The sequence below is a fragment of the Mesorhizobium sp. NPDC059054 genome (genome assembly GCF_042739215.1).
GTDB lineage: Bacteria > Pseudomonadota > Alphaproteobacteria > Rhizobiales > Rhizobiaceae > Mesorhizobium.
In genome coordinates, this window is record NZ_JBHYHV010000001.1 from 113,173 (window position 1) to 170,121 (window position 56,949).

Here is a 56,949-nt window from a genome sequence, read left to right on the forward strand (position 1 = left end):
ACCGCTGCCTTCGTCGGCTACCGCTATTGGGACTCCAGCCGCGCGAACCGTTCCGGTGACGCTTTCTCTCAGGCGTTGACGCTTGCCAATGACGGCAAGCAGGATGAGGCGCTGACTGCGCTTTCCACGCTGGAAAAGGATGGCTACGGTGCCTATCCGCTTCTTGCCCGTATGCGCGCCGCCACCGTCAAGGCCGACAAGGGCGACTTCGCCGGTGCGGTGAAGGATTTCGACGATGTCGCCGCCGATGGCTCGATCCCGGCTTCGATCCGCGACATAGCCCGCCTGCGCGCCGGCCTGCTTCTGGTCGATCACGGCAGCTTCGCCGACGTCTCCAGCCGCGTTGAGGCGCTGACCGCCGACACCAGCCCGTTGCGCCATACCGCGCGCGAAACGCTTGGTCTGTCGGCCTGGAAGGAAGGCAAGTCGAAGGACGCGCTCAAGCTCTTCGAACAGATCGCCGCGGATGAGGGCGCGCCGGGGAATGCGCGCCAGCGCGCCTCGATGATGGCCGATCTGATCCGCGGCTCCGGCAACGCATCGTGATGGGCAATGAGCTTCAAAGTCGCCATCATCGGCCGGCCTAACGTCGGCAAGTCCACGCTTTTCAACCGCCTTGCCGGTCGAAAGCTGGCCCTTGTCGACGACACGCCTGGTGTCACCCGCGACCGCCGCGTTCATCCTGCCAAGCTCTACGACATCACATTCGACGTGGTGGACACCGCCGGCTTCGAGGACGCACCGGCATCGACGCTGCCCGGCCGCATGCGCCAGCAGACCGAGATCGCCATCCGCGAGGCCGACCTCATCTTTTTCCTGATGGATGCCAAGGCCGGCCTGATGCCGGACGACCGGACCTTCGCCGAGGTCGTGCGCCGTTCCGGCAAGCCGGTCGTGCTGGTTGCCAACAAAGCAGAAGCGCGGGGTGCCCAGGGTGGCATGCTGGAAGCCTGGGAACTCGGCCTTGGCGAACCGGTGCCGGTTTCAGCCGAACACGGCCAGGGCATGCCGGATCTGCGTGATGCAGTGATCGAGGCGCTCGGTGAAGAACGGGTGTTCGGCGAGGACGAGGACGCCGACGACGAGATTGCCGTCTCCGAAGTGCTGATCGGCGAGGACATCGCCGATCCGGACGCGGAAGATGTGCCAGCCTATGACGAGGCAAAGCCGCTGCGCATTGCTGTGGTCGGCCGGCCTAACGCCGGCAAGTCGACCCTGATCAATGCGCTGATTGGTGAGGAGCGCCTGCTGACCGGACCGGAAGCAGGTATCACGCGCGATTCCATCTCCGTCGATTGGGATTGGCGCGGTCGCCAGATCAAGCTGTTCGATACCGCCGGCATGCGCCGCAAGGCCAAGGTTCAGGAAAAGCTGGAGAAGCTGTCGGTCACCGATGGCCTGCGGGCGATGCGTTTCGCGGAAGTCGTCATCATCGTTCTCGACGCGACGATCCCATTCGAGAAGCAGGATCTGCAGATTGCCGACCTGATCATCCGCGAGGGCAGGGCGCCTGTTATCGCTTTTAACAAGTGGGATCTGATCGACCATCCGCAGGAAGTGCTGGCGGATCTGCGCGAAAAGACGGAGCGACTGCTGCCGCAAGCGCGCGGCATTCAGGCCGTCACCGTTTCGGCCGAGACTGGGCGTGGCCTCGACAAGCTGATGGATGCCGTCGTGCGCACCCACAAGGTCTGGAACAGCCGCGTCTCCACCGGCAAGCTGAACCGCTGGCTGGAAGGCATCCTGGCGCATCATCCGCCGCCCGCCGTCGCAGGTCGCCGGCTCAAGATCAAATATGTGACTCAGGCCAAGACGCGCCCGCCTGGATTTGTCGTCTCGTGCTCGCGGCCGGACGCTCTGCCGCAATCCTACGTGCGCTATCTGGTCAACAGCCTGCGTGAAGCCTTCGACATGCCCGGCGTGCCCATCCGCATGGCTCTGCGCACATCGGACAATCCTTTCGCCGGCCGCGCCAGGAAGAAGAACTGAACTTCAGCTCTTGTTGTCAGACGACGCTGCGCAGGTGTGTCTGGCTTTGATTGTCAGGCGATGCCGTACGTGCCGCCTGCAGCAGGGTATCGGCCAGCCGTTGCGTGACTGGGCCGGCATCCGGCTGGTCGCTGTAATGTGCGTCCTCTCTGCCTTGTTGATCCTGCTTGAGCGGAACCTCGGGCGTAAATTGCCGTCCCGTTTTCAGACAGGTTCGCGACGATCATTAACCGACCATCAAGGTTAATGCTTCATTTTGCTTTCCAGTGGGTTTTGATCAGCGTCCTGGAGAGTTCCGTGCATCGACGATTCGCAAAGCGGCTTCTCGCCGCCGCCGGTGACCGCAAGCGTTCTCTCCTCCCTTCACTGGCTGTCGGCCTGGGCATCTGGATCGGTTTTCCGACAGCTGTCGCCTATTCGGACATGACCAGCCTGATTTCAGGTCTCGGATCCTCCAATGCCCGTTGGAATGCCTATGTGCAGAAGGCAGCCGCCGGTTCCATCCATGCTGCCGAACTGCCCTTCGTCGATAAGGATGCCATCACCGGATCGCTCGCAGGTTCCGGTGTCAGCCTGCCTGGTGTCGGCACGGTCGCCTTCAGCGGCAAGGTCGCGAAAACCGGAGAGGTTTCCGACGAAGCCCGTGTGCAGCGCGCTGACAAGAAAGGCCGCATCGTCAAGATCGCGCCGGTGGCGCCGCCGAAGAATTTCTCCGCCGGTTCCATCTTCCAGCGGACCTCTTCGCTGTTGCGCCCAAGCCTTGACAGTGGGCTGAAACTGGCTTTCGCCAAGCCCGATATCAAGGGCAAGGAAGTCCAGATCGCCTCGGCCTTCCATCTGCGCGAGGAGAAGAAGAAGGACGACGGCGTGTCGTCGATGCTGGCCGGCCTCATCACCAACCAGAATGCCGACGTTCTCGCCACGGCCTATGCGCCAGCCGAGCCGGATTACGCCAAGGCGTCACCTTTCGAAGCTTTGCTGCAGGACGAGAAGCCGAGCGGCGGCCGTTTCATTCCCCCCATGGGCAAGGGCGATCACGCCTGGATGCAGAACCCGTTGCCGGCTTCGGTCTTTTCTAAGCCCGAGCAGAAGTGCCTCGCCAACGGCATTTATTTCGAAGCCCGCAGCGAATCGCTGCGCGGTCAGGCCGCCGTTGCCCAGGTCATCCTCAATCGCGTCCGCAATCCCGCCTATCCGAAGTCGATCTGCGGCGTCGTCTATCAGAACGACGACTGGCTGAACCGTTGCCAGTTCTCCTTCGCCTGTGACGGCCGTCGCAAACGCATCACGGAACCGGAGCATTACAAGGTCGCCCAGGAAATCGGCATGGCCGTCACAGCCGGCAAGATCTTCCTGCCTGAAGTCGGCTCCTCGACGCACTATTATGCCGCCTACGTAAGCCCTGGCTGGGCGCGGGCGATGAAGAAGATGACGAGGATCGGCCTGCACATCTTCTACCGCACCTATGGCGGCGGCTGGAGCTGAGCCGGCAAGACCGGCTTTCAGGGCCGGTCGGAGGGACAGATTCTCTCCCCATCCTGTCCACTTCATGTCGGGCACGATGTCGCACTTGCTTAAGCAATTGATTTAGCTGCGGAAAATACTTGCCGACAAAGCTTCCCCCTCGGCTTGACGGGGGGAAGGCCTCTAACTATGTTGCCCGCGACTTGAAAGCGGGCGAACGGCGACGTTTTGGCCGGGCAGGGAGGTTGCGATGGCCGATAAGAACAGGCCAAGCGGAACCGGACGGACAGGCGGCGACGCCGAGCCGAGCTTTCACGACGACGATCTTGAGCGCCGTCGGCGCGCACTTGAAGCAGGTCTTGCGACAAGGCGCCCGGACCGGGGCCAGGGGGAAGAAGCAAAGAATGCCGGCGGCACCTCCGGGTATGGCCAGGCTTTCAAGCTGTCGAGCGAGTTCATTGCCGGCATAGCCGTCGGCACCGGGCTGGGCTGGATGGTCGATCGTCTGGCGGGTTCATCGCCCTGGGGGTTGATCGTTGGCTTGTTGCTCGGCTTCGGAGCCGGCATATTGAATGTGCTGCGTTCTGCGGGGGCTGTCGCCGAGTTTGGACAGGGCGATAAGCGTCCGGACGAACCGAAGAAGTAAAGAACGGCCTCGTTTCGAAGCCGGACTGAATGCAAAAAGCCTGATTTGGCTTTCGAGAGGGTTAGAAAGTGGCAGCAGCTGACAAGGTCGATCCGATCCATCAGTTCCACATCAACAACATCGTTCCGCTGAACATCGGCGGCTACGATGTTTCCTTCACCAATTCCGCGCTGTTCATGGTTGTCACCGTGGTGCTGGCATCGGGCTTCCTGCTCCTGACCACTTCCGGCCGCGCGCTGATCCCGACCCGTCTGCAGTCGGTGTCGGAGATGTCCTACGAATTCGTCGCCTCGATGCTGCGCGATTCCGCCGGCTCGCATGGCATGAAGTTCTTCCCGTTGGTGTTCTCGCTGTTCATGTTCGTGCTGACCGCGAATCTGCTCGGTCTGTTCCCCTACTTCTTCACGGTCACCACCCACATCATCATCACCTTCGCGCTGGCCGCATTGGTGATCGGCACCGTGATCGTCTACGGTTTCTACAAGCATGGCTTCGGCTTCCTGAAGCTGTTCGTGCCAAGCGGCGTGCCTGGCATTCTTCTGCCGCTGGTGGTTGCGATCGAGGTCATTTCGTTCCTCTCGCGTCCGATCAGCCTCTCTGTTCGTCTCTTCGCCAACATGCTGGCCGGTCACATCACGCTCAAGGTCTTCGCCGGCTTCGTGGTGACGCTCACCTCAATGGGTGCCGTCGGCATCGCCGGGGCCGTGCTGCCGCTGATCATGACGGTCGCCATCACCGCGCTCGAAGTGCTGGTCGCCTTTCTGCAGGCCTATGTCTTCGCGGTGCTGACCTGCATGTATCTCAACGACGCCGTCCATCCGGGCGGACACTAGCCAATACCCGGCCTAACCGCCGGCCAACCCAACCAATCCAGATTCATCAAGGAGTTAATTAAAATGGACGCTGAAGCCGCAAAGTACATCGGTGCTGGTATCGCTTGCCTGGGCATGGGCGGCGCAGGCATCGGCCTCGGCAACATCTTCGGCAGCTACCTGGCTGGCGCTCTGCGCAACCCGTCGGCTGCCGACGGCCAGTTCGGCCGTCTGATCTTCGGCTTCGCCGTGACTGAAGCTCTGGGCATCTTCTCGCTGCTCATCGCCCTGCTGGCGCTGTTCGGCTGATACAAGCCTGATGCCGGCCGGCGGCGCGAAAGCTGCCGGTCCCAGTCTCAGGTCAGAATGACAGGAACCACGAGATGTTCGTGACACCAGCCTATGCTGAAGAGGCCGCGCCTGCCGCTGCCGGCGATCATGCCGCGCAAGGTGAGACGCACGCCGGCACCGAAGTGCCAGCCGAAGGCGGCCATGGCGGAAACACGTTCCCGCCTTTCAACCCAGCCACCTTCTCCTCGCAGCTGTTCTGGCTGGTGATCACCTTCGGCCTGTTCTACATCTTCCTGAAGAAGGTCGTGATGCCGCGTCTCGGCGGCATTCTTGAAGTGCGCTCCAACCGCATTGCTCAGGACCTGGACCAGGCAGCCAAGCTGAAAGGCGAGGCGGACGCTGCGGTTGCTGCGTATGAGCAGGAGCTGGCAGAGGCCAAGGCCAACGCCAACACGATCGGCCAGAAGTCCCGCGACGAAGCCAAGGCGGAAGCCGAGGCTGCACGCAAGGACGTCGAAGCCGGCCTCGAGAAGAAGCTGGCGGAAGCCGAAGAGCGCATCACCGCGATCAAGACAAGCGCCATGAAGGATGTCGGCTCGATTGCCGAGACGACCGCCTCCGCCATTCTCGAAAGCCTGGTCGGCAAGTCTGACAAGGCCGAAGTGGCTGCCGCTGTCAAAGCCGCTCGCTGAGGAGACCCGTCATGGACGCCACATCTCTCGCGACAGTCTGGGCAACGATTTCGCTGTTCATCCTGCTCGGTGCCATGATCTATCTCAAGGTACCGGGTACGCTGGCGAAGTCGCTCGATACCCGCGCCGACAAGATTCGCTCCGAACTGGAAGAAGCTCGCAAGCTGCGCGAAGAAGCGCAGGCGCTGCTGGCTGAATACCAGAAGAAGCGCAAGGAAGCCGAAAAGGAAGCCGCCGACATCGTCGAGGCAGCCAAGCGCGAAGCCAAGGCTTTCGCTGAGGAAGCGCACAAGAAGACCGAGGATTATGTCTCGCGCCGCACCGCGGTTGCCGAGCAGAAGATCGGTCAGGCCGAGCGTGAAGCGATTGCCGAGGTCCGGGCCAGCGCGGTCGATCTGGCGGTCGAGGCTGCCCGCACGGTTCTCGCCGGCAAAGTTGACGCCAAGGCCGCTGCCGACCTGTTCAAGACCTCGCTGCAGGACGTGAAGTCCAAGCTCAACTGAGCCGCTCACTCTTAGGCCTGCATGGTCTACTGAGACTATCAAAGCCGCTGGTAAATCCGGCGGCTTTTTTCTTTCAGGGTTTGGCCAGGCTGCTTATTGCGCCTTCGAAGAGGCCGGCGCTCAGTCTTCGATCGGCACCGCATCGAGACGAAACGGCGCAAACGAGACCCGGTGCAGCCGATGAAGGGGGCCATGGGCCGCGATGGCAGACCGATGGCGTGCCGTGGCGTAGCCCATATGCAGCTCGAAGCCGTAATGCTCGTGGCGACGGCCGCAGCCAGTCATCATGCGGTCGCGCATCACCTTGGCGACGATCGATGCCGCCGCGATCGATTGCGAACGTTGGTCACCTTTGACCAGAGCGCGTCCCTCACACGGTAGGCCCGGTGGAATGTCTCGGCCGTCTGCCAGCGCCAGCTTCGGCCGTACTGAAAGCCCGTTCAACGCCCGCCGCATTGCTTCCAGGCTCGCCCGCAGGATGTTGGAGCCGTCGATGCCTTCGGCACAGATCGAAGCCATGCCGATCGCCTGCGCCTTGGCCAGGATGATTTCGAACAGCGCCTCGCGCTGTGGCAGCGTCAGCCTTTTGGAATCATCCAGGCCTTCGGGAATGTCGTTGGGGTTGAGCACGACAGCGGCGGCAACGACCGGGCCAGCGAGGGGCCCGCGGCCCGCTTCGTCCATGCCGGCAATCGGCCACAGGCCTTGGGCGATAGCCTTCTTCTCGATCGAGAAGTCCGGCTTTTCGACGATTTCAAACAAAAGCGGAGAATCGGGACGCATGCGAGCCATGATACGGCGAAGACTCGCACCGCTCCCGATTCTCCGCAAGCCCTCAGACCAGCCGGGGTAGCTGTCGGAGGGCACCGTCTGACGGCCGGGGGACAGGGCCGGACGGGATCTTCTGCTCAGGCAATTCATCGACACCTGAGCGGCAGGGGCGGTCCTGCCGGAGTGGTCTACAGCAACGTCAGCTGTTCGAACGGGCGCGTGGCCGGAACGAATTGGTCCGTCCTCAACTGCCGCCGCTCCAGATTGAGGCCAAGCCGCTTGGCCGCGATCTCGAATCGCCGGCCGATCTGCCAGGCGTAGGGGCCGGCGCCTTTCATGCGTTTGCCCCATTCGGAATCGTAATCCTTGCCGTCGCGCATCGAGCGGATCAGCGACATCACGTGCCGGTAACGGTCCGGATAATGCCTCAGCAGCCAGTCCTTGAAGATCGGGCTGACCTCCAGAGGCAGGCGCAGCACCACGTAACCCGCCTCACGCGCCCCAGCGGCGTAGGCGGAATCCAGGATGCGTTCGATCTCGGGATCATTGAGGCCGGGAACGATCGGCGCCACCATCACGGAGGCAGGAATGCCGGCGTCCGACAATTGCTGGATTGCCTCCAGCCGTTTGGTCGGCGTCGAGGCGCGCGGCTCCATCGTGCGGGCAAGCATGCGATCCATCGTCGTCACGGACAACGCCACCTTGGCTAGCCCGCGCTCCGCCATACGGGACAGGATGTCGATGTCACGCGTCACCAGCGCCGATTTGGTGACGATGCCGACCGGGTGGCCGCGCGCCTCCAGCACTTCCAGGATCTCGCGCATGATACGGTATTGCCGTTCGATCGGCTGGTAGGGGTCGGTGTTGGTGCCGATGGCGATGGTGCGTGGCTGGTAGCCTTCCTTGGACAGCTCCTTGTCGAGCAGGCGCGCCGCGTCGGGCTTGGCAAACAGCTTGGCTTCGAAATCGAGCCCGGCCGAAAGTCCCATGAAGGCGTGCGTCGGCCTTGCAAAGCAATAGACGCAGCCATGTTCGCAGCCGCGGTAGGGATTGATCGACCGGTCGAAGGAAATGTCGGGCGATTCATTGCGCGTGATGATGGTGCGTGGCTTCTCCACCTGCACCTCGGTTTTGAACGGGGGCAGCTCTTCCAGCGACTCCCAGCCATCGTCGAAGACATGGCGGCTGACCGGTTCGAAGCGGCCGGACGGGTTGATGCCCGCAGAGCGGCCGCGATTGCGCTCGGGGCGCACGCGCATTCCACTCTGCTCCATGATGGCGTTTGCCATATCGGCCCTTCCAGCGCCGAAAGCGGCAATGTCGGCACGCACGACCTGTTCCATCTTGGCTCTTTCCCAGGGGCTCTCTGCGGGGCGTCGAATCGCTGTTCTCATGAAATTATTCCTATCCGCATTATGAGAACAAATCAAGAACTTCGATAAGCGAAGATGACTGGCGTCTGTCGCGGCTTTCCGCTATTTCGGCAGGAATGCTCAGTGTCCTGATCGAAACGCGCAATGACGAAGAGCGGTTGGCGCGCACGCTGGCGTCGCTGGTCGGCGGCGTCGTGGAAGGCATGGTGCGCGAGGTGATCGTCTGCGATCTGGGCTCGACCGACCAGACCGCCAAGGTGGCGGAACACGCCGGCTGCCGTTATCTGACGGCAGGGGGGATCGGCGCCGGCATTGCTGCGGCCAAAGGCGACTGGCTGTTGCTTCTGGAACCTGGCGCCAGGCTCGTGGAGGGCTGGGCGGACGTGGTCGCCGACCATGTCGCGCATTCGGAGAAGCCGGCACGATTCTCGCAGGCGCGAGGCGCTCGCGGATCTTGGTTCACAGGGCTGCTTTCGCGGCGACGCGCCGTTGCGAATGGCCTGATCATCACATGCAAACAGGCGGCCGCATCGCAGCAGATCGCGAACGGTGCGCAGGCGCTCGCCGCCAGCGTGCGCGCCGTGGTGCTGCCTGCAGACATCTGGCCGGTTCCCGGCCGCTGAAGGCCGCAATTCTCAAATCACAAGCCGGTCGTTGGTGCGCCAGCGATCGAGCCCCTGACGACAAGGTCGACCGGCCAAACCTCACCGCGCGCGCCATCCTCCAGGCCTGACAGCCGTGCAATCAGCCGTTCCGCTATCCTGGCGCCGGCAGCGCGAATAGAGGAGCGGGTGGTGGAAAGCGGGACTGAGAAGTTCTCAGGCTTCAGCCAGGGAAAGACGTCATCATGCGCAATCAGCGACAGGTCACCAGGAATGGTCAAGCCGAGTTCGCGTACCGCCCGCGCGACACCCAGGGACATGATGAGACTGGAGCACAGGATCGCTGTCGGCGCGGCTCCGCCCTCAAGCAGGCGTCGGGCCGCGCGATAGCCGTTCTCTTCGGTCATGGCAGTCGACCACACCTGATGGTCAGGCAAGACAAGCCCGCTGCCGGACAAGGCCCGCCGCACGCCGCGCTCACGGTGGATGGCGAAGGTCTCCCGGTCTTCGCCGTTGATCAACGCGATGCGATGGTGGCCAAGCTGGATCAGCAGGCGCGTTGCTTCGTGGAAGGCGCCTTCATTGTCGATGTCGAGGTAGGGGTAATCGAAATCGAAACCGTCGCTTCGCCCGTGCACGATGAAGGGCAGGCCAAGCGTGTCGAGCAAGGCAACCCGGCTGTCCTGCGGGCGCGGCGAGGAAACATAGACGGCGTCTACCTGCTTGTTGGCGACGAGGCGCCGATACGTGGTCTCCTGGTCCTCCGCGTCTGCAGGGGACAGCACAAGATCGAGCTCATGCGCGCGGGCATAATCACCCAGCCCCGACAGGAATTCGACGAAATGCGGATCGATGTCCACGGCCGATCCTGTCGGCAGCACGTAGCCGATCATGCCGGTCTTGCCCGTGGCCAGCCGGCGTGCGGAAGGGTTGGGACGATAGCCATGGCGCTTGGCGGCGTCGACGACACGTCGCCGCGTTTCCTCATTGACCTCGGGATAGCCGTTCAGCGCGCGGCTCACCGTGGTTTGAGAGAGTTGCAGCATTTGCGACAGCTGCTTGAGGTTCAATTGCGCCTCCCAAAGCGCTTGGAGAGCTGTCTCAGCCTTGATCGCCAAGTCGATCGAGAAAGATTATATTAGGTCCAAGTGATGTCGCTTTGAAGCAAATTTGCTGCTGCAATGCCGAAAAACGATGCTGCATTGCGATTTTCACGGCATGTTTCAATCATTTAAATCGATTAATTGGGTGTGCACTTGACTCTTTTCGGATTCGATGGCGAGATAAAGCAAGCCAAAGCGCTTTGAACACCCGTTTCGGAAGGTTGCAGACACTTCCGTGCTCGGGCACAGTCAGGTGACGTCGGCGGCGGAATGGAGGTTCCGTCGGTATCCGATCCAGAGGGAGGATTGCAGATGAAGAAGCTTTTGTTGCTGGGCACGGCGTTTGCTGCGCTGGCCCTGGCTGCGCCTGCGCAGGCCGCTGAGCTGAAATTCAAGCCCGGCGAGGATTCCAAATTCAACTGGGCCAACTACGACGACCTGAAGAAGGTTGATCTCAAGGGCGAGACGCTGACCATCTTCGGTCCATGGCGCGGTCCGGACGAGACGCAGTTCCAGTCCGTCCTGGATTATTTCCGCGAGGCGACCGGGGCTACCGTCAACTATTCTTCCTCGGAAAACTACGAACAGCAGATCGTTATCGACACGCAGGCTGGTAGCCCACCGAATGTCGCCATCCTTCCGCAGCCGGGCCTTATCCAGGACCTCGCCTCGAAAGGCATGCTGACGCCGCTCGATGATGCTACGGCCGCCTTTGTGAAAGATAATTACGGCGCTGGCCAAAGCTGGGTCGATCTGGGCACTTACAAGGACAAGGACGGCACCGCGAAATTTTTCGCCTACCCTTGGAAGCAAGACCTGAAATCGATGGTCTGGTACGTGCCGGAGAATTTCGAGGAGAACGACTATAAGGTTCCCGAGACCTGGGAGGACATGATGAAGTTGTCCGACCAGATCATCGCAGACGGTGGTGTGCCATGGTGCATCGGTCTTGGCTCTGGCGGTGCCACCGGCTGGCCGGCGACCGACTGGGTCGAAGACATCATGCTGCGCACGGTCAAGCCCGACGTCTATGTCAAATGGACGAAGAACGAGATTCCGTTCACCGATCCGCAGGTCGTGAATGCATTGAAGGTCTTCAACGACATCGTGCAGAATCCGAAGATGGTGGACGGCGGCACCGCCGCGGTCGCTGCGACCGATTTCCGTGACGCGGCCAAGGGTCTCTTCGGCGCGCCGCCGAAATGCTACATGCATCGCATGGCCTCGTTCATCCCGTCCTTCTTCCCGGAAGGCACAAAGCTCGGTGAGGATGCGGACTTTTTCTACCTGCCGCCAATGGCTGCCCATGCAGACCTTGGCAAGCCGGTGCTGGGTGCGGGCACTTTCGCGATGGTCACGAAGGACTCAAAGGCTGCCCGTGCCTTTATCGACTTCCTGAAGATGCCGCTGTCGCACGAAATCTGGATGGCGCAATCCGGCTTCCTGTCCGCGTTGAAGACGACAAAACCGGAAGCCTATGCCAACGATATTCTGCGACGCGAAGGCGAGGTGCTTCTCAACGCTTCGACGTTCGGTTTCGACGGGTCGGACCTGATGCCTGGCAAGATCGGCGCCGGTGCTTTCTGGACCGGCATGATCGACATGGTCGGCGGCAAGGCGCCGGATGCAGTCGCGGCCGATATCCAGAAGAGCTGGGACGGCATCAAGTAGGAAATCCCGAGCATGGTCCCGGAAAGTTGCAGACCTTTCGGGCAATGAGGGCGGCATCCGCCGCCCATCATGCAGCAAACAAAAGAGTACGGCCTCCCAAGGCACGCCGGTCCGGGCAAACAGGCCCCGGATCGGCCTGGGGAAACCGGAGGCCGGGAAAAGGGTAGTTCGGAACCATCAGGTGGCGCGCCTGCGCTACCCGGTTGGAGTTTGCCGTCAACTTCGCGTCTCGATGCAGTCCCCAACCGAAGTTCAAGGCAGGTTCGAGTGCAGTCATAGATCCGCAGCGAGGGGAGGAACCCATGGCGGCCCAGATCTTTTCGGCCATTCTTGTCATTCTGATCGGTGTCGGCGGCTGTGTCGCCTATTTCTGGGGCGCCAACAAATTTGTCGATCTTATCTTTCCCTCGCGAGGCGTCAGTGGCCAGGCGGCAATCGACAATCTGCGCCGGCAAGGATTGATCCGGCCCTGGTTGTTCATCGGCCCCGCGCTGATCCTTCTGGTTGTCTATCTCATCTATCCGGTCGTCAGCACCATTATCACCTCGTTTCAGGACAAATCGGGCCACGGGTTCGTCGGTCTCGCGAACTATCAATGGGCGCTCGGAGACGGACAGTTCCGGAATTCGATCTTCAACAACCTGCTTTGGCTGCTGGTCGTGCCGGCCGCCTGTACGTTCCTCGGCCTTGTCATCGCTGTGCTCACGGACAAGATCTGGTGGGGAACCATCGCCAAATCGCTGATCTTTCTGCCGCTCGCCATTTCCTTTGTCGGGGCAAGCGTTATCTGGAAATTCATCTATGAATACCGTGGCGAAGGGCAGGTGCAGATCGGTGTGCTCAACGCCATCGTGCGGTGGTTCGGCGGTGACCCGCAGGTATGGATTTCCATGCCCTTCTGGAACAACTTCTTCCTGATGATCATCTTGATCTGGATTCAGACCGGCTTCGCCATGGTCATCCTGTCCTCGGCGTTGCGCGGCATTCCCGAGGAGACCATCGAGGCAGCCGTCATCGATGGCGCTAACCCTTTCCAGATATTCTGGAAGATCATGATCCCGCAGATATGGGGCACGATCATCGTGGTGTGGACGACCATTACCATTCTGGTGCTCAAGGTCTTCGACATCGTGCTGACCATGACCAACGGCCAGTGGAATAGCCAGGTGCTCGCCAATCTTATGTTTGACTGGATGTTCCGGGGCGGCGGCGATTTCGGCAAGGGCGCGACAATAGCCGTCATCATCATGATTGCCGTTCTTCCGATCATGATCTGGAACATTCGTCAGGCAAACAGGGAGGGCTTATGAGATGGCGCAGGCAAGCGGCAAATCGGCAGGTAGGTCCCCATTGGGCAAATGGGCAGTCCACATCGCGGCGCTGCTTTTTGTGCTGGTCTGGACGATTCCTACGCTGGGCATTCTCGTCACGTCCCTGCGCGACAAAGACCAGATCGTCGGCTCGGGCTGGTGGGCCTCCTTCTTCAGCTCCACGCAGGTCCAGCAGGTACGCCTGGCCGAGCCAGACAAACAAATCGAGAAGGACGGCAAGTTCGTCATCGAAGGCAATGTCTTTGAAAATCCGGGTACCAGCCAGATTTCGGCCTTCGGTGCTCGTGCCCAGGAGCCGACCAAGTTCCAGGTTGGAACAACGGCCGACCTCGGCGAGGGCGAAACACTGCAGATCAATGCCGATGGCAGCTATGTGCAGTCCTCCACCAAGAAATTCGAGGGATCGCGCGGCCAGCGTGTTTACTTCTCATCGACCGTCCCGCCAAGGTTCACCACCGAGAACTATGGCAACGTGCTGACATCCGAGGGGGTCGGCCGTTCTTTCCTGAATTCGCTGACGGTGACCATTCCCGCAACGATCATCCCGATCATGATTGCCGCTTTCGCTGCTTATGCACTGGCCTGGATGCGGTTTCCGGGACGTGCGCTTCTGATTGCGGTCATCATCGGTCTTTTGGTGGTGCCACTGCAGATGGCACTTATCCCGCTGCTTGAAATGTACAATGGCGTCGGCAATCTGTTCGGTGTTCCGTCCAAGACCTATCTCGGCATCTGGCTGGCGCATACGGGTTTCGGCCTGCCTTTTGCCATCTACCTGCTCAGGAGCTACATCGCGGGTCTGCCACGCGAAATCATGGAATCGGCCCGCATAGACGGGGCCAGCGACTTCGAGATCTTCATGAAGATCGTGTTGCCGCTGTCCTTCCCCGTGCTGGCCTCCTTCGCCATCTTCCAATTCCTGTGGGTATGGAACGATCTGCTGGTGGCGATGGTTTTCTTGGGGACAGGTGCCAACGAATTGGTGCTGACGGGCAAGCTCAACGCGTTGTTGGGTTCGCGCGGCGGCGATTGGGACATCCTGACGACGTCCGCTTTCATCACGATCATCCTGCCGCTGATCGTGTTCTTCTCGCTGCAGCGCTACTTCGTGCGTGGCCTGCTGGCGGGTTCAGTCAAAGGAGGTTGATGGTGAAGCAAGCAGTGCAGCGCAAGGCCGAGGCAGCCATGCCGGCAGCCGATCGTGACTGGTGGCGCGGCGCGGTGATCTATCAGATCTACCCGCGCTCCTACCAGGACACGAACGGCGACGGCATAGGCGATCTCAAGGGCATCACTGCCCGGCTCGGCTATATCGCTTCACTGGGGGTCGACGCCATCTGGATATCACCCTTCTTCAAGTCCCCGATGAAAGACTTCGGCTATGACGTCAGCGACTATTGCGACGTCGATCCGATGTTCGGCTCATTGGCGGATTTCGATGTGCTGGTGGCCGAGGCACATCGGCTCGGCCTCAAGGTCATGATCGACGAGGTGCTGTCGCACACCGCCGATATCCATCCCTGGTTCGCCGAAAGCCGGTCCAGCCGCAACAATCCGAAAGCCGACTGGTACGTGTGGGCCGACGCCAGGCCCGACGGCACCCCGCCCAACAACTGGCTGTCGATCTTCGGCGGTTCGGCCTGGCAATGGGATACCCGCCGCCAGCAGTATTACATGCACAATTTCCTGTCCGAGCAGCCTGACCTGAACTTCCACAACCAGGAGGTCCAGAACGCGCTGCTCGACGTCACTCGCTTCTGGCTGGAGCGTGGCGTCGATGGTTTCCGTCTCGACACCATCAACTTCTACTTCCACAGCGAAGGCTTGGAGAACAATCCGGCGCTGCCGCCGGAAGAGCGCAACGACCAGACCGCCCCGTCGGTCAATCCCTACAATTACCAGGACCACATCTACGACAAGAGCCGGCCTGAAAACCTCGGCTTTCTCGAGCGGTTCCGTGCGCTGCTGGATGAATATCCCGCCGCGGCGGCCGTCGGTGAAGTGGGCGATTCCCAGCGCGGACTGGAGGTCGTCGCCGCCTACACCGCCGGCGGCAAGCGTGTGCACATGTGCTATTCCTTCGATTTCCTGGCGCCGGAAAAGATCAGCGCCGCCAGGGTGCGCGCTGTGCTGGAGGCGTTCGGCCGCGTCGCCAGCGACGGCTGGTCGTGCTGGGCCTTCTCCAACCACGATGTGGTGCGCCATGCCTCGCGCTGGGCTGCCGGCGAGACCGATCCGGCTGCCTATCTCAAGGTTGTATCGGCGTTGCTTCTGTCGCTGCGCGGTTCCGCCTGCATCTATCAGGGCGAAGAACTCGGCCTCGGTGAGGCCAACCTTGCCTTCGAGGATCTGCAGGATCCTTATGGCATCCGTTTCTGGCCGGAATTCAAGGGCCGCGACGGCTGCCGCACGCCGATGGTGTGGGAAGCAGCGTCGCCCCATGGTGGCTTCTCGAGTGCCAGGCCGTGGCTGCCCGTGCCGGGCGAACATCTGTCCAAGGCAGTCAACGTGCAGGAGAGCGACAGCACGTCGCTGCTCCAGCATTATCGACGCTTCCTTGCCTTCCGCCGCGCCCATCCCGCGCTGGTGAAGGGAGATATCGAGTTCGTGCAGGGACAGGGCGATGTCGTCGTCTTCTCACGCCAGGAGGGCAATGAGCGCATCGTCTGCGCCTTCAATCTCGGCAGCAGCATCACCGAGGTAGACCTCGGCGGCGGCTTGCAACCTTTGGCAGGACATGGTTTTTCATCGCAGTCGGGGACCGGCAAGCTTCGCCTTGGCGGTTATGGAGCCTGGTTCGGGCGTCTCGCCTGAGCCAATAAAATAAACGGGAGAAAACAATGGCCGATCTGACCCTCAGGCAAGTGAAGAAATCCTACGGCAACATCCACATTCTTCACGGCATCGACCTCGACATCAAATCGGGCGAATTCATCGTCTTTGTCGGCCCCTCCGGTTGTGGCAAGTCCACCCTGTTGCGTTCCATCGCCGGTCTTGAGGAAATCACTTCGGGCGATCTCAACATCGCCGGCGAGCGGGTGAACGACGTGCCACCATCGAAGCGCGGTATCGCCATGGTGTTCCAATCCTATGCGCTCTATCCGCATATGACGGTCTACGACAACATGGCTTTCGGCATGAAGATCGCCGGCGAGAAGAAGGAAGAGATCGATCGCCGCGTCAAACAGGCCGCCGAGATCCTGCAGCTCACCAAATATCTCGACCGTCTGCCCAAGGCGATGTCGGGTGGTCAGCGCCAGCGCGTCGCCATCGGCCGCGCCATCGTACGCAACCCCAAGGTTTTCCTGTTCGACGAGCCGCTGTCGAACCTCGACGCGGCGCTTCGCGTCGCCACCCGCATCGAGATCGCCAAGCTGAAGGAATCGATGCCGAACACCACCATGATCTACGTTACCCACGACCAGGTCGAGGCGATGACACTGGCCGACCGCATTGTGGTGCTGAAGGATGGTCATATCGAGCAGGTCGGCACGCCGATGGAACTTTACAAGCGACCGGGCAACTTGTTCGTCGCCCAGTTCATCGGCTCGCCGGCCATGAACATCCTGGCGGGCACGATCGAGCGGGCCGGTGCACCGACGGCGGTGAGACTGCCCGGCGGAGTTGTGGCTCATGCTCCCATTCAGACACCTGAAAAGGCTGCGGGCACGAGCATCAGCTTCGGGGTCAGGCCTGAAGACCTTCACATCGCCACCGACGCAGAAGGCGGTGCGCTGTTTGAAGGCACGGTCGACTACATCGAGCAGCTTGGCGAGGTGCAACTCGTTTATCTCGATATCGGTCGCGGCGACGACCAGCCGCTGGTGACCAAGTTGCCGGGCAATCTGGAAATCAAGCGCGGCGCTGTTCTCAAGCTGACCGCGAGCCCAGAGGACCTGCATATCTTTGACGAGAGCGGTCGCTCCTTCGCCCACTACGAGGCCGAAGCCAAGGCAGCCTGACGTCTGATCAGGTTCGGCACAATTGATAAGAGGGCCGCGAGGCCCTCTTTGTTTTCGTTTGATCGACCGGGCTGACGGGCGTCAGATACCCTCACGCACGATGGTCAGGTGTGTCGCCTTCTGGGTCGGCACACGGTCGGTGATCCGATAGCCGAGTGCGGCAAGATCGATATCCGAAAACAGGTTCTCGCCGGAGCCCAACAGGAAGGGCGAGACGGCCAGATGCAGGTCGTCGACCAGCCGCGCCTTCAGATATTGTTTCAGCGTCTCGACGCCGCCGCCGACGCGGACATCCTTGCCCGCAGCGGCCTGCCTGGCCTGCGCCAGCGCGTCTTCGATGCCGCCGGTGACGAAATGGAAGGTGGTGCCGCCTTCCATGCTGATCGGCGCACGGGCATGGTGCGTCAGCACGAAGACCGGTACGTGATAGGGTGGGTTGTCGCCCCACCAGCCTTTCCAGCTCTCATCTGGCCAGGGTCCGCGCACCGGTCCGAACATATTGCGGCCCAGAATCCACGCGCCGAGATTGTCGAAGCTGCGCGCGGCGAATTCCTCATCGACATCTTTCAATCCGCCCTCCTGGCCGAGCATGGTCTTGAAGGTATGTGTTTCGAAAAACCACTCATGCAATTTCTCTCCGTTTTCGCCGAGCGGGTTTTCAAGGCTCTGGTTCGGCCCGGCGCCAAAACCATCTTGCGAAATCGAGAATGCGCGAACCACCAGCTTGGACATCTCAGGCTCCTATAAACCAATTGCGATATGCAACCGGTATACAGAATCTGATTGCATAATGCAACTGGTCATGAAGGTGGTTTTTCACGATGGGTATAATCCAGCTGCAGGCGGGGCAGTTTGCTGGCGACACCAAAACGAAAAGCGGCGGGCAAGCCCACCGCTTTTTGCATTCTAGATGAGGCCGCTTCAGCGGCTGCCGAAATGGTCGGCCCGATAATCGATGGCAGCCTGGTCAGCCTTGTCGGCGGAGGTTGCCTTGCCGCCGTCGAGCCACTGCAGCGCAGCGCTGTGCGTGGCAATTGAAGCGGTATGCCCCGTGTCGACGGTCGTCGCATGCGGGTTGGAACCGGCATAGGGATCAAAATTGTCGCTGCCGGCAAAAGCGGCGCCAGAGGCAACCAAAAGGGCAGCAGCGGTAAGAGCAAGGGTTTTCATTTTTAAACTCCAACGTTCGGTTTTTCCGTCCGTCAGCGGCGTGTTTCTTGGGAGGTAATCGCGTCGTTCGGACAAGACAGAAATGGGAATGGCCGACCAAAGGTTCCAATCACAAGAATGTTCATCGCGATGCCCGGATTGTCCCTTGAAATCGTCCGTAGGTGTCATTTTGGTCGAATAAAACTTTTATTTTCATGCACATAGAGCAGAATGTCGTTTCTGCGTGGTGGCGGCGTCTATCCGATGTTCAGGACGCTTGAACGGACAGTTGCCTGATGGTGAACGCATGCAGAATGATCAGGGCCTTTCATTGCCGTGGCATTGTTCGTCAAGATCGCGCTTTCGCCAGGCATTTTGAGGAGGCCGGCAAAAGCCGCGATCCGCACAAGCAAAAAAGCGGTGGGCAAGCCCACCGCTTTTGGTACCGGCTGTCGGTGCGAGCCGACAGCTTGGTCAGCTCTGAATTAGCTGTTGCCGCCCAGGCGCGGAGCACCGTCGGTGATGGTCTTCGCGGTTTCCTGCGAGGAAGCCGAACCGTTCTTGATCGAAGCAGTGTAGGAGCTATCGACGTTCGAATAGGTGAAGTTCGAGCCATAGTGATCGCTACCAGCGAAAGCAGTGCCAGCGGCAACCAGGAGGGCGGCGGCGGTGAGAGCGATGGTCTTCATTTTCGTATCTCCAAATTTTGCAATGAGTTTGTCTGTCGGTCGATGATTAGCTGTTGCCACCCAGGCGCGGAGCGCCGTCGGTGATCGGCTTCACAGTGGAAACGGCGTCGTGCTTGACTGCATCGGACTTGACCGACGCGGTGTAGGAGCTGTCGACGTTCGAATAGGTGAAGTTCGAGCCGTAGTGGTCGCTACCGTTGGCAAAAGCAGAACCGGCGGCAACGAGGAGGGCAGCAGCAGTAAGAGCAATGGTCTTCATTTTCGTACTCCAAATTTCTTTTTCCGTCCGTCAAGCGGCGTGGTCTCTTGGGAGGCAATCTCGTCGTTCGGACCACACAGAAATGGGAATGCCGTGCGAAAGGTTCCAATCACGAGAATGTTTATCTGCTATGCAAAAATGGTTCTTGAAGTTTGATTTTGATGACACATGCGTTTGTAAAAAGACTTGTTTTTCAGTAGCTTAATTGTGTCGTTGCAGACTGGTATCAAAAACCATACTGAACCATCGTTCAGTAGACTCTGAACGGATTGTCTCTATTCAGTGAACGAGATTGCTGTTTTTGACGTGAAAAAGTTGACGTCACGGAGAGGGATAAGAGGCCATCATCCCTGAAGCTGAACGGACACCGCGCCGGCATGACGGTGTCGGTCGGCCGTGCGGAGAATTTTGTGGTGAGGCAAAACGAAAAAAAGCGGTGGGCAAGCCCACCGCTTTTTCTGTGCCGGCCATGCCGGCAGGCATATCAGCTATGATTAGCTGTTGCCGCCGAGACGCGGGGCGCCATCGGTGATCGGCTTGATCACGGTGTTGCTGGCGTTGTGCGAGCCGCTATTCACCGAAGCGGTGTAGCCGCTGTCGACGGTCGAACCAACAGCCTGCGGGTTCGAGCCGGCATAGGCGTCGAAGTTGTCGCTGCCCGCGAAAGCCGAACCAGCGGCAACCAGGAGAGCAGCAGTAGCAAGAGCAATCTTTTTCATTTTCGTACTCCGAATTTCAATGTCTGTCCGTCATGCGGCGTGTTCTTGGGAGGAATTCGCGTCGTTCGGACAGGGCATATCTGGGAGTGCCCCAAACGAGTTTCCAATCACGAAAATGTGCCGATTGGACCATGGAAACGATCCTTGAAACTCCGAAGCAGAGCGCTACCTTCTGGATTTATCTTAATAATTACAAATAGATAGCAGATTGGGCATCTGGCCGATATGCAAAAGCATACTAAGCCGGCGTTCATGACGTCGTATACGCATCGTCAACTGATGGCGCCCAAAAACTGCTTAAAAGCAGACTTGAAAGCCTGTTTCTTATCTCATCCTCTGGCATCACGCAGGCTCCACGCTGAGGCTTGAGTCAGGCCACAGGGCAAAGCTAGAACACTGCCGCAACGCTAAAAACCATGTCGGTTTCACGCCCGCGCTCGTCGGGCCGGCTGTTAGAACAGTCGCGAACAGGGAGAAGAGAATGCTGCGCAAGACGGATTTCTTCATCGACGGCAAGTGGGTCGCGCCGGTCGCGCCGAAGGAACTCGAAGTCATCAACCCAGCTGACGAGCAACCCTTTGCCGTCATCTCGCTGGGCTCCGCCGCCGATGTCGACAAGGCGGTCGCCGCCGCCCGCCGTGCTTTCGAAAGCTGGAGCCGCACCGGCCGCGAGGAACGCCTGGCAGCGCTGGAGCGCCTGCTTGCGTCCTATAACAAGCGGATGAACGATATGGCCAAGGCCATTTCGGATGAGATGGGCGCGCCGATCAAACTGGCACTCGAAGCCCAGGCTGCCTGCGGTGCCGGCCATATCAAGGCCTTCATCCGCACCCTGAAGGACTTCCATTTCGAAACGCCGCTCAGCGAGCGCAACAAGCAAGAGCATATCGTCTACGAGCCGATCGGCGTCTGCGGTCTGATCACGCCGTGGAATTGGCCGATGAACCAGGTGACGTTGAAGGTAGTGCCGGCGATCGCCGCCGGATGCACGGTGGTGTTGAAGCCGTCCGAGATCGCGCCGGTCTCGTCCATTGTCTTCGCCGAGATGATGGAAGATGCCGGCTTCCCGGCCGGTGTGTTCAATATGGTCAATGGCGATGGCCCGACGGTCGGCGAAGCGCTGTCGCGCCATCCCGGTATCGACATGATGTCTTTCACCGGCTCCACGCGCGCCGGCATCGCGGTGGCAAAGTCTTCCGCCGATGGCATCAAGCGTGTCGCTCTGGAACTTGGCGGCAAGTCGCCCAACATCGTCTTTGCCGACTCGGACCTGCCGGATGCGATCGCCCGCGGTCTGGCGCACTGCTTCGAAAACACCGGTCAGTCCTGCAACGCCCCGACCCGCATGCTCGTCGAACGCCCGGTCTATGACCGCGCCGTCAGCCTGGCTGCGGATTATGCCGCCACTGTCAAGGTCGGCAACCCGGCCGAGGATGGCGACCATATCGGTCCGCTTTCTTCGGAGGTGCAGTTCAACAAGGTGCAGAGCATGATCGAGGCCGGCATCAAGGAAGGTGCGCGCGTCGTTGCAGGTGGCCTCGGCCGTCCGGAGGGCTTCAACCGTGGCTACTATGTCCGCCCGACCGTCTTCGCCGACGTCAACAATGACATGACCATCGCCCGTGAAGAGATATTCGGGCCGGTTCTGGCGATGATCCCCTTCGATACCGAGGAGGATGCCATAGAGATCGCCAACGACACGCCTTATGGCCTGTCGGGTTATGTCCAGACGCAGGACAAGGCCAAGGCGCAGCGCGTGGCGCGCCGCATCCGAGCCGGGATGGTGCAGATCAACGGCGCCGACCGGCCCTATGGCAGCCCCTTCGGTGGTTACAAGGCCTCGGGCCTCGGCCGCGAAGGCGGCAAGTGGGGCCTTGAGGACTTCCTTGAAGTCAAGGCGATCTCCGGTTGGGACGAGCAGGTCGGTTGAGTTCGACCGGGTCGATTGAGCCACCGATCATCCCACTACAAATCAGCAAGAAAGGCGTCGCTCCGTGCGGCGCCTTTTTCTTGTAGCTAACGCGACGTCTGCACCACCCGAACCGTTGCTTGCCTCCATGGCCAGCCGCCAGCAGAGGGGCTCATCCTCTTCTCAGATAACCCTGCGCGATATCCTGCATCCGTTTACGATCGAAGCTCGGACCATGGCCGCCATGACCCATGCTGATCGGTAGGTCGAGCAGCCGTTGCATGGTGCGGCGATAGATAACGGGGTCGGAATCGGGCAGGTCGTCGAGTAGCGTGTCGTCATAGATTGCATCGCCGCTGAAGAAGAGACCGTCATGCTCGTCGAAAAGCGCGATCGAATCCGGCGAATGACCAGGCAGATGCAGAACCGTGAAACGCCGGTCGCCGAGATCCACGGTATCGCCTTCGTCCAGCACGCGTGTCAGCGCCGCCGGTTCGATGCGATAGTCTTCGAGACGCCAGCCGGGATACGGCAGGCGCGACACCGCGCCTTCCAGTTCGCGAAATTCTTGCGCATAGGTGGCGGTTTCGCCCATGCGGGCGAATTCAGCCGCACTTTGCGCAGGCCCGGCGCGCTCTGCAAACTCGTGCAGCGAGCCGACATGATCGAGATGAATATGGGTTGCGACCACCAGCAGTGGCTTGCCCACGGGCATGTCTATCTCCGGCGTCAGTGGGCAGATGCCCATGCCGGTATCGACCAGCAGGTCGACATCGCGCCCTTTGAGGTGCCAGATGTTGGCGCTCATATAGGGGTGCACGAAGGGCTCGGTGATGAGCGTCAGCGCCGGGTCGAGCGCCCTCTTGCCGAACCAGCCTGTCATGTCGGCATCCTCACACGAATGGCTTGCCCACCTGGTATTTGGCCGGCACGAGCCGGTGCAGATAGGCGAGACCCGTCTCGGAAAGGCCGCTGGCGTCCTTGAGCATGAAATCGTCAGGCATATGCCTCGTCTTGGCGGCTACGCTGCTCAACGGCACTTTCCTGAACACTGTTTCGCGGCCGTCATATTGTAACGCCACGGAGCCGCCGCCCTCGGTAGCCACACCCACAGCAAAGGCGCCCGCGTCGAAGGCTTCCTGCGCGTCGACGGGGTTGATCGCGCCGATATAGCCGCGCGGCATATAGCCAAGCGCATCGACGCGGGCGCGCTTACCAGGCAGCTTCTCGGCCAGTGCCTGCTCGAATGCGCGGTTGAGGTCACTGCCGGACAGCTTGACGTTGCCATGCGCGTCGCGCTCGACCTTGTCGGAGCCGACGATGGTCTCGACCAGCGAGCGGCCATCCGCCGTCGAGACGCCTTCGGATACGGCGACGATGCAACGCTTGTGCTTGGCCATCGTCGCCTTTACGTCTTCGATGAAGCTGTCGACCGAGAAGGCACGTTCGGGCACATAGACAAGGTGCGGTCCGCTGTCTCCGTCCAGTCGCCAGGCAGCGGACGCCGCAGTGAGGAAACCGGCATGGCGGCCCATGACGATGCCGACATAGATGCCGGGCAGGGCGCGGAAATCGAGATCCACCGACAGGAAGGCGCCGGCAACGAATTCCGCCGCCGAGATGAAGCCCGGCGTGTGGTCGTTTTCGACGAGGTCGTTGTCGATGGTTTTCGGCGCATGCACGAAGGCGATCTTGCCGCCGGCGGCGTCGGTGAGGATCTGCTGTGTGCCGGAGGTGTCGTTGCCGCCGATATAGATGAAGGCATCGGCGCCGGCCTTTTGCAGGCCCTTCAGCACCAGTTCGCAATAGGCGGCATCCGGCTTGTCACGGGTGGAACCGAGTGCGGCCGAAGGGGTGCGGGCAATAAGCCTCAGCTGATCCTCACGCATGTCGCTGAGGTCGACATAGTCGCCGTCGCGAATACCGCGCACGCCGTGACGGGAGCCGAGCACGCGCGCACCGGGATGTGTCTTGCGGATTTCAAGGACCGCGCCGACCACCGTCTGGTTGATAACGGCGGTAGGGCCACCCCCCTGGGCGATGACGAAAGTTCCGGCCATCCTGCAATCCTCCCGATGCATGTGAGCCGGAATTTTCGCCTGTATTCCGGCCCGACGCAACGGGGAGTTTAATCGATTAGGGGAGTGAGTAGCGAATAGTGAGTAGTGAATGGTGAGGCGAAGGGAGCGGCTCTTCGACTACTCCCTATTCGCCACTCACTATTCCCTGTCCTTAAGCAACCACAATCGGCACCTTCGTCGGCGATGCCTTGACGCGGTTGTAGAGGTCGATGACGTCCTGGTTGATCATGCGGACGCAGCCCGACGAAGCCTGCGTGCCGATGGTCCACCATTCCGGCGAGCCGTGGACGCGATAGCCCGTGTCCTGATCGTCCTTGTAGATGTAATGCGCACGCGCTCCGAGCGGGTTGTCGAGACCACCGGGCTGGCCGCTTGCCCATTTCACCAGTTCGGGCTTGCGTGAGATCATCTCCCTGGGCGGCGTCCAGGTAGGCCATTCCTTTGTGTACTGGATGACCGCGCGGCCGCTCCATTCGAAGCCGGCCTTGCCGATGCCAACACCATAGCGGATCGCCTCGCCACCTTCCTGAACCCAGTAGAGATGACGCTCATTGAGCCTGACGACGATGGTGCCGGGCGCTTCGCCGGTCGGGTCGACAACGATCTGGCGACGAAATTCCGGCTTGACCTTCTGGAAAGGGATGGCCGGGATGACGAAGCCATTGTCGGTCAACGACGCGTACATCGCGCTGTTGTCGGTGATGTTCCTGTCGACGCTTATCGGCGGGATCGGGCGGATCGCGCCGGTCGACATGTCATCGAGCGGCGGCATGCCGTTCGACGGACCGATCGGCCCGAGCGATGGGATGTCGAGGGTCTGCGAGCAGCCTGAGGCGCCAAGCAGGGTCATGATGCCGAGGCCGGAAAGCACGGCGCGACGAGAGACGATGGTGTCGGATTCCGGGAAGGCGACGCCAGACGAAGGCGTCAGGTCTTGCGGCTTACGCATGCACACTTTACCCCATACGAACGGCTGGGATCACATGCCCGCCGGATGCACGGCATTTTCACGATTCATGGTTTAAAAAGCGTGAAACCCTTGTGAGCCCTGCTTTTGCAGCCTTCTGTCGGAAATGGGGTCACCTGCACTGCCGTACTTCCGGCGGCTCCCGCACCAAAACTCCTTGCTTCCGTCACAATGCCGGCACGGGTCACGCCTATCTGTTCAGTCGATCCTTGAACTCTGATTGTCGAACCTGGAACGGGCCTTCACATGGCGGACCGCGACGACCGATATGGTACTGCTCTCATAGGCCATCATGGGCATCGCGTGCGTTGTCACGGACGATGCGCAATGCGGGCCGACCGGCGCGATCTGACACCTGTTTGCGGCGCCAGAAAGGGCTGCAAAAACCGCTTTACATCCGCCTGAAGGCAGGGATTTATCCTGTTCTTTAACAGGAGAGACCCATGTCCTTCGAAAACTGGGCGGCTTTCGCTGCCGCCTCTTCCATTCTTCTCATCATTCCAGGCCCCACGATCCTGCTCGTCGTCTCCTACGCATTGGGGCAGGGCTGGCGAACGGCGCTACCGATGGCGGTGGGGGTAGCCTTGGGCGATTTCACCGCCATGACGCTATCCATGCTGGGCATTGGCGCTTTGCTGGCTGCTTCCGCCACCGTCTTCACGGTGTTGAAGGTGATCGGCGCCGCCTACCTGGTTTATCTCGGCATCAAGCTGTTCCGTGCCGGCGGCACGCTGGAAGCGACGCCACGCCACGACGCCGTCTCTGCTGCAAAGATGATGGCACACGCCTGGCTTGTCACGGCACTCAACCCCAAGAGCATCACTTTCTTCGTCGCCTTCCTGCCGCAGTTCATCGACCGTCACGGCAATTTCTGGACGCAGATGGCGGTCTTCGAGGCAACCTTCCTGACGCTCGCTTTCGCCAATGCCTTTGGCTATGCGCTGGTTGCCTCGCGGGCGCGCAATGTCGTGCGCAACCCGAAGGCGATCCGCATTTTCAACCGTACCGGGGGCACGCTTCTGGTTGGCGCCGGTATCGCCACGGTGGCGATGCGGTCTGGCAATTGAGAAGGAAGGGCGGGGCTGCCTAGGCAGCCCCGCTTGGCTTCACCATTTCACGCTGAGACCGAGATTGCCTTCCCAGACCCGGCGCTTTTCGCCGCCGAGATTGGTCGTGTAGTCGGCAGTCGCAAAGAGGCTCAGCGCTTCCGAGAGCTTTGCTACCACACCGCCGCCAACCTCCAGTGACGTGCCGCCGCGCTCGACCTCGATCGGGTCACTGCCGAAATTGATGCGGTCGGTAGCATCGAAGTCGTGCCAGAGATTGGCTTTCAGGTAAGGTTGCAGGATGGTGGTTCCCATCGGCATTATGCCTTGCAAGCGCAAGCCGAGCCGGCCGGTGACGCTGTCGTCATTGTCGAAGGAGACGGTCGAGAACCGATCTCGCTGCCCGTCCAGCGACAGATGTTGCCAGATCAACTGGGCCTGCGGCTCCAGCGTCCATTCCGATGAGAGCTGGATCGGATAGCCGCCTTCGAGTGACAGTGTGACACCCGTCCCGTCGACATCGATGCCGACGTTGCGGTTGGATGTCGCGTTGCCGTCGAACCAGGTGCCCATGATAACGCCGTCCAGATACCAGCCGCCCGGGCCGATATGGGTCCAGTAAGCGCCAAGGCTGGTGGCGCCGAGGTCGAGGTCGCCGACGCTGAGGTTGTTCCAGCCCAGGGCCTGGCCGCGGATGTCGCCGTCCATGCTGGTATGGCCGATGAACAGACCGGCACGATTCTCGTGCCCGGATGGCCCTTCCCAGCCGATCAGGTCGGTACCCGCCTGGAAGCCGAACAGATGACCGTCAAAGGTCGGTGCGATGTTACCGCCCCATTTCATCTCGGCATCCTGGCCGAATACCCGGCCCCAGCTGCCCGGCAGCATGCCGACGCCACCGAGCAGGATCTGCTCGCCGCGCCGCTCATGGAAGGTGCCGAGATTGGCACTCATCAGATAGTAGCCCGCCGGTGGCAGCACCGTGTAGGTCGGCACCTCAATACGGTAGAGCGGCACCACGGAGCCGGTCACACGTGTGGCGCCGGGAGAAGGAGGCGTCGCATTGGCCGACAATGGCGGTGTCGTCGGAACCTCAGGTGGCGGCGGCGGCGGATCGGCCGGCGCCACGGCGGGGGGCGGCGGTGGCGCCACGGGTTGTGCATCGGTCTCGTTGACCGGAGGCGCCGGATCGACCGGATCGGGATCGGCCGGCGTGGCTTCCGGTGGTACGGGCGGCGGCGGCGCGACAGGGGGCGGAGCGGGTGGCTCAGCTTCGGGTGTTATCGGTTGCGGTGGTGGCGGTGTCGGCTCCAGCGGGTCAGGTGCTGGAGCGGGATCGGTGGTGGAGGAAACCAGCGTCGAGCGCAGATACCAGTTCTCGTTGCTGCCGGCGCTGACGCCCCCTTTGAACAGATAATATTCATAGGCGCCTGCCGCGACGGGTCCGTTGAGCGCGAAAGCGCTGCTGGTCGTGGTGGCGCCGTTCAGAGCCTGCACCACCATGATGCCGTCTTGTGTGGTGGCGGCACCCGCGCCGCCGACATTGACGACGGTGACACTTGTGCTGCCGCTGGCCGTGCCGTTGGAAATGACGAGCTTGTCTGAAGCGGAAGAATCGTCGCCAAGCGCGGTCTGCAGTAACAGCAGCCCGTTGTTGCCGGTGTAGTTGCCGGCAATGGTGAAGGTATCGGTCAGGCTGTCGCCGCCATTGGTGAGATCGATGCGGCCGGCATTGACGACATTGGCGAGTTGCCCGGCCGTAAACGCAGAGACGCCGCCATTGCCACCGCCGCCGTAAAGCGTGCTGGTTGCATCGACGTTGAGTGTGCCCGTGCCGGTACCGGTATCGCCCAGGGCGAGTGTTCCGCCGAATTTCAGCTCGGTATCGTTGGTGGCGTTGATGGTTTCCCAGTTCTGCAGCCGGGAGACATTGGAAAAATCGACGTTGGAAAGGGTGAGTGCGTCGGTTCCGAGCCCGCCGCTGATCGCTTTCGTTGCACCGAGATTGCCGTTGTTGAGATTGCTGAGCGTGGCGGTGTCATTGTCTCCGCCGAGGTCGATCGTACCGTAGATGATGCCGCCACCGTTCCAGTTGAACGTGTCTTCTCCGAAGGAGAGCAGAACATCGCCGCCGATCGAGCCGCCTGTTACAGTTACGCTGTCATTGCCGCCGCTGACGCTGATATTGCCGCCGATCGTGCCGCCCGAGATGATGACGGTATCCTGGTCGAAGCCGGTGACGAGGTTGCGGTCGATGGTACCGCCGGACATGTTGAAATAGTTCTTGTCGAGCTTCATGTTGACGCGGCCGATGCGGCCGCCGGTCATGACGGCACGGTCGCCATCGTCGAAGAAATCGACGATGCGCCCATTCGACATGAAGAAGGTGTCGAGCCCGTCCCCCTGGTTGAGCGAGCCGATCTGGCCGCCGGTCATCTGGAAATCGTCGATGCCGGCGCCCTGCTGGACATTGCCGTTCACCGTTCCTGCGCCGATGACGAAGCTGTCCTGGCCGTCGCCCTGTTCCACCGTACCGGTAATGGTGCCGGACTGCATTTCGATCCGGTCGGCGCCGGGGCCATAGGTGACGTTGCCGGTGATCTGGCCGGTGCCTCCAGCCGGGAAGAGCAGAGTGTTGTCGCCAGCGTTATCGACGAGGTTCCCAACGGTCGTGCCGCTGTCGCAGATGACGGTGTCATTGCCTGCCGTGGCCGTAAGAACACATGCCGCCGTTGCAGGCGCAATCGGAAGAACGCCCAGGAAAAGCGAGGTAGAGGCGAGCAATCCGAATTTTGCGCGCAAGGAAACACGCGCCCGGTCCCGCCGTGCCGATACAGATTGCTGCATCAATCTTTCCCTCAGGATAATGTTTTCAAATAAACTGCTTACCGACCTTTCCCCTCGACAAAACCCCATGACGATCCCCGCACCGTCGATCAGGCCGCCACAAAGAAGCCATGATTTGCCTCGCGCCTCCAAACACGGTTTGTTTCCATGGTTTATAAATTGCGAATATTCGGAAATACCTCGAGTTGGCAAAGCCGGACCCTTCTTGAAACATTTTCGCAAAATCGTATGGCTGGAGCCTGTGGACAGGACTGGTCGCAATGACGATCATTGATACATCCGGCCTTGCATTGACGGGCGCCTCGGCGAGTGCTCGGGAGCACTATCTGCGCGGCATTTCCGAACTGCAGCGTTTCGTCGGTGATCCTGTCGGTTCAGTCGACAGGGCGATTGCCGAGACGCCCGGATTTGTCATGGCGCATGTGTTGAAAGGTTATCTGTTCGGCCTGTCGACCGAGCGCGAGGCAATGGCCGTCGCGCGCGCCTGCCACGAGGCGGCGCTGCCGCTTGCAACGACAACGCGAGAACAGGGTCATGTCGCCGCGCTCGGTCATCTGGCTGAGGGGCGCTGGCACGAGGCTTCGCGCGTGCTGGAAGAGCTGACGATCGAATTCCCACTCGATGCGCTTGCCTTGCAGGCCGGGCATCAGATCGACTTCTTCACCGGCAATGCCCGCATGCTGCGCGACCGCATCGGCCGTGCGCTGCCCGCGTGGGACAAGACGATGCCGGGCTGCCACGCCATTTTCGGCATGCAGGCGTTCGGGTTGGAAGAGATGGGAGATTATCAGCGCGCGGAACAGTTCGGCCGCGCGGCCATCGAGCTCGAACCACGTGACGGCTGGGCACAGCACGCGGTTGCCCATGTCATGGAGATGCAAAGCCGCCAGCGCGACGGCATTGCCTGGATGCATGCGAACAAGGAAGGCTGGACGCGGGAGAGTTTCCTGCAGGTGCACAATTGGTGGCATCTGGCATTGTTCCACTACGACCTTGGTGAGGTGGATGAGGTGCTGTCGCTGTTCGACGGACCGATCTACGGCAAGCGTTCGACGCTGTCGCTCAACATGGTCGACGCCTCGGCGATCCTGTGGCGCCTGCATCTCGGCGGCATTGACGTCGGCGATCGCTGGGCTGCCTTGGCTGCAAACTGGGCGCCAAAGGCTGCCGCCGGCAACTACGCCTTCAACGACGCCCATGCCATGATGGCCTTTGTTGGAGCTGGACTGGAGGCGCCGGCGAAAACGCTGCTCGAAACGCAGCGCGAGGCGATGCAGGCGGATGATGACAATGCCGCCTTCACGCGTGATGTCGGTCATCCCGTGACCTTTGCCGTGAAAGCCTTCGGCGAAGGTAACTATAAAGAGACGGTGCGGCTGCTGTGGCCGATCCGAGCGGTCGCGCACCGCTTCGGCGGCAGCCACGCGCAGCGCGACGTCATCGATCTGACACTGATCGAGGCTGCCTTGCGCGACGGTAACGCGCAGCTGGCGCGAGCGTTGACGGCAGAACGCGCATTGGCGCGGCCGGAAAGCCCATTGTCGACCTTGTTCACCCGCCGCGCTGTTGCTCTCGGCACGAATTGACCCGGCCAGACCCTTAAAGTAGAACTGGCCAACAATATTTTTCGGATCTCGAAAAATATAAGAATGCGTTGAGGCCGTCTGTTGCCCGGGTTTTGAGGAGGGTCGACAAGGTGGCACCGGATCGCACGTTGACCGAATGGGGAGGAAGGCATGTATCTCGGGCTCGATCTCGGCACCTCCGGCGTCAAGGCGCTGCTGATTGACGACGGGCAAGCCATTATCGGTTCGGGCCATGCCTCCCTGGATGTTTCGCGCCCAAATCACGGCTGGTCGGAGCAGGATCCATCCGAGTGGGTTCGTGCCTGCCGCGAGGCAATCGCCGAGCTGAAGGCGAGCCACGCCAAGGAATTCTCGTCGATCAAAGGCATCGGTCTGTCCGGCCAGATGCATGGCGCGACGCTGCTCGACGCCGCCGATTCCGTGCTGCGGCCTTGCATCCTGTGGAACGACACGCGCAGCTTTGCCGAAGCCGCCAAACTCGACGCCGATCCGCGTTTCCGCAAGCTCACCGGCAATATTGTCTTTCCAGGTTTCACCGCCCCGAAGCTCGCCTGGGTGAAGGCGAACGAGCCGGCCATTTTCGCCAAGGTCGCGAAGGTATTGTTGCCGAAAGACTATCTGAGGCTCTGGCTGACCGGCGAGCACATTTCCGAAATGTCGGATTCGGCGGGCACTTCTTGGCTCGATGTCGAAAAGCGGCGTTGGTCGGGCGAGCTTCTGGCCGCGACGGAACTCGACGAGAAACACATGCCAGCCCTGGTCGAGGGCACCGAGAAGGCAGGAGGGCTGCGTGCTGAACTCGCCTCGGAATGGGGCGTGAGCGCCGGCATTCCGGTTGCCGGCGGGGCTGGCGACAACGCCGCTTCCGCCTGCGGCATGGGCACGGTCGGAGCAGGGCATGCTTTCGTTTCGTTGGGCACGTCAGGCGTGCTGTTTGCCGCTAACGCTTCCTATCTGCCCAATCCGGAAAGCGCGGTGCACACCTTCTGCCATGCCTTGCCGGCAACCTGGCACCAGATGGGCGTCATCCTGTCGGCAACGGACTCGCTCAACTGGCTTTCGGGCATCACCGGTAAGAGCGCAGGCGAACTGACCGGCGAACTCGGCGATGCGCTCAAGGCGCCCGGCGGTGTCACCTTCCTGCCTTATCTGTCGGGCGAGCGCACGCCGCACAATGATGCGGCCATTCGCGGCGCTTTTGTCGGGCTCGGGCATGAATCGCATAGGGTTGCCTTGACCCAGGCGGTTCTGGAGGGCGTTGCCTTTGCCTTCCGCGACAGTCTGGAAGCGCTGCATCGGGCTGGCACGACGCTGGAGCGCGTGACGGCGATCGGCGGTGGCTCGCGCTCGCGCTATTGGCTGAAGGCGATCGCCACCGCACTTGGCATTCCGGTCGATGTACCCGCCGATGGCGATTTTGGCGCCGCTTTCGGCGCAGCGCGGCTTGGTCTTATCGCGGCAAGCGGTGCGGATCCGCTCGCTGTCTGCACCGGTCCGGCCATTGCTGCCACCATCGAACCGGAGCAAGCTTTGGCTGGCGCTTTCGAGGACGCTTACAAACGCTATCGCGCGCTTTATCCTGCGATCCGCAGCGCGGTGTGAGCACCAGCCCTCCCCGTCCAGGGGAGGGCAGAAATAGAGCAGATTTATTGCGCCGGCACCTTGTCGAGAAAGCCGGTGACGCTCTTCAATCGGCCATTTTCGATCACACCGATATCCGTGCCTTCGATCACCGAATCCACGCCTTCGGGGCCCAGATTCCACGAGAAGCGAATGTAATCGCCGAAGCCGTCCGGCGTACCGCGCAGCGAGAAGCGAAAACCCGGGAACTGCTGCTGCACGCCCTCGATCAACTGGGACATGCCGTCGTGCCCGTCGCCCTGCATGATCGGGTCGCGGTAGTTGACATTCCGGGTGAAGGCTGTGTCGAGCAGGCTGGCGCGGCGCGCGGCATCGGTCTCATTCCAGGCGGCGACATAGTTCTGGGCGATGGCGGTCAGGTCGGTCATGGTCTGTTTCCTTTGTTTCGGGTTTGACGCTGACCTTTTCCCCCGTCCGCAAACCGGAACCAATTACGCGACAGGTAATCGGCACGATGTTTGTCTATCGGGTCGCACTGCGCTGGTTCAGCGCGGAGAGGAAGAAGGGGCTTGTGAAAGGCCCCGGTCCGGGCGAGACCGGCGTTGTTGGCAGGGCGCTGGCATCGGTCAGCAGGAGTAATTGGAATGGCTACAGGTGACGCATTGCATATGGACGGAAGGAAAGCTCCCAAGGTTATGGTCCGGCCCGCGACCGAGGCAGATTTTCCCGATTTGAAGCGTATCCTGCGTGAAACCTTCGAAAGTACCTGGCGGCCGGAAATCACGCCTCTGGCCGCACGGCGCTATCTCGAGACGGATGTCGGTGGCAGCTTCGTCGATGCGCAGGGGCTCGATTTCCTCATTGCCATCGTCGATGGCGAGGTGGCCGGACTGGTGAGTTGGCAGGACGATTTCATCGATGCCTTGCATGTCGGCACGCGCCACCAGCGCCTTGGCATCGGCCGCGCGTTGATGAATGAAGCCGAAAAGGCCATCCGTGCGGTTGGTCAAACCCAGGTGCGATTGGAAACCGACAGCTTCAATGTGCGCAGCCAGGCTTTTTACAGGGCACTCGGCTACGAGGAGAAAGATCGCTATCCCGATGTGGAGTGGGAGAGCGGTTTGACGACGGTGTTGTTCGGAAAGAAATTCCAGAATCCATTAGTCGAGTAATCGATGGTGAAATGAAATCACCATATCTGCACGTTTTCGTGACGCAATTTTCTCAAACTGCCTTTCAATCGCCTTGAGCTTGCCTTCAAGAAGCCGTCACAGGTTTCCTATATACAGGCCTCGCCAGCACGAATCGAAAGGAGGCGAAGAATGCAGACCGAACACGAAATCGACGCCCTTCTGTCGCGTGAGCATGCAGGCTCGATCATCGACCGGCTGATGTCGATGCCGCGCCCTACCAGCGACGCCAAAGTGTCGAACGAATGGGATCGCGCGGTGGCCGGCCGCTTCGAAGCGCATCTTGCCAGGCAAATGCGCGATTGGATCGACGGCGATCGTCGCACCGCCGCGTAGCCAACCGACTGCAATCATCAAAAGCAAAAATCGGACATAGATCCACCCGGCACCGTGTTCGTCATCACAAGGCAAAATTTGTGATGCGGGATGCGGAAGGTCGAAAGAGCACTCGCATGGTTTGACGAGACGGACTTCGCTCGTCATCATCCAGCAATGCTGCGTGCCGTGCTCCTCGACCTTGCCGGCGTGGTCTATGACGGTGAAGCCCCCATAGCGGGTTCCGCCGAAGCGATCAGTCGATTGCGTGCCGCTGGTCTGCCGGTTCGGTTTGTCAGCAACACGACCCGCACGCCGCGGCGGGCGCTTGTCGAGCAACTCGCCGGCCTCGGGATTTCAGTTGCCGACCATGAGGTCATCACACCCGCCGGTGCGGCCATTGCCTGGCTGAAGAAGAACCATCGTACGCCCCACCTTGCCGTCCATCCGAAGCTCGTGCCCGAATTCGACGGGCCGCAGTTCCAGGGGAGGCCCGCAGTGGTTTTGGGCGATGGTGGCGAATCCTTCGACTATGGCGTGCTCAACGGCGCATTCCGCCAATTGATGGCGGGAGCCGATTTCCTCGCGCTTGCCAACAACCGCGTGTTCAAAGACAGCGATGGCCAACCCAGCCTGGACGCCGGCGCTTTCGTAGCGGCGCTTGAGTTCGCCACCGGCGTCAAGGCTACCGTCATCGGCAAGCCCGCGCCGGAGTTCTTCCGTGCCGCGCTGGAAAACATGGATTGCAAACCCGAACAGGCGGCAATGGTTGGAGACGATGCTGAAAGCGATGTTGCCGGTGCCCTGGCAGCGGGTTTGAAGACGGCTCTCCTCGTGCGCACCGGCAAATACCGCGCCGGTGACGAAACGCGCTTCCAACCACCGCCGACCGTTGTGGTGGAGGATCTTGCTGCCGCGGTCGATTGGCTGCTCGCGAACGGCTGATTTTCGCTGACGAACTATTTCTGCCTGAACCGTGTCGGTGCCTCGCTGAAAGCACGGGAGAAAGCGCGGGAGAATGCGGCGGCGGAGGAAAATCCTGTGCGCGCGCCGATATCGGCCATGGCCATGCGCGTGTCGACGACCAGGCGGCGGGCGGCATTGAGGCGGAGCCTCAGATAATAGGCGCCGGGCGTCTCGCCGATGGAGCGGAAGAAAATGGTCTCCAATGTCCGTGTCGTTACGCCCGTGCGTCTGGCAATCGCCGAAATCGTCAGTGGCTGGTCGACATGCGCTTCCATCAGCCGGATTGCCTGGGCGAGACGGGGATCGTAACCGTCGAGCCGACCGAGCGAGACAAGCGGCTGCGCGTCGGTTGCGGCGCGGGCCTGATCGTAGATGAAGACGCTGGCGACATCGAGCGCCACCGCCATGCCGAGCCGCGAACGCACCAGATGCAGCATCAGGTCGAAGGTCGGAGAGGCCCCGCCCGAGGTGAAGACCGGTCCGTCGATGACATAACGGTCGGGGCGTACGTCGGTACCAGGGAAGGCGGCCATGAAATCCTCCATGTCTTCCCAATGCGTGGTGGCGTTGCGCCCTTCCAGCAGGCCGGCGCGCGCGACCAGCCAGGTCCCCGCCTCGACGCCGCCTACGGCGCGCGCGGTGCGCGCCGCCCGCCGGAGGCCGGCCAGCAGTGCGGAGGTCGCATAATTCTGCGTGCCGAAGCCGGCGATCACCACCAGCATGTCAGCCGCTTCCGCTGGATCGAAACGCCCTGAGACGGCAACGGGCAGGCCGCAGGTGGTCACTGGCGCGTCGCCGGTCATGGAGACAAGCCGGTAGTCGAACAGCGTCTCGCCGGTGATACGATTGGCTGCGCGCAGTGGATCGAGCGCGGAAGCCACGCACATGATCGACGCACCGGAGAAGACAAGGAACGTCACCCTGAGCGACGCGCGCTCGGCAAGAAAGATTGATGGTCTTTCGATTTTTGCCATGTTTGTTTCGTAAAACGCAAAACAGACTTCCACAAGCGGCGCAATGATCGGTCAAGAGCATTTCGGGAGGAAAAGCGAATGCCGCTTGCGATGAACCGCGAGGTTTTCATTACCTGTGCCGTCACCGGGTCTGGCGGCACGCAGGACCGCAGCCCACATGTGCCCCGTTCGCCCAAGCAGATCGCCGATTCTGCCATCGAGGCGGCCAAGGCAGGCGCTGCGATCGTGCATTGCCATGTGCGCGATCCCGATACCGGCAAGCCACGCCGCGACGTTCATCTCTACCGCGAGGTCACCGAACGCATCCGCGATGCCAATGTCGACGTCGTGCTGAACCTGACCGCCGGCATGGGTGGCGACATGGTGTTCGGCGATGTCGAAAATCCGCTGCCGTTGAAAGAGCAGGGCACCGACATGGGTGGCGCGTCCAACCGCGTCGAACATGTGCGTCAGTGCCTGCCGGAGATCTGCACGCTGGATTGCGGCACGATGAACTTCAACGAAGCCGATTACGTCATGACCAACACGCCCGGCATGCTGCGCGCCATGGGCGGCATGATGACGGCGATGGGTGTGAAACCCGAGATCGAGGCCTTCGATACCGGCCATCTCTGGTTCGCCAAGCAACTGGTGGAAGAGAAGGTGCTGGCACCCGATGCGCTGGTGCAACTGTGCATGGGCGTGCCATGGGGCGCGCCGGATGACCTCAACACCTTCATGGCGATGGTCAACAACGTGCCGAAGGAATGGACGTTCTCCGCCTTTGCGCTGGGCCGCAACCAGATGGCCTATGTCGCTGCGTCCGTGCTGGGCGGTGGCAATGTGCGCGTCGGGCTGGAAGACAATCTCTGGCTGGACAAGGGTGTGCTTGCCACCAATGCGCAACTGGTCGAGCGTGCGGTCGGTATCGTTGAGAATCTCGGCGCCAGGGTGCTCGGACCGGAAGAGGTGCGCAAGAAGCTCAACCTCACCAAGCGCGCGCCGCTGGCGGCATAAGCTTCGTAAAACTTGAAGCCCTTTCGGGGAATGACACAATGACAATCGAAAAAGCGGCCGCCATCGGCGGTGGGGTCATCGGTGCGGGCTGGGTCGCGCGCCTTCTGCTCAACGGCATAGACGTCTCGATTTTCGATCCCGATCCGGAGGCGTCGCGCAAGGTCGGCGAGGTGATGAAGGGTGCGCGCCGTGCCTATAAGCAGATGCTGCCGGGCGGTCTGCCCAAGGAAGGCAAGCTCACCTTCGCCAAGACGATCGCCGAAGCAGTGACCGACGCCGATTTCATCCAGGAAAGCGTGCCGGAACGGCTCGACCTGAAGCACAAGGTGCTGGCCGAGATCGATCTCCACGCGCCGGCCAATTCGATCATCGGTTCGTCCACTTCCGGGATCAAGCCATCCGACATGCAGGTGGCGATGAAGAAACACCCGGAGCGGCTGGTCGTGGGCCATCCGTTCAATCCGGTCTATCTGCTGCCGTTGGTCGAGATCGTCGGCGGCGCGCAGACGTTCCCGGAGGCGATCGAGGTCGCCAAGGAGATCTATTCCTCCATCGGCATGAAGCCGGTGGTCATCCGCAAGGAGATCGAGGCTTTCGTTGGCGACCGCCTGCTTGAAGCAGCATGGCGCGAGGCGCTCTGGCTGATCAAGGACGGCATCTGCACCGTCGAGGAACTCGACGACATCATGCGTTACTCCTTTGGTCTGCGCTGGGCGCAGATGGGCATGTTCCAGGTTTACCGCATCGCCGGTGGCGAAGCCGGCATGCGCCACTTCATGGCGCAGTTCGGGCCTTGCCTGAAATGGCCCTGGACCAAGCTGATGGATGTGCCGGAATTCAACGATGAATTGGTCGATCTGATTGCCGGTCAGTCGGATGAACAGTCGTCGAAATGGTCGATCCGCGAGCTTGAAAAGATCCGCGACGACAATCTGGTCGCGATCATGGAAGCGCTGTCGAAGCAGAACAAGGGCAAGGGCTGGGGCGCTGGCGCGCTGCACAAGGATTATACAAAGCGGCTGGCCACGCTGGCCGCTTCGACGACTTCGAAGGCGGCGGTGAAGTCCAAGGCGACCAAGCCGGTGAAGAAGATCGTCAAGAAACCTGCCGGGAAGAGGGGGTGAGCCATGCATTTCGGCCTGACCGAAGAACAGCAGCTCATTGTCGATACCACGCGCGCTTTCGTCGAGAACGAGCTCTATCCGTATGAGCTGGAGGTCGAGCGCAGCGGCCACCTGCGCATGGACCTGATCAAGGAGTTGCAGGCCAAGGCAATGGCGGCCGGCCTCTATGCCGCCAACATGCCGGCCGATGTCGGCGGTGCCGGCCTGGATACGCTGACCTGGCTGCTTTACGAGAAGGAATTGGGCCGCGCCAACTACGCGCTGCACTGGACCTGTGTGGCGCGGCCATCGAACATCCTGCTCGCCGGCACTGACGCGCAGCGCGAGAAATATCTCTTCCCCTGCATTCGCGGCGAGAAGTGGGATTGCCTGGCCATGACCGAGCCGGGCGCCGGTTCCGACCTGCGTGGCATGAAGGCGAGTGCGGTCGAAAAAGGCGGCGATTGGGTGCTGAACGGCACCAAGCATTTCATTTCCCACGCCGACATCGCCGATTTCGCCATCTGTTTCATGGCCTCAGGCGAAGAGGACAGCCCGCGCGGCAAGCGCAAGAAGATCACGGCCTTCTTCGTCGACAAGGGCACGCCCGGTTTCACCGTGCGCGATGGCTACCGTAACGTCTCGCATCGCGGCTACACCAATTCGGTGCTGGAGTTCGACGACTGCCGCATCCCGAAGGAGCAGATCCTGGGAGAGGTCCACAAAGGCTTCGAGGTCGCCAACAGCTGGCTGGGCGCCACCCGCCTGCAGGTCGGCGCCACATGTCTCGGTCGTGCCGAGCGCGCGCTGCAGCATGCCATCGACTATGCCGCGCAGCGCGAGCAGTTCGGCCAGCAGATCGGCAAATTCCAGGGCGTTTCGTTCAAGCTGGCCGACATGGCGACAGAGCTCAAGGCTGCGAACCTGATGGTGATGGAAGCCGGCTGGAAATACGATCAGGGCTCGGTGACCGATCAGGACATGGCAATGGCGAAACTCAAGGCCACCGAAGTCCTGGCCTATATCGCCGACGAAGCGATCCAGATCCATGGCGGCATGGGGCTGATGGATGACCTGCCGCTGGAACGCATCTGGCGCGACGCCCGTGTCGAACGCATCTGGGAGGGCACGTCCGAAATCCAGCGCCACATCATTTCGCGTGCTTTGCTGAGGGCGGTTGGGGGATAGTCCAGCGCCATGGCGAAGACCGGAATCAGGGAAACCGATCTTTACCTGCCCGTAAAACGCCTGCTGGAAGCGCAGGGTTATAGGGTGAAGGGGGAGGTTGGCGCTGCAGACATCGTGGCCATCCGCGATGGCGACGATCCGGTCATTGTCGAACTGAAAGCTGGCTTCTCATTGTCCCTATTCCATCAGGCGATCCAGCGCCAGGCAATCAGCGATGCGGTCTATGTCGCCGTTCCACGTGGCGCCGGCCGGGCCTCGCTGAAGGCGCTGGTAGAAAATCGGAAACTTTGCCGGCGGCTGGGTCTTGGCCTGATCACTGTCCGGCTCGCCGACGGCTTTACCGAAATCCATTGCGACCCCGCGCCGTACAAGCCACGTCAGTCGAAGCCACGCAAGACGAGGCTGCTGCGCGAATTCGAAAGACTGGTCGGCGATCCCAATCTTGGCGGCGCGACCCGCCGCAACCTTGTGACCGGATATCGCCAGGAGGCGCTCCGCTGCCTCAAACTGCTCGACGAGCAAGGGCCGACAAAGGCAGCCAAGGTTGCGCAGCAGACCAGCATCGCTCATGCCCGCCGCCTGATGGCCGATAACCATTATGGATGGTTCGAGCGGACTGGCACCGGCATCTATGCCTTGAGCCCCAAGGGCGTGAAGGCGACGACGGAATATCTGACCGAACTCGAAAATCTCCGCGCCGAGACACTCGGCGCGGACAACGTATCCGTGATTACCGAGCCATGACATTGCCCCACATTCGCGACCTCTCACGCCTGCTCCGTCCGAAATCCATCGCGGTGGTCGGTGGTGGCTTCTTTGCTCCCAATGTCGTCAAGCAATCGCTCAAGATGGGCTTTGCCGGGGACATCTGGCCGATCCATCCAACCAAGGAAGAGGTGGCGGGGATCAAGGCTTATCGCTCTCTCTCGGATTTGCCGCATGCTCCCGACGCCACCTTCATCGGCGTCAACAGGCATCTCACCATCGATGTGGTGCGCGAGCTGAATGAGCGAGGCGCCGGCGGCGCGATCTGTTTCGCTGCCGGCTTTCGCGAGACTGCGCATTACGAGGCGGAAGGACAGGATCTGCAGCAAGCGCTGATCGAAGCGGCGGGCGACATGCCGATCATCGGCCCGAACTGCTATGGACTGATCAATTATGCCGACGGCGCCTTGTTGTGGCCAGACCAGCATGGCGGTCGCCGTCTGCTGGAGGGCGAGAAGGGTGCCGCCATCATCACCCAATCCTCCAATATCGCCTGCAACCTGACCATGCAGACGCGTGGTCTGCCGGTGGCTTTCCTGATGACGGCAGGAAACCAGGCCCAGACCGGCCTCTCCGAAATGGCGCTCGGCCTGATCGAGGATGACCGCGTCTCCTGCCTTGGCCTGCACATCGAAGGCTTCGACAAAGTCGACGGCTTCGAACGGCTGGCGGCCAGGGCACGGGAGCTGAAGAAACCGATCGTGGCCATGAAGGTCGGCCGCTCGGAACAGGCGCGCGCCGCCACCATCTCGCACACCGCTTCGCTCGCCGGTTCGGATGCGGCGTCCGATGCCTTCCTGAAACGGCTCGGCATTCCACGTGTCGATACCATCCCCTCATTCCTGGAAACGCTGAAACTGCTGCACGCGATCGGACCGCTCTCGAAGCCCACTTTGTCTTCGATGAGCTGCTCCGGTGGCGAGGCGTCTGTCATGGCTGATACCGCTGAGGGACGGCGCGTGTATTTCCCCGCGTTGACGGAGGCGCACAAGGCGCGTGTCCAGGAAACGCTGGGGCCACTGGTCGCGGTTGCCAACCCGCTCGACTACAACACCTACATCTGGGGAAAGCAGGACGCGCTGACGGCGACGTTCTCTGCCGTGGCATCGGGCGGTTTTGGCCTCAATATGCTGGTGCTGGATTTCCCACGCACGGACCGCTGCTCCGATGCCGACTGGTGGCCGACGATCAACGCTTTCGAGGCAGCGCTGAAGGCCAATGGCGCGCACGGTGCTGTCGTCGCCTCAATGGGCGAGAACCTGTCGGAAGATCATTCGGCCGAGTTGCTCAGGCGCGGGATCGTCCCGATCCATGGCATCGCCGAGGCATTCGATGCGGCCGAGGCAGCCGTGTTTGTCGCGGAAGCGTGGAAACGCCCGTCTTCGCCATCCGTTGGGGGGAGTGGTTCCGAACATGACGCAGGCGGAAGTGTCGCGCCAGAGCGGCAACCGGACGAAGCCATTGCCAAGGCCATGCTGGCGGTTGCCGGCCTGCCGGTTCCGCAAGGCGGGCAGGCCGCGAGTGTCGCCGAGGCTGTTGCGGCAGCAGAGGCGCTGGGCTTTCCGGTGGCGCTCAAGGCGCTCGGTGTCGCGCACAAGAGCGAGCTCGGCGCGGTGCGCCTCAACCTGAAGAATGCCGAGGATGTACGCGATGCGGCCACGGCATTGCTGCCCCTCGGCAACGGCCTTTACGTCGAGGCGATGGTGACCGGCGGCGTTGCCGAGCTCATCGTCGGACTGACCCATGATCCGGTTTTCGGCCCGGTGATGACGGTCGGCACCGGTGGCGTGCTGGTGGAACTTTTGAAGGACAGCGCCACGCTGCTCCTGCCGACCGCGCGCGCTGAGATCGAAGCCGCGCTCCGCAGCCTGCGCATGTTCCCCCTGCTTGACGGCTATCGCGGCCGGCCCAGGGCCGATCTGGATGCCGCCGTCGCAGCGATCGAGAAGATCGCCCGTTTCGCTACAACTCATGCCGGTGGAATCGAGGAACTCGACATCAACCCGCTGATCGTCTGCGCCGAAGGCAAGGGAGCATGGATTGCAGACGCGTTGCTGATCGTTGCCACCCAGCAGACTGCCGAAAAGACAACCGGCGTTCTGGTCGAAGGAGAAAAAGAATGTCTGACGTCGTAAGAACCCGCCGTGAAGGTGTCATCCTCGAAGTCACGCTCGATCGGCCGAAGGCAAATGCCATCGACCTGAAGACCTCACGCCAGTTGGGCGAAACCTTCAAGGCGTTCCGCGACGATCCGGAATTGCGCATCGCCATCGTCAAGACGGCCGGCGACAAGTTCTTTTCGGCCGGCTGGGATCTGAAGGCTGCCGCTGCCGGTGACGCGGTGGATGGGGACTATGGTGTCGGCGGCTTTGCCGGCTTGCAGGAGCTGCGTGATCTGAACAAGCCGGTCATTGCCTGCGTCAACGGCATGGCCGTAGGTGGCGGCTTCGAACTGGCGCTATCCTGCGACCTCATCTACGCTTCGGATCATGCCAGCTTCGCGCTGCCCGAGATCCGCGCCGGTACGCTGGCGGATGCCGCGACCATCAAGCTGCCGAAGCGTATTCCCTATCACGTCGCCATGGACCTGCTGCTCACCGGCCGCTGGATGGATGTGCAGGAGGCGCATCGCTGGGGTCTGGTCAACGAGGTGCTGCCGGCTGACAAACTGGAGGATCGCGTCTGGGAGATTGCTCGTCTGCTCGCCGGCGGCCCGCCATTGGTCTTTGCCGCCATCAAGGAAGTGGCCCGCGCCGCCGAGACGATGGGTTTCCAGGAGACGATGAACCGCATCACCAAGCGGCAGTTCCGCACGGTCGACGAACTGTACGCCTCGGAGGACAATCTGGAAGGCTTCAAGGCCTTCGCGGAGAAGCGCGATCCGGTTTGGAAAGGCAAGTGAGCGGCAAACGGTCATGACCGACTACAAGGAGCTGATCGACGCGGAGACCTGGGCCTTCATCGAGAAGACCAACTCCTACTATCCGCCCGATACGATCGACTACACGATCGAACAGCAACGTGGCGTCTATGATCGTATGTGCCGGGAGTTCTTTGCCGGGTATCCGGCCCGCGTCGCGGCGGAAACGACCGCCATCGAAACATCTGGCCACGCCATTCCGGTCCGCATCTATCAGAAGGGGGGCGAAGCGCTGAAAGCACTGGTCCTCTATTTCCATGGCGGCGGCTTTATCCTCGGCGGGCTGGACAGCCATGACGACGTCTGCGCCGAACTGTGTGGCCGGACCGGCTACGCGGTCGTCTCTGTCGACTACCGGTTGGCGCCGGAGCATCGTCATCCTGCCGCTTTCGACGACGCGATGGCGGCCTTCCACTGGGTGGTGCCGCACTTCAAGGTGCCGATCCTGCTCGTCGGCGATAGCGCCGGCGGCAACCTTGCCGCCGCGGTCGCGCACGCGACGCGCGCGCACCCACACCGGGCTGTCGGCCAGTTGCTGATCTATCCCGGTCTTGGCGGCGACCAGTCGAAGGGGTCCTACGTTAAGCACGCCGAAGCGCCCATGCTGACGATGCGCGATCTGATCTTCTACAAAAATATCCGCACCGGTGGGGAGGGACGGATCGGTGACCCGACCATTGCGCCGCTGCTCGACCGCGACTTCGCGAACCTCCCTCCCACTGTCATCATCACCGCCGAATGCGACCCGCTGTCTTCCGACGGCGAGGCCTATCGCGACCGCATCCTGGCCGCCGGGGGCAAAGCCGTCTGGCGAGAGGAAGAGGGCCTTGTGCACGGCTATCTGCGCGCCCGTCACACCGTGAAGCGTGCGCGTGAAAGCTTTGCGCGCATCGCGGAGGCCGTCGGGCAACTGGGCAGGAGTGAATGGGCTTATTGAACAGCGGCTATTCCGTAACGGCCTGTAGCATAATGTTAGAAATTTAGCGGGTCGTCATATGGAGAGGTGGATGCTAAGCGTAAACAAGGGTGGCTTTTAACGACGATAGGAGATCGCCATGGCCACCGTGCGCAACGCCAAGGGCGTGCTGCTCCCCTATAGTGAGCCCCCCGTCAGCCATTTTTCGGCGACCAATTCTGGTCCTGATCTCTACGGCAGCGTCCGGAATGATTCGCTGTGGGGCGACAGCAAGGTGAATGTCACCATGCATGGCGGGCTGGGTGACGATACCTACCATCTCTATTCGGCCATCAACCGCGCGGCGGAAGAACCGGGTGGCGGCATCGACACCGTCGACACCTGGATGAGCTACACTCTGCCCGACAACATCGAAAACCTGACCGTTACCGGCAGCGGGCGCTACGCAATCGGCAATGATCTCGACAACATCATCAGCGGCGGTTCCGGCAAGCAGACAATCGATGGCGGTTTGGGCGACGATGTGTTGACGGGCGGTGGTGGCGCTGATGTCTTCCTGTTCGAGAGGGGCAATGGCAGTGACCTGATCACGGATTTCGGCAGCGACGACAATGTTCGCCTGACTGGCTACGACTTCAGCTCGTTCGCCGAAGTGAAGGCCAATATGGTCCAGTCGGGTAGCGATGTGCAGCTGAATCTCGGATCGGACGAGATCCTGGTCTTTGCCAACACGACCGTCGATCAATTGAAGGCGGACCAGTTTGAGTTGAGTCTCGACCGGTCCCGGTTGAATCTGTCCTTCTCGGACGATTTCGATACGCTGAGCCTGCGCAACGGCACCAGTGGCACTTGGGATACCAACTTCTGGTGGGGCGGCGAAAACGGCAGCACGCTGACTTCGAATGGCGAAAAGCAGTGGTATATCGACCACGACTATGCGCCGACGAGCTCGGTCAATCCGTTCGATGTGGAGAACGGCGTGCTGACCATCACCGCCGCCCAGGCAAGCGACGAGATCAAGCCCTACATCAACGATTACGACTACACGTCGGGGTTGCTCAACACCTACGGATCATTCACCCAGACCTACGGCTATTTTGAAGTCCGCGCCGATATGCCCGACAACCAGGGTGTCTGGCCGGCCTTCTGGCTGCTGCCGGCAGACGGGTCCTGGCCGCCGGAACTCGATGTGGTGGAAATGCGTGGGCAGGATCCGAATACGGTCAACGTCGCCGCGCATTCGAATGAAACCGGTAGCCGCACGACAGTCGGGTCGGCGGTGAGCGTGCCCGGTACCGAAGGCTTCCACAACTATGGCCTGCTTTGGACCGAGGACGAACTGGTCTGGTATTTCGACGATACCGAAATCTTTCGCGCCGACACCCCCTCGGACATGCACAAGCCAATGTATATGCTGGTCAATCTGGCCGTGGGTGGTGCCGCCGGAACCCCGGCCGACGGGCTGGCGACGCCAGCGGAGATGCAGGTCGACTATATCCGCGCCTATGAGCTGAACGACACCAACGCGCAGGTGGATGTCGGCCAGACCGCCACCTCGCCGGCTCACGTGGATGACTGGTGGCATTAAGCCACCGTCTTCAGCGCCATGCGGCTATCCCTTCCTGCCGCATGGCGCTGTATTCTTGATTTTCAGGCCTTCAGCCAGCAGGCGCCCAAGGCATAACCATCCATCATCTCGCCCTGCGGATTGGCAACCCAGCCGTCGACCTTGCTGGTCGCGGCGGCGTCGATGAACTGGTTGAAGAATGGCACCACCGTGCCGCCTTCGTCGCGCACCAGCATCGCCATATCCTGAAACAGCGTCTTGCGCTTGTCCTGGTCGAGTTCGCCGCGCGCCTTCATCAGCAACTGGTCGAATTCAGGCCGCTTGAAGCGTGTGTCGTTCCAGTCCGCGGTGGAGGCGAGCGCCGTCGCATACATCTGGGCCTGTGTGGCCCGGCCGCCCCAATAGGAAAGCGAGAATGGCTTCTTGTTCCAGACTTCCGACCAGTAGCCGTCGCCGGGCTCGCGCTTGATCTCGATCTTGATGCCTGCCTTGGCGCAGCTCTGCTGGTAAAGCTGGGCGGCATCGACTGCGCCGGGGAACGCGACATCTGAGGTACGTAGCAGGATCGAACCCGAATGGCCGGACTTCTTGTAGAGTTCTGCTGCCTTTTCAGGATCGAACTTGCGTTGTTCGATGCCCTCCGGAAACAAAGGATAGGCAGCATTGATCGGGAAGTCGTTGCCGAGCGAACCGTAGCCGAACAGGATCTTGGACAGCAGTTCCTCACGGTCCATCGCAAGCTTGAGTGCCATGCGCAGGTCGGCATTGTCGAAAGGTGCGGTGTCGCAGAACATGTTGAAGGGATAGAAGCCTCGGCCGGAGGTCGACTCCACCGAAACGCCCGGGACGCGCTTGACGAGATTCACCACCTTGGGCTCGACCCGGTTGATGAAGTGCACCTGACCGCCCTGCAGCGCTGCGAGCCGCGCGGTCGCGTCGTTGATGACGACGATCTCGACCTGGTCGGCATGGCCAAGCTTGTCGCCACCCCAGTAGTTGGCGAAGCGTTCGCCGCCATGGCGCACGCCCGGCTCGTTGACCTTGACCTTGTAAGGGCCTGCGCTGATGCCGGCATTTGGATCGTCCTTGCCGCCATTCGGCTGGATGACGAGGTGATAGTCGGCCATCAGATAAGGGAAATCGGCATCTGGCTCGGCCAGCGAGACGATCACATCCTTGCCCTCGGCCTTCATCGCCTTGATGTTCTTCAAAACGCCGAGCGCGCCTGACTTGGACTTCTCGTCGGCATGGCGCTCCAGTGTAGCGAGCACGTCCTCCGCCTTGACGGTCTTTCCGTTGTGGAATTCGATGCCGTCGCGGACCTTGATCGTCCAGGTCCTGGCGTCGTCGGATGAACCGATCTCTTCCGCGATCATGTTCTCCAGGCTGCCGTCCGGCTTCAGCCGGTTGAGGAACTCGCCCCACTGTTTGCAGAAATTGAAGGTGACCTGGCTGAGGTTCGTGGCTGGATCGAGGCTGTTGGTGGACTCGCCCCCTTGCAGGCCGGCCTTGAGCACGCCGCCTCTGGCCGGGGTCTGGGCAAAGGCGCGATCGGCAAGCGTTCCGGCCATGGCCGCGGTGACACCAAGCGCGGCAGCCCGGCCGAGAAAATCGCGGCGGGTGATGCCGCCCCTGCCTGCCAGCCTGGCGAGATGATCGAGTTCTGTTGTCATGGTCTGCTCCCTCCCTGTTTCGGGCCCATCCGCCCCCAAGATGGTCACAGTGACGGCCGCTCGTTGCGGCCGGATGACAACCTACCCTTAATTTCCAGCGCTCTCCATGCGCCGGCCCTGGATTGCGCTTTCCAGCCAGCCCTGTTCCATCTCCGGCACGGACGAGAGCAGCAGATCGGTGTAGGCATCGAAGGGAGGTTCCAGCACCTGGCTCTTCGGCCCATAGCGCACCACCTCGCCGCGGTACATGACCGCGATCGCGTCGGCGATCGACTTCACTGTGGCAAGGTCATGCGTGATGAAGAGGTAAGCCACCTTTTCTTCCTGCTGCAGTTCGAGCAGCAGTTTCAGGATGCCGTTGGCCACCAGCGGGTCGAGCGCGGACGTGACTTCGTCGCAGATGATCAGTTTCGGTTTCGCCGCCAACGAACGGGCAATGCAGACGCGCTGCTTCTGGCCGCCGGAAAGTTCGGCCGGATAACGGTCGGCGAAGCCTTTGCCCATCTCGATCTTGTCGAGCAGTTCGGCAACACGCTGATCGCGCTCCTTGCCGCGCATGCCGAAATAGAACTCGAGCGGCCGGCCGATGATGGTGCGCACGGTCTGGCGCGGGTTCATGGCCACATCGGCCATCTGGTAGATCATCTGCAATTGGCGCAGATCTTCCTTTGGCCTGTCGGCAAGCCGGTTGGACAATGTGCGGCCATCGAAGCTGATCGACCCTTGCTCCGGGGGCAGGAGACCGGTGATGGCGCGGGCCAGCGTCGACTTGCCGGAACCGGATTCGCCGACCACTGCCAGTGTCTGGCCGGGATGCAGATCGACCGAGACATTCTTCAGCACTTTGACGACGCCGCCGCCATAGGCGGCCGTCACGTTCTTTACCGACAGCATCGGTGAAGGGCTCGGCTGTTTTTCGGTGTGGTCGATCTCGTGTACCGCCACCAGTGCACGGGTGTAATCCTGCTGCGGCAGCTTGATGATCTGATGCGTGTCGCCGCGCTCGACCAGCCGGCCGTTACGCAGCACTACGATTTCGTCGGCCACCTGTGCGACCACGGCAAGGTCATGGCTGATATAGAGCGCCGCGACATGGGTATCGCGGATTGCGTCCTTGATCGCGGCCAGAACGTCGATCTGGGTGGTCACGTCGAGCGCCGTCGTCGGCTCATCGAAGACGATCAGGTCGGGCTCCGAGCACAATGCCATCGCCGTCATCACACGTTGCAGCTGGCCGCCCGAAACCTGATGCGGGTAGCGGTTGCCTATGGTTTCGGGATTGGGCAGGCTGAGCTTCTTGAACAGTGCGATGGCGCGCTTTTCCGCCTCGGCGCGCGTGGCGATGCCATGCAGCAGGGCAGCTTCCACCACCTGATCCATCAGCTTGTGTGCGGGATTGAAGGCTGCCGCAGCCGACTGCGCCACATAGCACACTTCGCGACCACGCACCTTGCGCACGCCCGCCGGACCAAGTGTCAGGATATCGCGGCCGTTGAGCAGAACCTGGCCGCCGCTGATCTTCACGCCGCCGCGGCCAAAGGCCATCGAGGAAAGGCCGATGGTCGACTTGCCGGCCCCGGATTCGCCGATGAGACCCAGCACCTTGCCGCGTTTCAGCGTCAACGAGACATCATGCACAAGCGTTATCGTCTTGGGCGCCTCATCGGGCGGATACACCCGCGCCTCGATCCTGAGGTCGCGGATATCGAGCAGCATTTCCGGCTTGTGCGTTGCCGCCGGTGCCTTAGCCATTGCCGCGTCCTCCCTTCAGGTCCGAGGTGCGGTTCAGCACCCAGTCGGCAACAAGGTTGACCGAAATGGCGAGCAAGGCGATCGCCCCCGCCGGGATGAGGGCTGCCGGGATACCGAAGACGATGCCGTCCTTGTTTTCTTTCACCATGCCGCCCCAATCGGCGTCCGGCGGTTGTACGCCGAGACCGAGGAAGGACAGCGCAGACAGGAACAGCACCGCATAGATGAAGCGCAGGCCGAGTTCCGAAACCAGCGGCGAGAGTGCGTTGGGCAGGATTTCGCGGAAGATGATCCAGCCCATGCCTTCGCCGCGCAGTTTGGCGGCTTCGACGAAATCCATGACGTTGATATCGACCGCGACCGCGCGCGACAGGCGATAGACGCGGGTGGCATCGAGAATGCCCATCACCAGGATCAGCGTCACCACCGTGGTGGGCAGCACCGACAAAACCACCAATGCGAAGATCAGCGTCGGGATCGCCATCAAAAGATCGACGAAGCGCGACAGCAACATGTCGAATTTGCCTCCGACCGTTGCCGCCGTGAAACCGAGGATGGAACCGAGGCAGAAGGCCAGTGCGGTCGCCAGCACCGCGATGAAGATGGTGATGCGGGCCCCGTAGATCATACGCGAAAGCAGGTCGCGGCCGAGATTGTCGGTACCCAGCACATTGGCCGAAGACATCGGTGCCCAGACGTCGCCGACGATCTCGCCATTGCCGTAGGGCGCGATCCAGGGCGCGAAGATTGCGCAGATCAGGAACAGTCCGGTGAGGATCAGGCCGATCCAGGCGGTGAAGGGAATTTGTCTCATGCCGCCCTCACTTCGGATGCCGCAGACGCGGATTGGCGAGGATCGCGGCAATGTCCGCAATCATGTTCAAAGTGATGTAGACGGCGGCGAAGATCAGGCCGACAGCTTGCACCACAGGTACGTCGCGCTTGGCGACATGGTCGACCAGATATTGTCCCATGCCCGGATAGACGAAGATGACCTCGACCACGACGACGCCGACGATCAGATAGGCGAGGTTCAGCATCACCACATTGACCACCGGCGCGATCGCATTGGGGAAAGCGTGCTTGCGGATGATCTCGAAGGGCGACAGCCCTTTGAGTTCGGCCGTCTCGATATAGGCCGACTGCATGACGTTGAGGATCGCCGCGCGCGTCATGCGCATCATGTGCGCCAGCACGACTAGCGTCAGCGCGGTGGCCGGCAACGCGATCGCCTTCATGCGTTCCAGGAACGGCATGCCGTCATAGACCGTCGAGATACCCGGGAAGATCTGCCACTGAACGGCGAAGAAATAGACGAGCAGATAGCCGATGAAGAATTCCGGCAGCGACGTGGAAGCCAGCGCCAGCCCCGAGATCAGCTTGTCGACGAAGCCGTTGCGATAACGTACGGCGAGCAGGCCGAGGCCGATCGCCAGAGGCACCGAGACGACGGCAGCCCAGAAGGCGAGGAAAAGCGTGTTCCACAACCGGCCGCCGATGGCGGAGGCGATGTCCTGGCCCGACGACAGCGCCGTGCCGAGATTGCCGGTCAAAATACCGCCCAGCCACTTGAAGTAGCGGATATAGGCGGGATCGTTGAGGCCGAGCGCCTCGCGCAGATTGGCGAGCGACTCCGCCGTCGCCGACTGGCCGAGAATGGACTGGGCGACGTCCCCAGGAAGGATCTGCGTGCCGACGAAGATCAGCACGGAGACGGCGAATAGGAGCAGAAGGCCCAACGCGATGCGTTGGGCGATCAGTTTCAGGATGGGCGAGCTCACCGGGCGGCCTGGATCAGGCCGCCAGCCAGCAGATCGACAGGGCGTAGCCGCCGCACATCTCCTGCGCCGGGTTGCTGACCCAACCCTGCACGCCCTTGCCGGATGCGTCGATATACTGGTTGAAGAACGGAACGATCAGGCCACCCTCGTCGCGCATCACCATGGCGATGTCGCCGTACATCTTCTTGCGCTTGTCCTGGTCGAGCTCGCCACGTGCGGCCAGCACCATCTTGTCGAATTCCGGCCGCTTGAAGCGCGTGTCGTTCCAGTCCGCGCTGGAAATGTAGGCGGTGGAGTACATCTGGTCCTGTGTCGGCCGCCCGCCCCAGTAGGAGAGCGAGAATGGCTGCTTGTTCCAGACTTCTGACCAGTAGCCGTCGCCCGGCTCGCGCTTGATCTCGATCTTGATGCCGGCCTTGGCGCAGCTCTGCTGGTAGAGCTGGGCAGCGTCCACTGCACCGGGGAAGGCGACGTCCGAGGTTCTCAACAGGATGGAGCCGGAATGGCCTGATTTCTTGTAGAATTCGGCCGCCTTCTCAGGATCGAACTTGCGCTGCTCGAGGTCGGTGGGAAACAGCGGATAGGCTTCGTTGACCGGGATGTCGTTGCCGACCTTGCCGTAGCCGCGAAGGATCTTCTCCAGCATCTCGTCGCGATCCATGGCGAGCTTGAGCGCCATCCTGAGGTCGTTGCTGTCGAAGGGGGCGGTATCGCAGAACATGTTGAACGGGTAGAAGCCCTTGCCCGAGACCGCCTGGATGGTGACGCCCGGGACGCGCTTGACCAGATCTACGATCTTCGGCTCGACGCGGTTGATCATGTTGACCTGGCCGCCCTGGAGTGCGGCGGTGCGCGCGGTAGCGTCGTTGATGACGATGATCTCGACCTGGGCGGCATGGCCGATCTTGTCGCCCTGCCAGTAATTGGCGAATTTCTCGCCGCCATAGCGCACGCCCGGTTCGTTGACCGTCACCTTGTAGGGGCCGGCGCTGATGCCGGCATTCGGGTCATCCTTGCCGCCGTTTGGCTGGATGACGAGATGATAGTCGGCCATCAGATAGGGGAAATCGGCATTCGGATCCTTGAGGGTGATGACGACCTCGTCGCCGTTCACCGCCATCTTGTCGATGCCCTGCAGGATGCCGAGCGCGGCCGATTTCGACTTCGCATCGCTGTGGCGTTCGAGCGTGGCGACAACGTCCTGAGGTGAAACGGTCTTGCCGTTGTGGAACTCGATGCCTTTGCGAATCTTCATCGTCCAGGTCTTGGCGTCATCTGATGACCCGACCGACTCGGCGATGCGGTTCTCGAGGGTGCCGTCGGGGTTCAGTTCGACCAGCATCTCGCCCCAGCACTTGCCGAAGTTGAAGTTCACCTGGCTGAGGTTCAGCGCCGGGTCGAGCACGTTGGAGGATTCGCCGCCTTGCAGGCCGGCTTTCAGCACGCCGCCTTTGACCGGGCCTTCCGCCTTCGCTGCGCCCGCAAGCAGCGTGTTGGCGAAGGCCGCGCTAACGCCGAGAGCTGCCGCACGGCCGAGAAAATCGCGGCGGTTCAGCTTGCCGGCGGCAACGCGACGGCTGAGGTATTCGAGTTCGTTCGACATTCTTGTTCCTCACTCTTTTGGCTCGGCCATTTTGGCCGATTTCTTGTTTTTGTCAGGAGAATAATGAACGTAAGGGAAACTTTAGCCAAGACCGGATGCGACATCGACTGCCGCATATGGCATGTCGCTTTTGAGCTGTCCGTGCGTGTACGGTTTTGGGTGCTTTTGAAAACAGCGACCAGATCACCCCGGAAACCTGCCTTCTCCCGGTAAAAATGTGGTTTCCGGGAAGCTCAACACGGTTTGCAGGCCTGCGGGCGGCCAAGTTTTGAGTGGCCACCATTAGGCTATTCTGTTTGCGACACCGTGTCGCGCAGGCATGCCGAGCGCTTCGCAACCCATGGATGCAATCGACACGCCCCGCGTCGTCCTGAAGCTTCTCCTGTTCTCCAGCGCCCTCTTCACGCTCGGCCGAGCATGATCATGCCTGCAACCAGCACTTGGTCAGCGCATGGCCGTTCATCAATTCGCTGTTCACGTCGTCCACCCAGCCTCCGACATTGGCGCTGGTTGCGTCGATATAGTCGTTGAACATCGGTACGATGACACCGCCTTCGTCACGCAACATGACACCGGCCTGCCGATAGAGCGTCTTGCGCTTGGCCGAATCCAGTTCCGAACGCGCCTGCAGGATAAGCTTGTCGAAATCGTCGCGGAAGAAGCGGGTGTCATTCCATTCCGCATTCTTGAGATAGGCGATGGAATAGACCTGGTCCTGCGTTGGGCGACCTGTCCAGTACGACATGGAGAAGGGCTGCTTGTTCCAGACTTCGGACCAGTAGCCGTCGCCGGGCTCGCGTTTGACCTCGATCTGGATGCCGGCCTTGGCGGCACTCTGCTGGTAGAGCTGGGCGGCATCGACCGCGCCGGGGAAGGCGACGTCCGAGGTACGCAGCAGCACCGGTCCGGAATGGCCTGACTTCTTGAAGTGGAATTGTGCCTTGTCGGGGTCGTATTTGCGCTGCTCGATATCGTCGGAGAACAGTGCATAGGCCTTGCTCACGGGCATGTCGTTGCCGACGGTGCCATAGCCGCCGAGAATCTTCTGCACCATCTCCTCGCGGTCGATCGCGTATTTCAGCGCCAGCCTGAGATCGTTGTTGTCGAAGGGCGCCGTATTGCAGTGGGCGATGAAGACGTAATGGCCCTTGCCGGCGACGTTGCGGATGGTGACGCCCGGCACGCGTTTGACCAGAGAAACGATCTTCGGCTCGACGCGGTTGATCATATGCACCTGGCCACCCTGCAGCGCGGAGGTGCGCGCCGTGGCATCGTTGATGACGATAATCTCGACCTGGTCGGCATGGCCGCGCCGGGCGTGGTCCCAATGGCCTTCGTGGCGGGCGCCGACATGACGTACGCCCGGTTCATTGGTCACCATCTTGTAGGGGCCGGTGCCGATGCCGGCGGTCGGATTGTCCTTGCCGCCATTGGGCTGGATCATCAGGTGATAGTCGGCCACAACATAGGGCAGGTCGGCATTGGGTTCCTTCAGCTTGATGACGACGTTGCCGCCATCGGCCTTGACGCTGTCGAATTCGGAGATGAAGGCGAGTGCCGCTGATTTCGAATTTTTGTCGCCATGGCGTTCCAGCGTCGCCACGATGTCCTCGGGCGTCATCTCCTTGCCGTTGTGGAAGGTGACGCCCTTGCGGATCTTGAAGGTCCAGGTCTTGGCATCGTCGGACGCTTCGTAGGATTCGGCGAGCTTGGGTTCGATGCCGCCCGTGGGTGTCACCTCCAGCATCTGTTCGCCCCAGCAGCGGCCGAATGTGTAGGGAACCTGGCTGGCCCACAAGGCAGGGTCGAGACTGTCGGTAGCCGCACCCCCTTGCATGCCGGCTTTCAGCACGCCGCCCTTGACCGGGCCTTCAGCCTTCGCGGCATCTGCGAGCAGCGTATTGGCGAAGGCTGCGCTGACGCCGAGCGCTGCCGCGCGACCGAGAAAATCGCGACGGTTCAGCCTGCCGGCGGCAACGCGACGGCTGAGGTGTTCGAGTTCATTGGACATTGGTTCCCTCACTCCTTGGGTCGACCATTCTGGTCGATTTCTTGTTCTTGTCAGGAGGAGAATGGACGTAAGGGAAACTTTGGCGCAAGGCCGGATGCGACATTGATTGCCGCATATGGCATGTCGGCCTTGGGCTCAGGTGGGGGCTTTTGAAAAAAGAGTGCCCCGGGAAACCGCAGTGTGCCTTGGAAATGCGGTTTGCAACGGTCGGAATAGACGTGCAATCCCGAAGAGCGGACTCGGGGTTAATTCAGGGGGATGTCGTTGTCGGCCTTGCCGTCCTGATAATCGGCGGAAAGCGCGTCGTATTTGTCGGCGATGGTCTTGATGCGCGATTCCAGCCGATTGCGCTCCGTCTCGGGCAAGCCGCGCACAAGACGGCGCAGTGAATAGCTTTTCCAGTAGGCGTTCTCGGCGTTGTAGCCGCCAGGCTCGAGCGTGAAGACCTCCTTCAGGATCTTCAGATCGTGCGGGATGGCGAAGCTGTCGCGCGAATCCTCATGGCTGAACAGGTAGTAGAAATTGTCGAAGCCGGTCCAGGTGATCGCCGACAGGCACAGCGAACATGGTTCATGCGTGGCGAGAAAGATGGCATCCTTGGTATCGACACGCTCGGCCTTGGGCATCTCATAGAAGCGCTTCAGGCAATGCACTTCGCCGTGCCATAGCGGGTTCTCGGTTTCGTTGTTGGTTTCGGCCAGAACCAGCGAGCGGTCGCTCTTGCGCAGGATGGCGGCGCCGAACAGCTTGTTGCCTTCATCCACGCCGCTTTCGGTCTTCGGCACGATGTCGTGCTCGATGACGTCGAGCAGTCGGTCGATCAGCGAAACGTCGGTCATGGCTGGGACCCTTCGGGCAAATGGATTTCATACGGGTGCGAGAAGTGGAATTCCTCGACGTTGGAACCGTCGCCGCCGCGGTCGACGACGACGAAGTCCTGTGGCTCACCGATCGGGGTGAGCACGCCGTGCCACAGATTGCGCGGGTAGTTCACGCCCTGACCAGGCTTGGTGATGAAGGCGTGCGGTTTGGCGGGGCCATCCGGCCCATCGTGGCAGACCACGACCACGAAGGGGCGAGGCGACAGCGGCACGAAAGCCTGGCTGCCGAACGGATGGCGTTCCACCATCGATAGCTTCAGGGGGAACTCGTAAGGCGTGCCCTTGAAGAGATTGATCAGCACGTGGCCGTTCGGACCGGAAGCTTCCGCGCGTGCCAGCGCATGATAGCGTTCGCACTTGCCGCCATTGATCGGGTAGTGGCCATCAGTCTCGGTGTCGATGACCTCGCCGAATTCGGCGAAGTTGGCGCGCGTCAGGGGCTTGGCGGTGATGATTCTGCCGGTCATCGAGTTCGCTCCAACCCGCTATCGCTATCGTCCGAACCCGCCGAGTTTGGCGTGGCGGTTGACGTCCTTGTAGAGCAGGTAGCGGAATTTGCCCGGTCCGCCTGCGTAGCAGGCCTGTGGGCAGAAGGCGCGCAGCCACATATAGTCGCCGGCTTGCACCTCCACCCAATCCTGGTTGAGGCGGTAAACCGCCTTGCCTTCCAGCACGTAGAGCCCGTGCTCCATCACATGCGTCTCGGGAAAGGGGATGATGCCGCCCGGCTCGAAAGTCACGATGGTGACATGCATGTCGTGGCGCAGGTCCAGCGGATCGACGAAACGGGTCGTCGCCCAGCGCCCTTCGGTATCGGGCATCGGGTTGGGAGCGACGTCGTTTTCGTTGGTGAAGATCGGATCGGGGACTTCGATGCCGTCGGCTTTTTCGTAGGCCTTGCGGATCCAGTGGAAACGCGCGGTCGCCTTGCCGTCGTTGCGCAATGTCCAACCACTCGACGGCGGCAGGAAGGCGTAGCCGCCCGGCTTCATCACATGGTTCTTGCCGGCGAGCGTGACGGTGATCTCGCCTTCGACCACGAAAAGCACGCCTTCCGCGTCGGCATCCGGTTCAGGCCTGTCGCTGCCGCCACCAGGTTGCACTTCCATGATGTATTGCGAGAAGGTCTCGGCGAAACCCGACAGCGGGCGGGCGATGATCCACAACCGCGTCTTGTCCCAGCCCGGCAGGTAGGAGGTGACGATATCGCTGAACTCGCGTTTGGGGATGACCGCGTAGGCTTCTGTGAACACCGCGCGGTCGGTGATCAGGTCGGTCTGCGGCGGCAGTCCGCCTTTTGGCGCGTAGTAGGTGCGATCGGTCATCTTCATCATATCCATCGTTCAGACCTATGCGGGTAGTATGTCCTTGAGGCGCAACAGCGCGATGCGTTCGACCTGCTTGCAGGCCGTCTCGAACTCCTCGCCGCGGCTGTTGCCGATGCGGGTCTCGAACGCCGCCAGGATTTCTTCCTTGGTCTTGCCCTTCACCGCGATGATGAACGGGAAGCCGAAGGTGGTGACGTAGGCGGCGTTCAGCTTGGAAAACAGTTCGCGCTCCTTGTCGGTCAGCGCGTCGAGCCCGGCCGAGGCCTGCTCCTTCGTCGAATCTTCGGTCAGCCGCCTGGCCTGCGCCAGCTTGCCGGCGAGATCCGGGTGCGCGGTGAGCACGCCAAGACGTTCGGTCTCGGAAGCCGAGCGGAAGGCGCGGCAGAGCGCGTTGTGCAGGCCGCCGGCGCTGTCATGCGCGGGGCCGAGCTCCAGTTCGAAGGCACGCTCGGCGATCCAGGGCGAGTGTTCGAAGATGTCGCCGAAGCGCTGCACGAATTCCTGGCTGTCCATGCGGGATGGGCGGAGCGCCGCCGGCTCGTAAGGATGATGTTCGCGCCAGTGGTTGGCGATATCGATGCGGCGCGGCAGCCAGACCTTGTCGTGGCTCTTCACGTAGTCGATGAAGCGCTTCAGCGCCGCCGCGCGGCCCGGCCGGCCGATCAGGCGGCAATGCAGGCCGATGCTCATCATGCCGCCGCGTCCGGCCTTGCCCTCGGCATAGAGCGTGTCGAACGCGTCCTTGAGATAGGCGAAGAACTGATCGCCCGAATTGAAGCCCTGCGGGGTGGCGAAGCGCATGTCGTTGGCGTCGAGCGTGTAAGGGATGACGAGCTGCGGCGGAATGGCCTTGCCGTGGCCGTCATGGTCGAGCCAGTAGGGCAGGTCGTCATCATAGGTGTCGGAGATCCAGGCAAAGCCGCCTTCGGCAGCAGCCAGTTTCACCGAATTCACCGAGGTGCGGCCAAGATAGAGCC

The 56,949-nt window shown here is 61.4% G+C and carries 53 protein-coding genes (2 of these 53 cut by a window edge); 29 read left to right on the plus strand and 24 right to left on the minus strand.

Going from position 1 to position 56,949, the window contains the following annotated elements:
- The 8 genes from ACFWXH_RS00545 to ACFWXH_RS00580 all read left to right on the plus strand — a co-directional run.
- Positions 1-546, plus strand: the 3' portion of a protein-coding gene (locus ACFWXH_RS00545; RefSeq protein WP_379116581.1) for a tetratricopeptide repeat protein. The gene continues 120 nt to the left of window position 1, outside the view; 546 of the gene's 666 nt are visible here — the last part of the coding sequence; the start codon falls outside the window, past its left edge; its stop codon occupies positions 544-546.
- A gap of 6 nt (positions 547-552) precedes the next feature.
- Positions 553-1,989: a ribosome biogenesis GTPase Der gene (gene der / locus ACFWXH_RS00550; RefSeq protein ID WP_379116584.1), complete on the plus strand. Its 1,437-nt coding sequence runs from the start codon at positions 553-555 to the stop codon at positions 1,987-1,989.
- A gap of 297 nt (positions 1,990-2,286) precedes the next feature.
- Positions 2,287-3,474 carry a cell wall hydrolase gene (locus ACFWXH_RS00555; protein ID WP_379116587.1) on the plus strand — a complete coding sequence of 396 codons (1,188 nt, stop codon included), beginning with the start codon at positions 2,287-2,289 and terminating at the stop codon, positions 3,472-3,474.
- 229 nt (positions 3,475-3,703) lie between these two features.
- Positions 3,704-4,099: an AtpZ/AtpI family protein gene (locus ACFWXH_RS00560; protein ID WP_379116589.1), complete on the plus strand. Its 396-nt coding sequence runs from the start codon at positions 3,704-3,706 to the stop codon at positions 4,097-4,099.
- A 68-nt stretch (positions 4,100-4,167) separates the two neighbouring features.
- A complete protein-coding gene (locus ACFWXH_RS00565; RefSeq protein ID WP_379116591.1) occupies positions 4,168-4,932 on the plus strand; it encodes a F0F1 ATP synthase subunit A in 765 nt (254 codons plus the stop codon).
- Positions 4,933-4,995: 63 nt separating this feature from the next.
- Positions 4,996-5,220, plus strand: a complete 225-nt coding sequence (locus ACFWXH_RS00570) for a F0F1 ATP synthase subunit C (protein ID WP_006206606.1) — start codon at positions 4,996-4,998, stop codon at positions 5,218-5,220.
- Between the two features lie 74 nt (positions 5,221-5,294).
- Positions 5,295-5,894: a F0F1 ATP synthase subunit B gene (locus ACFWXH_RS00575; RefSeq protein ID WP_379116593.1), complete on the plus strand. Its 600-nt coding sequence runs from the start codon at positions 5,295-5,297 to the stop codon at positions 5,892-5,894.
- Positions 5,895-5,905: 11 nt separating this feature from the next.
- A complete protein-coding gene (locus ACFWXH_RS00580; RefSeq protein WP_054309331.1) occupies positions 5,906-6,397 on the plus strand; it encodes a F0F1 ATP synthase subunit B in 492 nt (163 codons plus the stop codon).
- Between the two features lie 120 nt (positions 6,398-6,517).
- Here the strand turns inward: ACFWXH_RS00580 and ACFWXH_RS00585 are convergent, their stop codons facing one another.
- Positions 6,518-7,189 (minus strand): ribonuclease HII, encoded by a 672-nt coding sequence (locus ACFWXH_RS00585; protein WP_379116596.1) that lies wholly within the window; start codon positions 7,187-7,189, stop codon positions 6,518-6,520.
- A 167-nt stretch (positions 7,190-7,356) separates the two neighbouring features.
- Positions 7,357-8,511, minus strand: a complete 1,155-nt coding sequence (locus ACFWXH_RS00590; RefSeq protein ID WP_054309329.1) for a PA0069 family radical SAM protein — start codon at positions 8,509-8,511, stop codon at positions 7,357-7,359.
- Positions 8,512-8,657: 146 nt separating this feature from the next.
- On the opposite strand from ACFWXH_RS00590, the gene ACFWXH_RS00595 reads away from it, so the two are divergent.
- Complete coding sequence (locus ACFWXH_RS00595) at positions 8,658-9,164, plus strand: glycosyltransferase (RefSeq protein WP_379116599.1); 507 nt, start codon at positions 8,658-8,660, stop codon at positions 9,162-9,164.
- 17 nt (positions 9,165-9,181) lie between these two features.
- Here the strand turns inward: ACFWXH_RS00595 and ACFWXH_RS00600 are convergent, their stop codons facing one another.
- Positions 9,182-10,213 carry a substrate-binding domain-containing protein gene (locus ACFWXH_RS00600; protein WP_379116602.1) on the minus strand — a complete coding sequence of 344 codons (1,032 nt, stop codon included), beginning with the start codon at positions 10,211-10,213 and terminating at the stop codon, positions 9,182-9,184.
- 345 nt (positions 10,214-10,558) lie between these two features.
- Here ACFWXH_RS00600 and ACFWXH_RS00605 point away from each other — a divergent pair, with 345 nt between their 5' ends.
- The 5 genes from ACFWXH_RS00605 (at position 10,559) to ACFWXH_RS00625 (ending at position 17,210) form a co-directional block, all read left to right on the plus strand.
- A complete protein-coding gene (locus ACFWXH_RS00605) occupies positions 10,559-11,917 on the plus strand; it encodes an ABC transporter substrate-binding protein (RefSeq protein WP_379116604.1) in 1,359 nt (452 codons plus the stop codon).
- A 302-nt stretch (positions 11,918-12,219) separates the two neighbouring features.
- On the plus strand, positions 12,220-13,227 hold the full coding sequence (locus tag ACFWXH_RS00610; protein ID WP_379116606.1) for a carbohydrate ABC transporter permease: 1,008 nt from the start codon (positions 12,220-12,222) through the stop codon (positions 13,225-13,227).
- Position 13,228: 1 nt separating this feature from the next.
- On the plus strand, positions 13,229-14,395 hold the full coding sequence (locus ACFWXH_RS00615) for a carbohydrate ABC transporter permease (RefSeq protein ID WP_379116608.1): 1,167 nt from the start codon (positions 13,229-13,231) through the stop codon (positions 14,393-14,395).
- Entirely contained in the window at positions 14,395-16,062 is a 1,668-nt protein-coding gene (locus tag ACFWXH_RS00620; RefSeq protein WP_379116610.1) for an alpha-glucosidase, read from the plus strand. The genes ACFWXH_RS00615 and ACFWXH_RS00620 overlap by 1 nt, the downstream gene beginning before the upstream one ends.
- 26 nt (positions 16,063-16,088) lie before the next feature.
- Positions 16,089-17,210 (plus strand): ABC transporter ATP-binding protein, encoded by a 1,122-nt coding sequence (locus ACFWXH_RS00625; RefSeq protein ID WP_379116612.1) that lies wholly within the window; start codon positions 16,089-16,091, stop codon positions 17,208-17,210.
- Positions 17,211-17,291: 81 nt separating this feature from the next.
- Here the strand turns inward: ACFWXH_RS00625 and ACFWXH_RS00630 are convergent, their stop codons facing one another.
- The 5 genes from ACFWXH_RS00630 to ACFWXH_RS00650 form a co-directional block, all read right to left on the minus strand.
- A complete protein-coding gene (locus ACFWXH_RS00630; protein WP_379116614.1) occupies positions 17,292-17,942 on the minus strand; it encodes a dihydrofolate reductase family protein in 651 nt (216 codons plus the stop codon).
- 189 nt (positions 17,943-18,131) lie between these two features.
- Entirely contained in the window at positions 18,132-18,380 is a 249-nt protein-coding gene (locus tag ACFWXH_RS00635) for a DUF680 domain-containing protein (protein WP_054309321.1), read from the minus strand.
- A gap of 464 nt (positions 18,381-18,844) precedes the next feature.
- Positions 18,845-19,048 carry a DUF680 domain-containing protein gene (locus tag ACFWXH_RS00640; protein WP_054309320.1) on the minus strand — a complete coding sequence of 68 codons (204 nt, stop codon included), beginning with the start codon at positions 19,046-19,048 and terminating at the stop codon, positions 18,845-18,847.
- Positions 19,049-19,094: 46 nt separating this feature from the next.
- Entirely contained in the window at positions 19,095-19,307 is a 213-nt protein-coding gene (locus tag ACFWXH_RS00645) for a hypothetical protein (protein WP_054309319.1), read from the minus strand.
- 494 nt (positions 19,308-19,801) lie between these two features.
- On the minus strand, positions 19,802-20,026 hold the full coding sequence (locus ACFWXH_RS00650) for a DUF680 domain-containing protein (protein ID WP_054309318.1): 225 nt from the start codon (positions 20,024-20,026) through the stop codon (positions 19,802-19,804).
- 481 nt (positions 20,027-20,507) lie between these two features.
- On the opposite strand from ACFWXH_RS00650, the gene ACFWXH_RS00655 reads away from it, so the two are divergent.
- Positions 20,508-21,956 (plus strand): aldehyde dehydrogenase family protein, encoded by a 1,449-nt coding sequence (locus ACFWXH_RS00655; RefSeq protein WP_054309317.1) that lies wholly within the window; start codon positions 20,508-20,510, stop codon positions 21,954-21,956.
- Between the two features lie 151 nt (positions 21,957-22,107).
- On the opposite strand, the gene ACFWXH_RS00660 is transcribed toward ACFWXH_RS00655, so the two are convergent.
- The 3 genes from ACFWXH_RS00660 to ACFWXH_RS00670 form a co-directional block, all read right to left on the minus strand.
- On the minus strand, positions 22,108-22,818 hold the full coding sequence (locus ACFWXH_RS00660; protein WP_379116617.1) for an MBL fold metallo-hydrolase: 711 nt from the start codon (positions 22,816-22,818) through the stop codon (positions 22,108-22,110).
- A gap of 10 nt (positions 22,819-22,828) precedes the next feature.
- Positions 22,829-23,995, minus strand: a complete 1,167-nt coding sequence (locus tag ACFWXH_RS00665; RefSeq protein ID WP_379116619.1) for a diphosphate--fructose-6-phosphate 1-phosphotransferase — start codon at positions 23,993-23,995, stop codon at positions 22,829-22,831.
- Positions 23,996-24,167: 172 nt separating this feature from the next.
- Positions 24,168-24,965, minus strand: coding sequence for a L,D-transpeptidase (locus tag ACFWXH_RS00670; RefSeq protein WP_054309314.1), 798 nt, complete (start codon positions 24,963-24,965; stop codon positions 24,168-24,170).
- A gap of 461 nt (positions 24,966-25,426) precedes the next feature.
- Between ACFWXH_RS00670 and ACFWXH_RS00675 the strand changes: the two genes are divergently transcribed.
- Positions 25,427-26,050 (plus strand): LysE family translocator, encoded by a 624-nt coding sequence (locus ACFWXH_RS00675; RefSeq protein WP_379116621.1) that lies wholly within the window; start codon positions 25,427-25,429, stop codon positions 26,048-26,050.
- A 39-nt stretch (positions 26,051-26,089) separates the two neighbouring features.
- On the opposite strand, the gene ACFWXH_RS00680 is transcribed toward ACFWXH_RS00675, so the two are convergent.
- Positions 26,090-28,876, minus strand: a complete 2,787-nt coding sequence (locus ACFWXH_RS00680) for an autotransporter outer membrane beta-barrel domain-containing protein (RefSeq protein WP_379116623.1) — start codon at positions 28,874-28,876, stop codon at positions 26,090-26,092.
- A 260-nt stretch (positions 28,877-29,136) separates the two neighbouring features.
- Between ACFWXH_RS00680 and ACFWXH_RS00685 the strand changes: the two genes are divergently transcribed.
- Positions 29,137-30,462 carry a tetratricopeptide repeat protein gene (locus ACFWXH_RS00685; RefSeq protein ID WP_379116625.1) on the plus strand — a complete coding sequence of 442 codons (1,326 nt, stop codon included), beginning with the start codon at positions 29,137-29,139 and terminating at the stop codon, positions 30,460-30,462.
- Between the two features lie 150 nt (positions 30,463-30,612).
- Positions 30,613-32,064, plus strand: a complete 1,452-nt coding sequence (gene xylB, locus ACFWXH_RS00690; protein ID WP_379116627.1) for a xylulokinase — start codon at positions 30,613-30,615, stop codon at positions 32,062-32,064.
- A 44-nt stretch (positions 32,065-32,108) separates the two neighbouring features.
- On the opposite strand, the gene ACFWXH_RS00695 is transcribed toward xylB, so the two are convergent.
- Entirely contained in the window at positions 32,109-32,471 is a 363-nt protein-coding gene (locus tag ACFWXH_RS00695; RefSeq protein WP_379116628.1) for a nuclear transport factor 2 family protein, read from the minus strand.
- A 216-nt stretch (positions 32,472-32,687) separates the two neighbouring features.
- On the opposite strand from ACFWXH_RS00695, the gene ACFWXH_RS00700 reads away from it, so the two are divergent.
- The 3 genes from ACFWXH_RS00700 to ACFWXH_RS00710 all read left to right on the plus strand — a co-directional run bounded on the left by ACFWXH_RS00700 (position 32,688) and on the right by ACFWXH_RS00710 (position 34,493).
- Positions 32,688-33,215 (plus strand): GNAT family N-acetyltransferase, encoded by a 528-nt coding sequence (locus tag ACFWXH_RS00700; protein ID WP_379116630.1) that lies wholly within the window; start codon positions 32,688-32,690, stop codon positions 33,213-33,215.
- Positions 33,216-33,365: 150 nt separating this feature from the next.
- A complete protein-coding gene (locus ACFWXH_RS00705) occupies positions 33,366-33,569 on the plus strand; it encodes a hypothetical protein (protein WP_054309308.1) in 204 nt (67 codons plus the stop codon).
- A 90-nt stretch (positions 33,570-33,659) separates the two neighbouring features.
- On the plus strand, positions 33,660-34,493 hold the full coding sequence (locus ACFWXH_RS00710; protein ID WP_379116632.1) for a TIGR01458 family HAD-type hydrolase: 834 nt from the start codon (positions 33,660-33,662) through the stop codon (positions 34,491-34,493).
- Between the two features lie 14 nt (positions 34,494-34,507).
- Here the strand turns inward: ACFWXH_RS00710 and ACFWXH_RS00715 are convergent, their stop codons facing one another.
- Complete coding sequence (locus tag ACFWXH_RS00715) at positions 34,508-35,488, minus strand: GlxA family transcriptional regulator (protein WP_379116634.1); 981 nt, start codon at positions 35,486-35,488, stop codon at positions 34,508-34,510.
- A 78-nt stretch (positions 35,489-35,566) separates the two neighbouring features.
- On the opposite strand from ACFWXH_RS00715, the gene ACFWXH_RS00720 reads away from it, so the two are divergent.
- The 8 genes from ACFWXH_RS00720 to ACFWXH_RS00755 all read left to right on the plus strand — a co-directional run bounded on the left by ACFWXH_RS00720 (position 35,567) and on the right by ACFWXH_RS00755 (position 44,964).
- Positions 35,567-36,484 (plus strand): 3-keto-5-aminohexanoate cleavage protein, encoded by a 918-nt coding sequence (locus ACFWXH_RS00720; RefSeq protein WP_379116636.1) that lies wholly within the window; start codon positions 35,567-35,569, stop codon positions 36,482-36,484.
- 38 nt (positions 36,485-36,522) lie between these two features.
- Positions 36,523-37,608 (plus strand): carnitine 3-dehydrogenase, encoded by a 1,086-nt coding sequence (locus tag ACFWXH_RS00725; RefSeq protein WP_379116638.1) that lies wholly within the window; start codon positions 36,523-36,525, stop codon positions 37,606-37,608.
- 3 nt (positions 37,609-37,611) lie between these two features.
- Complete coding sequence (locus tag ACFWXH_RS00730) at positions 37,612-38,775, plus strand: acyl-CoA dehydrogenase family protein (RefSeq protein WP_054309303.1); 1,164 nt, start codon at positions 37,612-37,614, stop codon at positions 38,773-38,775.
- 9 nt (positions 38,776-38,784) lie between these two features.
- Positions 38,785-39,519, plus strand: a complete 735-nt coding sequence (locus tag ACFWXH_RS00735; protein WP_379116640.1) for a DUF2161 domain-containing phosphodiesterase — start codon at positions 38,785-38,787, stop codon at positions 39,517-39,519.
- Complete coding sequence (locus ACFWXH_RS00740) at positions 39,516-41,675, plus strand: acetate--CoA ligase family protein (protein WP_379116642.1); 2,160 nt, start codon at positions 39,516-39,518, stop codon at positions 41,673-41,675. Before ACFWXH_RS00735 ends, ACFWXH_RS00740 begins: the two co-directional genes overlap by 4 nt.
- The gene (locus tag ACFWXH_RS00745) at positions 41,660-42,442 is read left to right on the plus strand and encodes a carnitinyl-CoA dehydratase (RefSeq protein WP_379116644.1); all 783 of its coding nucleotides are present in this window, start codon (positions 41,660-41,662) and stop codon (positions 42,440-42,442) included. Before ACFWXH_RS00740 ends, ACFWXH_RS00745 begins: the two co-directional genes overlap by 16 nt.
- A 13-nt stretch (positions 42,443-42,455) precedes the next feature.
- A complete protein-coding gene (locus ACFWXH_RS00750) occupies positions 42,456-43,397 on the plus strand; it encodes an alpha/beta hydrolase (protein WP_379116646.1) in 942 nt (313 codons plus the stop codon).
- Between the two features lie 118 nt (positions 43,398-43,515).
- A complete protein-coding gene (locus tag ACFWXH_RS00755; RefSeq protein ID WP_379116648.1) occupies positions 43,516-44,964 on the plus strand; it encodes a family 16 glycosylhydrolase in 1,449 nt (482 codons plus the stop codon).
- Positions 44,965-45,026: 62 nt separating this feature from the next.
- Here the strand turns inward: ACFWXH_RS00755 and ACFWXH_RS00760 are convergent, their stop codons facing one another.
- From ACFWXH_RS00760 to puuE, 10 genes are all read right to left on the minus strand, one after another.
- Positions 45,027-46,616 carry an ABC transporter substrate-binding protein gene (locus tag ACFWXH_RS00760; RefSeq protein WP_379116650.1) on the minus strand — a complete coding sequence of 530 codons (1,590 nt, stop codon included), beginning with the start codon at positions 46,614-46,616 and terminating at the stop codon, positions 45,027-45,029.
- 87 nt (positions 46,617-46,703) lie between these two features.
- Positions 46,704-48,368 carry an ABC transporter ATP-binding protein gene (locus tag ACFWXH_RS00765; protein WP_379116652.1) on the minus strand — a complete coding sequence of 555 codons (1,665 nt, stop codon included), beginning with the start codon at positions 48,366-48,368 and terminating at the stop codon, positions 46,704-46,706.
- A complete protein-coding gene (locus tag ACFWXH_RS00770; protein ID WP_054309295.1) occupies positions 48,361-49,182 on the minus strand; it encodes an ABC transporter permease in 822 nt (273 codons plus the stop codon). The genes ACFWXH_RS00765 and ACFWXH_RS00770 overlap by 8 nt, the downstream gene beginning before the upstream one ends.
- A 7-nt stretch (positions 49,183-49,189) precedes the next feature.
- Complete coding sequence (locus ACFWXH_RS00775) at positions 49,190-50,149, minus strand: ABC transporter permease (protein WP_379116655.1); 960 nt, start codon at positions 50,147-50,149, stop codon at positions 49,190-49,192.
- A 13-nt stretch (positions 50,150-50,162) separates the two neighbouring features.
- Positions 50,163-51,752: an ABC transporter substrate-binding protein gene (locus ACFWXH_RS00780; protein ID WP_379116657.1), complete on the minus strand. Its 1,590-nt coding sequence runs from the start codon at positions 51,750-51,752 to the stop codon at positions 50,163-50,165.
- Between the two features lie 421 nt (positions 51,753-52,173).
- Positions 52,174-53,763 (minus strand): ABC transporter substrate-binding protein, encoded by a 1,590-nt coding sequence (locus tag ACFWXH_RS00785; RefSeq protein WP_379116659.1) that lies wholly within the window; start codon positions 53,761-53,763, stop codon positions 52,174-52,176.
- Between the two features lie 245 nt (positions 53,764-54,008).
- Positions 54,009-54,602, minus strand: coding sequence for a nucleoside deaminase (locus tag ACFWXH_RS00790; RefSeq protein WP_379116662.1), 594 nt, complete (start codon positions 54,600-54,602; stop codon positions 54,009-54,011).
- Complete coding sequence (locus tag ACFWXH_RS00795; RefSeq protein ID WP_379116664.1) at positions 54,599-55,111, minus strand: ureidoglycolate lyase; 513 nt, start codon at positions 55,109-55,111, stop codon at positions 54,599-54,601. The genes ACFWXH_RS00790 and ACFWXH_RS00795 overlap by 4 nt, the downstream gene beginning before the upstream one ends.
- Positions 55,112-55,135: 24 nt before the next feature.
- The gene (locus tag ACFWXH_RS00800) at positions 55,136-55,969 is read right to left on the minus strand and encodes a bifunctional allantoicase/(S)-ureidoglycine aminohydrolase (RefSeq protein WP_379116667.1); all 834 of its coding nucleotides are present in this window, start codon (positions 55,967-55,969) and stop codon (positions 55,136-55,138) included.
- Between the two features lie 24 nt (positions 55,970-55,993).
- Positions 55,994-56,949, minus strand: the 3' portion of a protein-coding gene (gene puuE, locus ACFWXH_RS00805; RefSeq protein ID WP_379116669.1) for an allantoinase PuuE. The gene runs 478 nt beyond the window's last position; only the last 956 of its 1,434 coding nucleotides appear in the window; the start codon falls outside the window, past its right edge; its stop codon occupies positions 55,994-55,996.

Coding starts and splice junctions, on each gene's coding strand:
- der (WP_379116584.1), top strand. CDS start 553: ATGAGCTTCAAAGTCGCCATCATCGGCCGGCCTAACGTCGGCAAGTCC.
- ACFWXH_RS00560 (WP_379116589.1), top strand. CDS start 3,704: ATGGCCGATAAGAACAGGCCAAGCGGAACCGGACGGACAGGCGGCGAC.
- ACFWXH_RS00570 (WP_006206606.1), top strand. CDS start 4,996: ATGGACGCTGAAGCCGCAAAGTACATCGGTGCTGGTATCGCTTGCCTG.
- ACFWXH_RS00575 (WP_379116593.1), top strand. CDS start 5,295: ATGTTCGTGACACCAGCCTATGCTGAAGAGGCCGCGCCTGCCGCTGCC.
- ACFWXH_RS00580 (WP_054309331.1), top strand. CDS start 5,906: ATGGACGCCACATCTCTCGCGACAGTCTGGGCAACGATTTCGCTGTTC.
- ACFWXH_RS00585 (WP_379116596.1), bottom strand. CDS start 7,189: ATGGCTCGCATGCGTCCCGATTCTCCGCTTTTGTTTGAAATCGTCGAA.
- ACFWXH_RS00590 (WP_054309329.1), bottom strand. CDS start 8,511: ATGGAACAGGTCGTGCGTGCCGACATTGCCGCTTTCGGCGCTGGAAGG.
- ACFWXH_RS00595 (WP_379116599.1), top strand. CDS start 8,658: ATGCTCAGTGTCCTGATCGAAACGCGCAATGACGAAGAGCGGTTGGCG.
- ACFWXH_RS00605 (WP_379116604.1), top strand. CDS start 10,559: ATGAAGAAGCTTTTGTTGCTGGGCACGGCGTTTGCTGCGCTGGCCCTG.
- ACFWXH_RS00610 (WP_379116606.1), top strand. CDS start 12,220: ATGGCGGCCCAGATCTTTTCGGCCATTCTTGTCATTCTGATCGGTGTC.
- ACFWXH_RS00615 (WP_379116608.1), top strand. CDS start 13,229: ATGGCGCAGGCAAGCGGCAAATCGGCAGGTAGGTCCCCATTGGGCAAA.
- ACFWXH_RS00620 (WP_379116610.1), top strand. CDS start 14,395: ATGGTGAAGCAAGCAGTGCAGCGCAAGGCCGAGGCAGCCATGCCGGCA.
- ACFWXH_RS00625 (WP_379116612.1), top strand. CDS start 16,089: ATGGCCGATCTGACCCTCAGGCAAGTGAAGAAATCCTACGGCAACATC.
- ACFWXH_RS00630 (WP_379116614.1), bottom strand. CDS start 17,942: ATGTCCAAGCTGGTGGTTCGCGCATTCTCGATTTCGCAAGATGGTTTT.
- ACFWXH_RS00635 (WP_054309321.1), bottom strand. CDS start 18,380: ATGAAAACCCTTGCTCTTACCGCTGCTGCCCTTTTGGTTGCCTCTGGC.
- ACFWXH_RS00640 (WP_054309320.1), bottom strand. CDS start 19,048: ATGAAGACCATCGCTCTCACCGCCGCCGCCCTCCTGGTTGCCGCTGGC.
- ACFWXH_RS00645 (WP_054309319.1), bottom strand. CDS start 19,307: ATGAAGACCATTGCTCTTACTGCTGCTGCCCTCCTCGTTGCCGCCGGT.
- ACFWXH_RS00650 (WP_054309318.1), bottom strand. CDS start 20,026: ATGAAAAAGATTGCTCTTGCTACTGCTGCTCTCCTGGTTGCCGCTGGT.
- ACFWXH_RS00655 (WP_054309317.1), top strand. CDS start 20,508: ATGCTGCGCAAGACGGATTTCTTCATCGACGGCAAGTGGGTCGCGCCG.
- ACFWXH_RS00660 (WP_379116617.1), bottom strand. CDS start 22,818: ATGACAGGCTGGTTCGGCAAGAGGGCGCTCGACCCGGCGCTGACGCTC.
- ACFWXH_RS00665 (WP_379116619.1), bottom strand. CDS start 23,995: ATGGCCGGAACTTTCGTCATCGCCCAGGGGGGTGGCCCTACCGCCGTT.
- ACFWXH_RS00670 (WP_054309314.1), bottom strand. CDS start 24,965: ATGCGTAAGCCGCAAGACCTGACGCCTTCGTCTGGCGTCGCCTTCCCG.
- ACFWXH_RS00675 (WP_379116621.1), top strand. CDS start 25,427: ATGTCCTTCGAAAACTGGGCGGCTTTCGCTGCCGCCTCTTCCATTCTT.
- ACFWXH_RS00680 (WP_379116623.1), bottom strand. CDS start 28,876: ATGCAGCAATCTGTATCGGCACGGCGGGACCGGGCGCGTGTTTCCTTG.
- ACFWXH_RS00685 (WP_379116625.1), top strand. CDS start 29,137: ATGACGATCATTGATACATCCGGCCTTGCATTGACGGGCGCCTCGGCG.
- xylB (WP_379116627.1), top strand. CDS start 30,613: ATGTATCTCGGGCTCGATCTCGGCACCTCCGGCGTCAAGGCGCTGCTG.
- ACFWXH_RS00695 (WP_379116628.1), bottom strand. CDS start 32,471: ATGACCGACCTGACCGCCATCGCCCAGAACTATGTCGCCGCCTGGAAT.
- ACFWXH_RS00700 (WP_379116630.1), top strand. CDS start 32,688: ATGGCTACAGGTGACGCATTGCATATGGACGGAAGGAAAGCTCCCAAG.
- ACFWXH_RS00705 (WP_054309308.1), top strand. CDS start 33,366: ATGCAGACCGAACACGAAATCGACGCCCTTCTGTCGCGTGAGCATGCA.
- ACFWXH_RS00710 (WP_379116632.1), top strand. CDS start 33,660: ATGCGGAAGGTCGAAAGAGCACTCGCATGGTTTGACGAGACGGACTTC.
- ACFWXH_RS00715 (WP_379116634.1), bottom strand. CDS start 35,488: ATGGCAAAAATCGAAAGACCATCAATCTTTCTTGCCGAGCGCGCGTCG.
- ACFWXH_RS00720 (WP_379116636.1), top strand. CDS start 35,567: ATGCCGCTTGCGATGAACCGCGAGGTTTTCATTACCTGTGCCGTCACC.
- ACFWXH_RS00725 (WP_379116638.1), top strand. CDS start 36,523: ATGACAATCGAAAAAGCGGCCGCCATCGGCGGTGGGGTCATCGGTGCG.
- ACFWXH_RS00730 (WP_054309303.1), top strand. CDS start 37,612: ATGCATTTCGGCCTGACCGAAGAACAGCAGCTCATTGTCGATACCACG.
- ACFWXH_RS00735 (WP_379116640.1), top strand. CDS start 38,785: ATGGCGAAGACCGGAATCAGGGAAACCGATCTTTACCTGCCCGTAAAA.
- ACFWXH_RS00740 (WP_379116642.1), top strand. CDS start 39,516: ATGACATTGCCCCACATTCGCGACCTCTCACGCCTGCTCCGTCCGAAA.
- ACFWXH_RS00745 (WP_379116644.1), top strand. CDS start 41,660: ATGTCTGACGTCGTAAGAACCCGCCGTGAAGGTGTCATCCTCGAAGTC.
- ACFWXH_RS00750 (WP_379116646.1), top strand. CDS start 42,456: ATGACCGACTACAAGGAGCTGATCGACGCGGAGACCTGGGCCTTCATC.
- ACFWXH_RS00755 (WP_379116648.1), top strand. CDS start 43,516: ATGGCCACCGTGCGCAACGCCAAGGGCGTGCTGCTCCCCTATAGTGAG.
- ACFWXH_RS00760 (WP_379116650.1), bottom strand. CDS start 46,616: ATGACAACAGAACTCGATCATCTCGCCAGGCTGGCAGGCAGGGGCGGC.
- ACFWXH_RS00765 (WP_379116652.1), bottom strand. CDS start 48,368: ATGGCTAAGGCACCGGCGGCAACGCACAAGCCGGAAATGCTGCTCGAT.
- ACFWXH_RS00770 (WP_054309295.1), bottom strand. CDS start 49,182: ATGAGACAAATTCCCTTCACCGCCTGGATCGGCCTGATCCTCACCGGA.
- ACFWXH_RS00780 (WP_379116657.1), bottom strand. CDS start 51,752: ATGTCGAACGAACTCGAATACCTCAGCCGTCGCGTTGCCGCCGGCAAG.
- ACFWXH_RS00785 (WP_379116659.1), bottom strand. CDS start 53,763: ATGTCCAATGAACTCGAACACCTCAGCCGTCGCGTTGCCGCCGGCAGG.
- ACFWXH_RS00790 (WP_379116662.1), bottom strand. CDS start 54,602: ATGACCGACGTTTCGCTGATCGACCGACTGCTCGACGTCATCGAGCAC.
- ACFWXH_RS00795 (WP_379116664.1), bottom strand. CDS start 55,111: ATGACCGGCAGAATCATCACCGCCAAGCCCCTGACGCGCGCCAACTTC.
- ACFWXH_RS00800 (WP_379116667.1), bottom strand. CDS start 55,969: ATGACCGATCGCACCTACTACGCGCCAAAAGGCGGACTGCCGCCGCAG.